We start from the raw sequence: 57,202 nt of genomic DNA, 5'->3' as shown, positions 1-57,202 counted from the left end.
CACGTCGCCGATGACCAACAACGCCGAATGGTCGGGATCCGCGCGCCTCACGAACGGCGACAACGTCAGCCTCTATTACACCGCGACGTCGTTCAACCGCTCCGCGCCCGGCGGCGCCGACATCACGCCGCCGCAGGCGATCATCACGCGCGCCGACGGCCACATCCATGCCGACGACAAGCACGTCTGGTTCAGCGGCTTCGACGATCACAAGGCGCTGCTGCAGCCGGACGGCAACTACTACCAGACGGGCCAGCAGAACACCTACTTCTCGTTCCGCGATCCGTTCGTGTTCACCGATCCGGCGCATCCAGGCAAGACCTACATGGTGTTCGAAGGCAATACGGGCGGCCAGCGCGGCGCCCGTACCTGTACCGAGGCCGATCTCGGCTACGCGCCGAACGATCCGTACCGGGAAGACCTCAACGCCGTGATGAACTCGGGCGCAGTGTATCAAAAGGCCAATGTCGGCCTGGCGGTCGCGACCAACCCGCAGTTGACCGAATGGAAGTTCCTGCCGCCGATCCTGTCGGCGAACTGCGTCGACGACCAGACCGAGCGTCCGCAGATCTACCTGAAAGACGGCAAGTACTACCTGTTCACGATCAGCCACCGCACGACGATGGCCGCGGGCGTCGACGGGCCGGACGGCGTCTATGGCTTCGTCGGCAACGGCATCCGCAGCGACTTCCAGCCGCTGAACGGCGGCAGCGGCCTCGTGCTCGGCAACCCGACCGACTTCTCCGCACCGGCCGGCGCGCCGTATTCGCAGGACCCGAACCAGAACCCGCGCGAGTTCCAGTCGTATTCGCACTACGTGATGCCGGGCGGGCTCGTCGAGTCGTTCATCGATGCGATCGGCCCGCGTCGCGGCGGCACGCTCGCGCCGACGGTGAAGGTCAACATCAACGGCACGTCGACGGCGGTCGATCGCGGATACGGACGCGGCGGTCTCGGCGGGTATGGCGACATCCCGTCGAACCTGCCGGCGACGGGCGCCGGTCACAACGACGGCGGGTCGGGTACCCGACCGTAACGGTCTCGGCTGCATAGCCGGCCCGTTCCGCAGGCGCGCATCGCGCGTGTCGCGTGTGCGCCTGCCTTTTTCGTCCCGCGGACCCGACCGCGCATGCCGCCGTTGCAGGCGGCTTGCGCCCCTTCCTTCCCGCTTCGCACGGCGGAGCACGGAACCTTGCATGAGATCGACGTTTTCCCGCCTTTCCTTCCGGCTCGCCGGCCTGCTGCTCGCGTATGCGACCGGCATGCAGACCGCACACGCGGCGTGCGACGCGCCGCCCGCGGGCAGTACGCCGCAATGGCGACCGGCGCTGCATTACACGCCGCAACGCAACTGGATGAACGATCCGAACGGCCTCGTGTATGAAAACGGCCGTTATCACCTGTTCTACCAGTACAACCCGCTCGGCCACGACTGGGGCAACATGTCGTGGGGCCATGCGACCAGCACCGACCTCGTCCACTGGCGCGAGCAGCCGGTCGCGCTGCACGCGAACGCGACGGAGGAAATTTTCTCCGGCTCGATCGTCGCCGACACGCACAACACGTCCGGTCTCGGCGCACCGGGCCAAACGCCGCTCGTCGCGCTCTATACGAGCGTCTACCGGGCCGGATCCGGTCACGCGCCGGGCACCCAGGCACAATCGCTCGCATACAGCCTCGACCACGGCGCGACGTGGCAACCCTATGCGCACAATCCGGTGCTCACACTCGATCCCGAGTCGAAGCAGTTCCGCGATCCCAAGGTGTCGTGGTATGCGCCGGGGGGCTACTGGCTGATGACGACCGTCGTCGCCGACGCGCAGGTCGTGAAGCTCTACCGTTCCGGCGACCTGATCCACTGGTCGTTCCTGAGCGACTTCACGCTGCCGGACGTGCCGCACGCGGTCGCGCTTTGGGAAATGCCCGATCTCGTGCCGTTGCCCGTCGACGACGATCCGCGGCACATCAAGTGGGTCATGATCGTCAACGTCAACCCGTGGTCGATCGCCGGCGGTTCCGGCGCGATGTATTTCGTCGGCGACTTCGACGGCCGCGTGTTCGTCCCGGATCGGGTCGCGCCGGCCGGCTCCGATCCCGCGCAATTCCGCTGGGTCGATCATGGCGCCGACTTCTATGCGGCCGGCACGTTTTCCGGCTCGCCGGGCAAACGACCGGTCGCCATTGCGTGGATGAGCAACTGGGACTACGCGGCGAAAGTGCCGACGGCGCCCTGGCGTGGCGCGGCGACGTTGCCGCGCGAGCTCGCGCTGAAGACGATCGGCGGCGAACCGACGCTCGTCGTGACACCGGCCACCGCATTCGACACATGGGCCGACGGAAGGCCGGCCGTGCACGAAGGCGACCTGAGCGTCGATTCCGGCACGCGCGCGCTGTCGGCTGCCACGCGCGGCATCGTCCAGCGCATCACGGTGACGCTCGCGCCACAGCATGCGGCCCGCGCGGGCTTGATCGTGCGGAGCTCGGCGGATGGCGCGATCGGCACCCGGATCGTCTACGACGCGGCAAAACACACGCTGACGCTCGACCGCTCGCGCTCCGGCGCAACGGATTTCGCCGATACGTTCAGCCGCGAACACATCGTCGACCTGCCGCTCGACAATGGTCGGTTACCGCTCGAAATCGTCGTCGACCGCGGTTCGGTCGAAGTGTTCGCAAACGGCGGCCGCGCGGTGCTCACGGATCTGATCCTCGCGCCGCGCGATGCGGATCGCGTCGCCGTATTCGCCGAGCATGGCAGCGCGACGTTCTCGGGGCTGACGGTAACGCAGCTCGACGCGCGCGACGCGGCCCCTGACGATTGTGGGGCGCGCTAGCGACCCCCATTGACGGCGGCGGGGCTGCGCGGCGCGACGTCGCTACGGACGTCACGCGATGCAGCCCCGCCCCGGTTCACGCTCAGAGCAAGCCCATCCCGCCCGACGCGATGATTTCCGCGCCGACGATGAACGCGGACTCCGGCGCGCTCAGGTGCAGCACCGTCGACGCGATCTCGTCCGGCGTGCCGAACCGGCCGATCGGCACGAGCCCCTTGATCTTTTCCGCGGTCTCGTCGAGCGTCGCCGCGTCGAGCCCGAGCTTGCCGTACAGCGGCGTCTGGACCGGCCCGGGGCTCACCACGTTCACCCGCACGCCGTGCGGCAGCAGTTCGGTCGACAGCGTCTTCGCGAACGAATTGACCGCCGCCTTGCTCGCCGCGTACACGGACGACCCCGGCATCCCGATGTGCGCGTTGATCGATCCGTTGATGACGATCGACGCACCGCGGTTCAGCAGCGGGACGAGCGCCTGGATCTGGAAATACGCGCCCTTCACGTTCGTGTTGAACACGAGGTCCCACAACGTCTCGTCGATATCGGCGAACGGCGCGAGTTTCGCGACGCCCGCGTTGATGAACACGGCGTCGAGCCGCGTGCCGGACGTTGCGATCGCGTCCGCCAGCGCCCGCGCCGACGCGACGCTGCCGGCCTCGTTGCGGATCGCGAGCGCGCCGTCGCCGAGCGTCTCGCGGGCGGCGGCGAGCGTGGCTTCGTCGCGACCGGTGATGATGACTCGCGCGCCCTCGGCCGCGAATGCCCGTGCGGCCGCCAGGCCGATGCCGCTGTTGCCGCCCGTGACGAGTACCGTTTTTCCTTCGAAGCGTTGCATGATGTTCTCCTGTTGAACCGAACCGGTAAGTTGACCGTGAACACAGGATGCGCGCGGCGCCCGGCCGTGCCATACGACCGGCGCGGCAAACATGTTCGGAATTTTCGAACGGGTTTGTCGCGCCCGTCCCCGCGCTCACCCTCGTGGCCCTCAGCCCGTCACGTCGATTCCGTCGAGCAGCCGTTGCGCGAGCCGCGGTTCGCGCAGTTGCTCCAGCCACCATTGCAGCGCGCGGCCGTCGCGATCGCCGCGCCACGCGATGTACAGCACGTTCGGTTCGCGCGGATCGGCCGTTTGCCTTTCCACCAGTTCGCCGCGCGCAAGCAGCGACGCGACCCGCCGGCGCGGCACCCAGCCGACGCCGAGCCCGTCGCGCTGTGCGAGGATCTTCGCGCGCATCGACGGCACCGCGAGCACCGCCTGGCCGCCGAGCAGCCCGTACGCGCGACCGGCCGCCCGCCGCGACGAATCGGCGACGACGACCGCGCGATGCGCACCGATTGCATCCCGGGGCAGCGGCTCACGCGCCGACGCAAGCGGATGCCGCGGCGATACCGCGAACACCCATTCCATCGCGCCGAGCTCGAACCACTTGAAGCCCGGAATCGCCGGCGGCTCGTTGGTCGCGCCGACGACCAGATCCGCCCGGCCGTCGCGCAGCGCTTCCCAGGTACCGCCGAGCACCTCATGCGTGAAGCGCAGCGACACGCCGGAATCGAGCGCATCGAACGCGCGGACGACCGGCAGCAGCGTATCGAACTCCAGCACCTCGTCGCTGACGATCCACAGCCGGTCCTCCCAGCCGCTCGCGACCTGCCGCACGCGCTGCGTGAGCCGCGCGACGTCCAGCGCGAGACGCGACGCCTCGTCGGTCAGCAACTGGCCAGCCGGCGTGAGCTGCAGCCGGTAGCCGCGCCGGTCGAACAGCAGCGCGTCGAAACGCGTTTCGAGCTGCCGCGCGGCGTGCGACACCGTCGACGGCGCCTTGCCGAGCCGCGCGGCCGCCCGCGACAGGCTGCCGGTGGCGCGGATCGCATCGAGCAGCGCGAGTTCGTCGTCGGACAGCATGGCGGCACTCCGGTCGGGGGTTGTCGTGGATCTCGTGGATCTCGTGAATCGTAAGACAGTGGCGGGCGGTGGTCCAATCGAACAGCGCCGCGCCCGGTGGGCGGTGGATGCGGGGCCGGCCTTCCCCGTGACGGGCGATCTCGTGCATCCGGACCGGCTCGCGGGCTGCGCTCGCCATGGCCGTAACAGCACGCCCTTCCCCACAACGCACGCGACCCCGCCTGGGCGCCCTCCCAAGGGCCCATTCGACCACGAACTTCCGGTATGCTGAACAATGTCAAATTCCCGCACTTGAGGTAACCACTTCGATGGACATCGCGATCCGCATCGAAGGCCGTCACGACCTGACCGGGCAAATCTTCCGGCAACTGCGCACCGCGATCGTCGACGGGCGGCTCGACGGCGGCGCCCGGCTGCCGTCGACGCGCGATCTCGCGAAGCAGCTCGGCGTATCGCGCAAGACGACGCTCGACGCGTTCGAGCGCCTCGTCGCCGAGGGCTACCTGAACACGCGCGCGGGCGACGGCACGTTCGTCGCCGACGGCCTCGCGCGGGTTCCGCATGCGGCAGCGGCCTCGGCGCCGTCGCTCGTCGAAGCGACGCTACCCCTCCATGCCGTCGACGCGCGCGCGCTGTGGGACGACCTGCCCGACGCGCTCGCGATGCCGACGCCCCAGGACTCGCCCGCGTTCGACTTCCGCGGCGGCGTGACCGACAAGACGCTGTTCCCGTTCGATGCGTGGCGCCGCTGCCTGCATCACGCGCTGCGCCAGCAGGCGCGCGGCCCCGGCCAGTACCACGACCCGGCCGGCGATCCGCAACTGCGCGGCGCGATCGCGCGCTACGTCGCGTTCAGCCGCGCGGTCGCTTGCGGCTGGGACGACGTGCTCGTCACGCAAGGCGCGCAACAGGCGCTCGACCTGATCGCGCGCGTGGTCGTGCGGCCGGGCGACGCCGTCGCGGTCGAGAATCCCGGCTACCCGCCGGCCCGCGCGGCGTTCGCGTCGCTCGGCGCGACGGTGATCGGCGTGCCGGTCGATGCGCACGGCCTCGTCATCGAGCGGCTGCCCGACGACGCACGGCTCGTCTACGTGACGCCGTCGCACCAGTTCCCGCTCGGCATGCCGATGACGCTGGACCGGCGCGTCGCGCTGCTCGAATGGGCGCAGCGCCGCCGCGCGGTCATCATCGAGGATGACTACGACGGTGAATTCCGCTTCGAGGGCCGCCCGGTGGAATCGCTGAAGAGCCTTGACCGCACGGGCCTCGTCGCGTACGTCGGCACGTTTTCGAAGACGATCTTTCCCGAGTTGCGGATCGGCTACGCGATTCCGCCGCGCGCGCTGCGCGGCGCGCTCGCGAAGGCCAAGCAGATCGTCGACTGGCATACCTGCACGCTGACCCAGGCGGCGCTCGCGCGCTTCATGCTCGAAGGCGATTTCGCGCGGCATCTGCGGCGCGTGCAGAAGCACTACGACGCGCGCCGCAAGATGCTACTCGCGCATCTGCGCGGCGGCCTCGCGCCGTGGTTCGACACGATCGTGCCGACGGCCGGCATTCACCTCGCCGCCCACCTGAAACCGGGGCTCGACGAGGCCGCGCTGGTGCGCGTGGCCCGTGAGCACGACATCGGCCTGTACGGGATCTCGGCGTTCCACGTCGGCTCGGCGGCTCGCGCGGGGCTGCTGTTCGGCTATGGCGGGATCGACGCGCTGCGCATCGACGCCGCGCTCGCGCAACTGGCCGCGCTGCTGGGTTCGGCCAGCCTGGGCGACGGGCTGCTGGTTACCTAGATTTTCCCGAAATTGGCCATTCAAGCAGGCCAGTGACACGCTTAAAGTGGGTCCTGTCGCGCCACCGGGCGCTTCCCAACCGAACAAGGACCTGCCATGCAACCGCGTCTGAATTTCTATACCGCCAGCCCGAACGCAATCAAGGTGATGCGCAACGCCGAGGAATTCCTCGCGAAGTGCTCGATCGAAAAGCCGCTCGCCGAACTCGTCCGGCTGCGCGCGTCGCAGATCAACGGCTGCGCATTCTGCGTCGACATGCACACCACCGACGCACGCAAGGGCGGCGAAACCGATCGCCGTCTCGCGACCGTCGTCACGTGGCGCGAAACGCCGTTCTTCACCGAACGCGAACGCGCGGCGCTGGAATGGACCGAAGCGCTGACGCTGGTCGCCGACAGCCACGTGCCCGACTCCGTCTGGGAAGCGGTGAAGCCGCACTTCAGCGACACGGAGCTGTTCGAGCTGTCGATGCTGATCGCGACAATCAACTCGTGGAACCGCTTCGCGATCGCGTTCCGCAAGATGCCCGAGTAAGGAGACGACGATGCGCTCCCGCTCCAGTTCCAGCTCAATGTTCCGCCACGCCGTTCTGTGCATGACGCTCGCGCTTGGCGCCGTGCTGTCGGCCGCCGCCCACGCGCATGATGCCGGCGACGCCGTGCACGCGATCATGCAACAGGCCGTGCCCGAAGCGCCCGGCAAGCTCGTCGTCGTCGCGACCGTCGACTATGCGCCCGGCCAGGCGTCCGAAGCGCACAAGCACCTCGGTTCGGTGTTCGCGGTGGTGTCGAAGGGCGAAGTGCTGTCGCAGGTGAACGGCGGCCCGGTACACCGCTATCGCGCCAGCGAAGGCTGGTACGAGCCGCCCGGCTCGCGCCACCAGATGTCGCGCAACGCGAGCGCGACCGAACCCGCTCAACTCGTCGTGTTCGGGTTGACCGGCGAACACCAGCCGCTGACGTCGCCGATCGATCAGTAATCGCTGTGTCAGGCGCGCGCCGTGGCAACCGCGCGCCTGCTTTCCGGCCTGCTTTCCGGCCGGATGCCCCGCCGGTTCCGCGCCGATGCCTCACCGGTTTCGATGGGTTCCCCTCCGCCGCTTCCTCATTAGCCGCTCCCTACACGCCGCCACCCGCGCACGGCCCTCCGCCGCTCGACCGCCCCGCTCGTCCGCACCGCCATTCGGCGCACGCCCGATCGCGACGGCGCGCGCGAAAACCCTTCCTTGAAATTAACTAACTCATCAATTAACGTCGTCTGCATGAACGCGAAATCCACCGTCGCCAGGCCGCGCGGGCGCCGCCCGTCGGTGGAGGACTTCGACCTGCGCGATCACATGCTCGACGTCGCGATCCAGCTGTTCGCCGAGCGCGGCATCGCCGCGACGACCGTCGCGCAGATCGCCGCCGCTGCCGGCGTCACGTCGGCGATGGTCCACTACTACTTCACGAATCGCGAGCAACTGCTCGACGCGATCGTCGAGGAGCGGCTCGCGCAGGTCATCGCGTTCGTGTGGCGACCGACCGCGCCGCAGATCGAAAACGATCCGTTCGCGCTCGTCGCCGAGCTCGTCGACCGGTTCTTCGACGTCACGCATCGGATGCCCTGGCTGCCGTCGATCTGGCTGCGCGAGATCGTTCACGAAGGCGGCCTGCTGCGCGAGCGGATGGTCCGCCGCATTCCGCTCGAACATGTCGGGCGTTTCGCCGAACGCATCCGCGCCGCGCAGCAGGCCGGCACGCTGAACCCGTCGCTCGAACCCGCCTTCCTGTTCCATTCGATCATCGCGCTGGTCATGCTGCCGCTCGCGACCGCGAAGCTGTGGCAAAGCGCGCGCGGCCTGCCGCCGATCGATCGCGACGTGCTGCATCGCCACGTCCGCACGCTGCTCGACGCCGGCCTGCAGCCGCCCACCATCGCGCCGGATGCGCGCTCGCGCGTGCCACGGAGTCCGTCGTGAGCACGGCTCGCGCGCTGCCGCTCGCGCTGGCCGCCACCGCGCTGCTCGCCGGTTGCGGCCGGCAGTCAGACACCGGCACGACCTACCAGGGCTATGTCGAGGGCGAATTCGTGTACCTGTCGTCGTCGCAAGCGGGCACGCTGACCCAGCTGTCGGTCGAACGCGGCCAGGCCGTCGCGGCCGGCACGCCGGTGTTCGCGCTCGAAGCCGTCAGCGAAACGGCCGCGCTGCAGCAGGCGCAGCAGCAGCTCGCGGCCGCGCGCGCGCAGCTTGCCGACCTGCAGACCGGCAAGCGCCCGCCGGAGGTCGCGGTCACGCGTGCCCAGCTCGCGCAGGCCACCGCCCAGGCCGCCCGGGCCGCCGCGCAACTCGCGCGCGACGAACGCCAGTACGCGGCCGGCGGCGTGTCGCGGCAGCAGCTCGACGATACGCGCACGTCCGCGCAGACCACCGCCGCGCAGATGCGCGAGTTGCAGAACCAGGTCGATGTCGCCCGTTTGCCGGGCCGCGCGCAGCAGGTCGCGGCCCAGGCCGCGCAGGTCGACGCCGCGCAGGCGGCCGTGGCCGAAGCGCAATGGAAGCTCGACCAGAAGCGCGTCGCCGCACCCGCCGCCGGGCGCGTGTACGACACGCTGTACCGCGTCGGCGAATGGGTGCCGGCCGGCAATCCGGTCGTGCAGATGCTGCCGCCGCAGAACCTGAAGGTGCGCTTCTTCGTGCCGGAGGTGGCCATTGCGTCGCTCGCCCCTGGGCGCACGATCGCGATCCACTGCGACGGCTGCGCGGCCGACGTGCCCGCGCGCATCACCTACGTGTCGCGCGAGGCCGAGTACACGCCGCCCGTGATCTACAGCAACGAGAGCCGGACCAAGCTCGTGTTCATGGTCGAGGCGCGCCCGGCGCTCGCCGACGCGCCGAAGCTGCAGCCAGGCCAGCCCGTCGCCGTGAGGGTGAGATGAACGTGCCGCCCGCTGCTTACGCGATCGATGTCGACCGCCTGAACAAGCGGTTCGGCGACAAGCACGTCGTGAAGGACGTATCGCTGCGCGTCGCGCGCGGCGAAATCTTCGGCTTTCTCGGGCCGAACGGCAGCGGCAAGACCACCTCGATCCGGATGATGTGCGGCCTGCTGACGCCCGACTCGGGCAGCGGCACCTGCCTCGGCTACGACATCGTGCGCGACAGCGCGCAGATCAAGCGGCGCGTCGGCTACATGACGCAGCGCTTCTCGTACTGGGAAGACCTGTCGATCCGCGAGAACCTCGATTTCGTCGCGCGCGTGTACGGGATGCCCGATCGCCGCGCGGCCGTCGCGCGCGCGCTCGACGGGCTCGGCCTCGCGAGCCGTGCGGACCAGCTCACCGGCGCGCTGTCCGGCGGCTGGAAACAGCGCCTCGCGCTCGCCGCGTGCATGCTGCACGAGCCGGAACTGCTGCTGCTCGACGAACCGACCGCCGGCGTCGATCCGGCCGCGCGCCGCGACTTCTGGGAAGAGCTGCACCGGCTGGCCGCGCAAGGAATCTCGGTGCTCGTCAGCACGCACTACATGGACGAAGCCGAGCGCTGCCACAAGCTCGCGTACATCGCGTCCGGCGCACTGCTCGCACAGGGCACGTCGGCGGAGATCGTCGCGTCGCAGCACCTGTCGACCCGCACGATCACGGGCGGGCACCTGGCCGACCTCTCCGCGCAACTGCGCACGATGCCGGGGGTCGACCAGACCGTCGTGTTCGGCTCCGCGCTGCACGTGAGCGGCCGCGATCGGGCGCTGCTCGACGCAACGCTCGCGCAGGTCGCGGCGCAGGCCGGCGCGCGGACGGACGCTCGCGCATCGCTGCAGGTCGCGCCGATCGACACCGGGCTCGAAGATGTCTTCATCTACATGATGGGCCGGGCATCCGGGCCGCCCGGCGGAGCGTCGTCATGAACGCGTGGACGGGCCTGCGCGAATCGTTCTCGGTCGCGCGCTGGTGGAGCATCGTGCTGAAGGAATTCCTGCAGCTGCGCCGCGATCGCGTGACGTTCGCGATGATCGTCGGCGTGCCGATCATCCAGCTCGCGCTGTTCGGCTTCGCGATCAATACCGATCCGAAGCACCTGCCGACCGCGGTGATCGTCGCCGATTCGAGCCCCTTCGCACGCAGCTTCATCGCCGCGATGCGCAATTCCGCGTACTTCGACATCGTCGCGGCGCTGCCGGACGAAGCGGCCGGCCGGCATGCGCTCGCGCGCGGCGACGTGCAGTTCGTGCTGAGCGTGCCGGCCGATTTCTCGAAGCGGCTGCTGCGCGGCGAACATCCGTCGCTGCTCGTCGAGGCGGACGCGACCGACCCCGTCGCGACCGCGTCGGCGATCGGCGCGCTGCCGGGTCTCGTGCAGCCCGTCGCGGACAAGGACCTGACGGGCCCGCTCGCGCACCTGAACGGTCGCCCGGCCGCGTTCGACGTCGTGCTGCACCGCCTGTACAACCCCGAAGGCATCACGCAGTACAACGTCGTGCCGGGCCTGATGGGCGTGATCCTGACGATGACGATGGTGATGATGACGGGCCTCGCGATCACCCGCGAACGCGAGCGCGGCACGATGGAAAACCTGCTCGCGACCCCCGTGCGGCCGCTCGAGGTGATGACGGGCAAGATCGTCCCGTACGTGTTCATCGGGCTGATCCAGGTGTCGATCATTCTCGCCGCCGCGCGGTACGTGTTCGAGGTGCCGTTCGTCGGCGGCGTGGCCGCGATCTACCTGTCCGCGCTGCTCTTCATCGCCGCGAACCTGACGGTCGGCATCACGCTGTCGTCGCTCGCGCAGAACCAGTTGCAGGCGATGCAGCTCGCGGTGTTCTACTTCCTGCCGAACATCCTGCTGTCGGGCTTCATGTTCCCGTTCGCGGGGATGCCGAAGTGGGCGCAGTTCATCGGCAACCTGCTGCCGCTCACCTACTTCAACCGCCTCGTGCGCGGCATCCTGCTGAAAGGCAACGGCTGGGCCGACCTGTGGCCGTCCGTATGGCCCGTCGCGCTGTTCACCGTCGTCGTGATGGGCGTCGCGCTGCGCTTCTACCGGCGCACGCTCGATTAGGGGCCGCGCGATGAAGCCGGCTTCGCGCCATCCGTTGCGCACCGCCCATGCCGCTCGCTTCATCGGCCGCAGCGCGCTGGCAGCCGTTGCGCTGCTCGTCGGCGGCTGCGCGGTCGGCCCGGATTTCCGCGTGCCCGACGCGCCGGCCACGCAGCGCTATACGCGCGACGAAGCCGCCGCGACGACCGCCGCGGCCGACGGCGCGCAGACGTTCGCGCCGGCCGCGCACACGCTGCAACGCTGGTGGACCCGGTTCGATTCAGCGCCGCTGAACCGCCTCGTCGATACCGCATGGCACAACAGCCCGACGCTCGCCGAGGCGCGCGCGCGGCTCGACGAAGCGCGGCAGAACCATGCGGCCGAAGCCGGCGCGACGATGCTGCCGCGCGTCGACGCGAACCTGTCCGCCACGCGCGAGCAGGTCGACATCGCCGCCTTCGGGTTGCCCGCCAACGTGCCGGGCCCCGGGCCGTTCACGCTGTATGACGCGTCGGTGAGCGTGTCGTACGTACTCGACGTGTTCGGCGGCAACCGACGCGCGCTCGAAGCGCTGCGCGCCCAGGTCGACTATCAGGCGTACACGCTCGATGCCGCGCGCCTGACGCTCGCGGGCAACGTCGTCGCGACCGCGATCCTGCGCGCGTCGCTCGCGCGGCAGATCGCGCTCACGCGGCAGCTCGTCGATGCGCAGGCGCGCCAGTTGCGCATCGTCGAAGCGCGGTTCGCGGCAGGCGGCGTGTCGCAGGCCGACGTGCATGCGCAACGCGCGCTGCTCGCGCAGACGCAAGCTTCGCTGCCGCCGCTCGCCGCTCGCTTCGCGCAGGCCGGCCACCGGCTCGCGATCCTGCTCGGCACGGCGCCGTCCGACGCCGCGCTGCCCGATCTCACGCTCGACACGCTCGCGCTGCCACACACGGTGCCGGTCGCGCTGCCGTCCACGCTCGCACGCGAACGGCCCGACATCCGCGCGGCGGAAGCCGTGCTGCATCAGGCGAGCGCGAACGTCGGGGTGGCGACCGCGAACCTGTATCCGCGCTTTTCGGTGTCGGCGGGAATCGGTTCGGAACGCACGCGGATCGCGGACATCGTGAGCGGGCTCAATGTGTGGAACGTCGGCCTCGGCCTGACACAGCCGCTGTTTCACGGCGGCGAGCTGCGCGCCAGGAAGCGCGCGGCCGAAGCCGCGTACGACGCCGCGTTCGCCAGCTATCGGGAAACGGTGCTGCTGGCGCTCCAGCAGGTCGCCGACGCGATGCGCGCGGTCGAACACGATGCGGCGGAACTGGCGGCGCGCGACACGGCCGCGCGCGAAGCGGCGGCCGGCAACGCGATTGCCGGCGACCGCTATGCGGCAGGCGGGATCAGCACGTTCGCGTTGCTCGACGCGCAGCGGCAGGCATTGCAGGCCGCGCTCGACCGCACGCGCGCCCAGGCCGACCGGCTGACCGACACGGCGGCGCTGTTCCAGGCGCTCGCGGGGACCTGGACGGACGATTCCGCCGAGTGAGGGATGAGACGGCGCCGGAACACCGGCGCCGTCCGTTGTCCACCGGCGACGAACCGCGACAGTCGTCCATCAGGAATGCAAAGCATGCCATCCATGAAAAAACCGGCCCGAAGGCCGGTTTTTTCATACCGCATGCCGTGAGCGGCGCTCGCGCGCCGCGCGACATCAGAAGCGGTGGATCAGGCCGACGCCTGCAGCGATCTGGTTCTGCTTCGAACCTGCGCCCACGCCGTCGCCGATCGACGTCGTTGCCGTCTGGATGCCGCCAGCCTTGTTCAGCGTGTTGCCGGTCGCGTGCTGGTAAGCCTCGACTGCATACAGGCCCGTGCGCTTCGACAGGCTGTAGTACTGCGACAGCGTGAACTGGTGGTACTTGGCTGCGCTCGAGATGCCGTTCGACTGCGTTGCCGCCGTGTACGAGTAGCCTGCCGCGAAGTCCCACTGCGGCGCTGCCTTCCAGTGCAGCACGGCGCCCGCCGTGTTGAAGATCGCCGTGTTGCGGAACGCCGAACCGACGCCCGGGACGTACTGGACGTTCGTGTACGACACGGACACGTCCCATGCCGGCGTGAACTGGTAGCCGGCCGTCACACCGAGGCGCTGCTGCGTTTGCGCCGTCTGGTAGCCGCTGTTGATCGACGACACGGCCGGCTGGCCGCCGCTCGTGACCGTCGAGTTGTCGCCCCACACGCCGCCGCCGAGCGTCGAGTTGTTGACCTTCTGGAAGCCGACCGCGATGCCTGCCGGGCCGTTCAGGTACTGGATCGCCGCGCTCCAGGTCGAGCCGCGGTTGAAGCTGCCTGCCACGCCGCCGAGCGAGTACGAACCGCCGACCGTGAAGCCGTAGAACTTCGGCGACATGTAGACGAGCGAGTTGTTCGCGCGGTAGCTGGTGTCCAGCGAGTCGATATCGCCCGGGTGTGCGCCGTAGTAACCGGTCAGCCAGGTCGTCGGGCTATACGGCGACAGCAGCGTGTAGTACGCGGTGTACTGGCGGCCGGCCGTCAGCGTACCGTACGTCTGGTTGGTCAGGCCAACCCACGCCTGACGCGTGAAGATGCCGTTCGCCCATTGCGACGTGCCGTTGTTCGCGTTGAAGCCGGCTTCCAATTGGAAAATCGCCTTCGTGCCGCCGCCGAGGTCTTCGCTGCCCTTCAGACCGAAGCGGCTGCCTGCCCAGATGCCGGTAGCCATCTGCACCTTCGAGTGACCACCGGTGGTCGCGCCGGTTGCCGACGAGTTGTTCTGCCAAGCGATGGCGTTATCGACGATCCCGTACAGGGTCACGCTGCTCTGGGCGTGGGCTGCGGTAGCGGCTGCGAGACCGACTGCCGTCATGGCGAAAGCGACGCGCTTTTTCATTGATTCTCCGTCCTCAAAGAATGATTTCTTTTCTGGTGTGGTTTTATGCACATGTGCGAGTACATGCCGGTGCGATTCTGACGGATTACCAATTGTTTCCCAATACGCACAGTCGGTCATCGTATGATCGACGCAACGCACGGGTTCACCAAACGGTTACACAACACCTGAAAACGCTTACGCGGCGGGCCTCTCCGGCATTCCCCGGTGAAAACCCTAGCTTTACATTTTTACTGGTGCATCGAGACCGTCCGATGTTGTCAGACGCCTTCGGCAGGAACCCTCCTACGAATGCGCGACCGCGGCCAACGCCGCGATTCACGCCGCGCAGGATCGCCGACCTTCATGACACCCACGTTTCGCAAAACGAAATCGTGAAAACGTTTCAGCCGGTGTGGGGAAAATCAGACGGAATCCGACCGCGGACGCGGACCGGGAGGCAAGGCGGGAAGCCGGCGCCTGTCGCGCCTGTCGCGCCGGCTGCGTCGCGTGCGATTCAGCGCGCGGCGGGCGGTGCGATTCGTGCGTTCACCGCGTCGACCAGCGCGTACATCCGCGCACGGATCGCCGCGTTCGAGCCGACGAGCGCGAGCGACGACGCCATGATCCGGTAGATCCGCTTGCGCGGCACCTTCGCCGGCCGGGCCGGGTCGAGCCATGCGTCGTGGCCGGCCAGCAGTTCGAGCGTTTCGAGGCCGATCATGATCGGCCACAGGCACGCGAGCCGCAGCCGCACGAAGCGGCGCGGAATCGCCAGCGTGTACTGGCACGCGTCGCGATATTGATCGAGCGTCACGCGCAGCAGGTCGACCAGCATGCCGCGTGCGCGCGCCGACGCATCGGCCGACGTCAGGTCGGCGACGCCGATCCGGTGCGCGGCCAGCACGTCGTCCGGCAGATAGCAGCGGCCGATCCGCAGGTCCTTCGCGCAGTCGCGCAGGATGTTGGTCATCTGCAGCGCCTTGCCGAAGCGGATGCCCTTCTCGCGCATGTCCGGCAAGTCCCAGCCGCGTGCGGCCCGCGTGTGCGCGCCGGTCATGTCGGTCCAGAATTCGCCGACGCAGCCGGCGACCAGATACGTATAGCGATCGAGCGCATCGCGGGTCGGCAGCGACGCGAGCTGGCCCGACTGCTCGTCGGGGAACGTGCGCAGGTCGAACTCCATCCCCGACGTCAGCGTCGCGACGACCTTGCGGATCGATGCGCGGTCCGCGTCCGGCTGCGCGCGCAGCAGCGCGAGCATCGGCTCCATCGCGCCGAGCAGCACGTGCTCGTGCGAATCCGTCTGCATCCGCGTCACATCCTCGAGCGAGCGCGACAGCGCCGCGCCGTCGCCGAGCCGCTCGATCTCGTCGCGCAGGTCGGTCAGCAGCGCCGCGCGGCGATCGGGCGCGACGAGTGCCGTGTCGGCGATCGTGTCGGCCGCGCGTGCGAGCAGGTAGGCCAGGCCGACCGGATCGCGCATGCCGTCGGGCAGCACGCGCAGCGTCAGGTAGAAGGAGCGGGAAACGTTCTTCAGCAGGTCGCCGAGCAGGTAGGCGGAATCGATATGAGTCGTCATGGGTCGGTAAAAATCGGCCGGCGCAGGCCCCGGACGCACATCTGCGCCGGACGCCCGCGCCGGCCCGCGAGTCGCCGCATCGCCATGCGCGGGCGGGCGTCGGCCCGGCGCGGCGATGCAAAAGTCCCGCAAGTTTAGTGCATCCGGCGCGCCGGCTCCCGGCGACGGGCGGAATGCGCGCGACTCGCTGCCGGGCTTTCCGGCTGTCCGGCGCTTTCCGCGAAGCAAATACAACGGAAAGGCGAAAGTAATACATATGTAATGGCCGCCGCACATGCCGTGCCGGTTGCCGGTTGCCGGTTGCCGCGAAGCGATCAGATCACGCTGAAGTGATGCGTGCCATCCCGCTTCAACTGGTCGACCAGCCCGTACTCCCAGTCGAGATACGCCTGCATCGCCGCCGCCGCGTTGTCGGTGCCTTCATACGGACGCCGATAGCGATCGACGCGCGGCGACGCGAGGTGCGTCTCGCCGTGTTCGAGCGGCAGCCCCGCGTCGATCCACGCGGCCGTCCCGCCCGTCAGCACCGAGATTGCCGCGTCAGCCGGCAGCAACGCACGCGCGTCATCCGCCGCGAAACGCGCGAGCAGGCTCGATCCGCATGTGAAGACATAGCTCCGCGCCGGCGGAATCGCGGCGAGCGCGTCGCGCAGCTGCGCGCGCACGGCGAACCACGCGCCGGGGATATGGCGCTTCACGTAGTTCGCGCTGGTCGTCACGTCGACGATCGCGATCTCGCCCGCCGCTGCCTCCTTCAGCCAGCCCGCGAGCGTCGCGGGCGACACGTCGGCCGCCGGTGGCGTCGCCGGCATGTCGCGCGGCGGCTGGCCGCGCTCGGTGAACGCCGCCACGCCGGCCGGCTCGACCACGCGCACGTCCCAGCCCATCTGTGCGAGCCACGACGCGCTCATGTCCGCGCGCACGCCGTCGTCGTCGGCCAGCACGATCCGCGCGCCCCGCACGGCCGCATGGTGGTCGGTCTCCTGCACGAGCTGGCCGCCCGGCGTGCTCAGGAAACCCGGCAGATGGCCGGCCTCGTATTCCTCCGGCGTGCGCACGTCGAAGCGGTACAGCGTGCGGCCCGGTTCGTCGAGCGCGGCGACGTCGGCGAGCGCGATTCGCGGCACGCCGGCACGCTCGGCCACCGCACGCGCGGCATGACGCGCGTCGGCGCGCTGCTGCGCGTCGATCTCGTCCGGAAAACGGCGCGCGGCGCCGCGCTCGAGCGTCTGACCGGCGAGCGTCCAGCCGATCGTGCCGTTGCGCAACGCGGCAACCGGGTTCGGCAGCCCGGCGTTGATCAGCGACTGCGTACCGATGATGCTGCGGGTGCGGCCCGCGCAATTCACCACCACCTGCGTCGCCGGGTTCGGTGCGAGCGCGCGCACGCGCAGCACGAGTTCCGCGCCCGGCACGCTCGTCGACGTCGGGATGTTCATCGTCCGGTATTCGTCGAAGCGGCGCGCGTCGACGATCACGACGTCGGCCTTCGCGTCGATCAGCGCCTGCACTTCCTGCGCGGACAGCGACGGCGTATGGCGCTCGGCCTCGACCCACTCGCCGAACGACTTGCTCGGCACGTTCACGTCGATGAACAGTTCGCCGGCCGCGGCGCGCCAGCCCGCGAGGCCGCCGTCGAGCAGCCGCACGTCGGTATAGCCGAGCTGCGCGAGCTTCGCGGCCGCGCGCAGTGCGAGATCCTCGCCGCAGGCCTCGCCGAACACGACGATCGGCGTGTCGCGGCGCGGAATGCGTGTCCACGCGTCGAGCTCGAGCTTCGACAGCGGAAAGTTGGCGGCCCACAGCGGATGGCCTTGCGCGTAAGGATCCTCCTCGCGCACGTCGATCAACGCGAGCTCGTTGCGGGCCAGCAGGCGCGCGCGTACCTCCTGGTACGACGCGACGGGGAAACGGGAAGTGGAATCAGCGGATTGCGTCACGATGTCTCTGTCGGATTCTGTTGAAGTCGGGGAAGCAAGCCCGCGGGAAACGGCTGCATCTCGAGCCTGCGGACGGGCGCTCGCAACGGGGCGTGGCCGGCAGGCGGGATCACCTGCTCGCTCATGCGTTCGAATAACCGGACACGAACGGCTTCACGGTGCCATCGTCGAGGAACACCGCGCGCTCGACCTTGCCGATGTTCGCGCCGTACACGTGGATGCTGATCGACACCTGGTCCGCGAACGCGTTGGTCACGCGATGCACGTCTCCGATGCGCGGCGACACGGCCTCGACCTCGCCCGGCCGCAGCCGCACCGCGTCGCCCGACGGCACCGGCTTGCCGGTCGCGTCGAGCCCGTACGGCTGCGACAACTCGCCGCCGCGCAGCATCCCGATCAGCCCCCACACCGTGTGATTGTGGATCGGCGTCGTCTGGCCCGGCCCCCACACGAAACTGACGACGGAAAACCGCTCGTCGGGATCGAGATGCAGCAGGTATTGACGGTAGCGCTCCGGGTCCGGCTGCGCGAACGCGTCGGGCAGCCAGTCGTCGTGCGCGACCAGTGCCGCGAGCAGCGCGCCGCCCTCGTCGAGAATGCGCGCCTCGTTCGCGCCGGACGCGAGCAGCACGCCCAGCCCGTCGACGAACGGGCGCAGCGGCGTCTGCTGCAACGAAAGCGTACTCATCGGCTGCCTCCTCGAATATGACGCCGAATAGGATGGATCGTCATGATGCACCCGAAAGCGCGTGCTGAACAAACATGAAGCGTAGCGATGCCGTACCGGCACGGCATGACACGCGACCGGCCGCGTGGCGTGTCCGTCGGCACGCAACCGCCCGAATGGTTTTCGCACGATCTGGCACAATCGCGATTCGATCATCCCTGCGTGTGTCAGCCAGCGTCATGCCAGCCATCTCCGAACTCTTCGTCTATCCGGTCAAATCCTGCGCCGGCATCGCGCTGTCGCGCGCGCAACTGCTCGAAACGGGCCTCGCATACGATCGCCACTGGCTGATCACCACCCCGGACGGGATGATGATCACGCAGCGCACGCACCCGCGTCTCGCGCTGATCCGCACCGCGCTCGACAGCGATGCGCTCGTGCTGAACGCGCCCGGCATGCCCGAGCTGCGCACGCCGCTCGACGGCGATGCGACACCCGCCACGCCGAAGATGGCCGCAACCGTCTGGCGCGATACCGTCGATGCGATCGACACCGGCACCGCAACAGCCGCGTGGCTCACCGAATTCCTCGGCATGCCGCTGAAGCTCGCCCGCTTCGGCGCCGACGCGCGCCGCGGCTGCAACCGCAAATGGACCGGCGACATCGACACGCATACGCAGTTCGCCGACGGCTATCCGCTGCTCGTGATCGGCCAGTCGTCGCTCGACGACCTGAACGCGAAGCTCGCCGCGAAAGGCGCACCGGCGATTCCGATGAACCGCTTCCGCCCGAACATCGTCGTGTCGGATCTCGATGCGTATGAAGAGGATTTCGTCGAACACCTCGACGCCGAAGGCGCGACGCCGGTGCGGCTGCGTCTCGTGAAGCTGTGCACGCGCTGCCCGATGCCGACGATCGACCAGGTGACCGGCGCACCGAACCCGGCATGGCCGCACGAGCCGACCGACACGATGCAGACTTATCGCGCGAACCCGAACTACGAAGACGCGCTGACGTTCGGCATCAATGCGATCGTCGTCGAAGGCGCGGGCGCGTGGCTCGAGGTCGGGCAGGCCGTCGAAGCGGAGCTCGGCTTCGGCGACTGATCGACCCGCCATGCAGCCTGCCTGACCTGTCGGCCCTGCGCCGCTACGGGATGGGCGAATGCGCTGCGCACTTCGACGCGCTCCGCAGCGGCGCACGCGCGATCGAGGGTATCGACGCGTTGCTTCGCCGCGCCGTCGAGACAGCCGCCCAGCCTTGCCTTGGCACGATTTCGATCAACGAATACCGCACGTCCGTCCTGAGCTCGCGGAGATCCATGCGGTGCTGGCATAAAGCCTGATCGCCGTAATCGCAGGCCGCGTCCGTGATGCGCAGTGCGAAGGCGACGTGGCCGCCGAGTTCCTGATCGCGAACATCAACGGCATGCGCATTGCCGGGCGCGGCGGCGCCAAACCGCGCGAGCCTGTCGGCGTGATCGGGCACGTCCCGTCCGAAGCGGTGAGCGCCGGGGCGCCTGCCGTTCTCTTTTAGAGAAACCCTCGCATCTCTATTTTTCATCCCATGCGCTCAATAAAATTCATATCATGCGCATGTTCCAACCCACCGGCATCGCGCCCCGCGCCAACGACCAAGGAGACGCCTTCGTGCTGGACAGCATCCTTATTACCTTCGGCATCGTCGTGGTCGCGTGTTCGTTTTTCTACAAGTTCCTGCTGCTCCTGTACCAGGCCGACCAGCGCGCCGCCGAGCGCCGCCGGAAACAAAGGCTGCGCGACGACACGCCCGGCCGGCTCTGATGGCGGCGCGCCGTCGGAGCATGTATCCACCGCCCACGCCTTCTTTGTCCATTTCCGAGGAACACTCCATGCCACGCTCGCTTTCCACTCCGCTCACCCAACGGCTCGGGATCACCCTGCCGATCGTGCAAGGTCCGATGAACGGCGGCTCGACACCCGAGATGGTCGTCGCAGTGTCCAACGCCGGCGGCCTTGGCTCGCTCGCCGCGGCCGGCCTCGGCCCCGACGCGATCCGCTCGCAGGCACGGCAAATCTGCGCCGGCACCTCGAAGCCGTTCGCGATCAACCTGTTCGTGCTCGACACGCCTGCGCCGGGCGACGACGAGATCCGCGACGCGCTCGACCGGCTGCAGCCAATCCGCGCCGAGCTCGGCCTCGCGCAAGGGCAACCGCTTGAACGATATTGCGAGGATTTCCGGCAGCAGCTCGAGACGCTCATCGAACTGAAAGTGCCGGTGGCAAGCTTCACGTTCGGCCTGCTCGACGTGCCGTCGGTCCAGCGCCTGCACGAAGCAGGCAGCCTCGTCATCGGCACCGCCACCAGCGTCGCCGAAGCACGCGCGTGGGAAGCCAACGGCGCGGACATCATCTGCGCGCAGGGCGCCGAGGCCGGCGGGCATCGCGGCACCTTCCTCGGCCATCCCGACGCCAGCATGATCGGCACGCTCGCGCTCGTGCCGCAGATCGTCGACGCCGTGTCGCTGCCGGTGATTGCCGCGGGCGGCATCATGGACGGCCGCGGCATCGCCGCCGCCCTGACGCTCGGTGCGCAGGCCGCGCAACTCGGCACGGCCTTCCTGACCAGCGCAGAATCGCCGATCCATCCTGAGTGGAAGGCGCACATCCGCGAATCGACCGACACGTCGACGCGCACAAGCCGCACCTTCACCGGGCGCCCAGCGCGCGGCATCGTCAACGACTACATCCTCCGCATGGCCGAGTTCGAGGAGCACGTGCCCGCGTATCCGATCCAGAACGCGCTGACCGCCGAGATCCGCAAGGCGGCAGGCGCCGAGAACCGCACCGGCTTAATCTCGATGTGGGCCGGTCAGGCAGCGGGCCTAAGCCGCCGGCGCGACGACGGCATCCCGGCCGCGGCGTTGGTGCGTGCGCTTGCGGACGAAACCGCGACAATATTCGGCTGAACCCCGCGCCCGCATCACATCGCAACGTCGAACGACGCACGGCCCCTTCGCGGGGCCATGCCTCGTTCATGGCCCGCTTCTCCGATTACCGGAACACCACCGTCTTGTTGCCGTTCAGCAGGACCCGGCGCTCCGCGAACCACTTCACCGCCCGCGCCAGCACCACGCACTCCGCATCCCCACCGATCGTCGCGAGCACCTCCGGCGACATCGTGTGATCTATCCGCGCAACGTCCTGCTCGATGATCGGCCCCTCGTCGAGATCGGGTGTCACGAAGTGCGCGGTCGCACCGATCAGCTTGACGCCGCGCGCGTGTGCCTGGCCGTACGGCTGCGCGCCCCTGAAACTCGGCAGGAACGAGTGATGGATGTTGATGATGCGTCCATTCAGCGCATCGCAAAACCCAGCTGACAGGATCTGCATGTAGCGCGCAAGCACCACCAGCTCGATGTCGTGCGCGGCGACCAGCGCGAGAATGCCCCGCTCCTGCGCCGCGCGCTCGTCGGCCGACGCGTGCGCCGGCAGCGGGAAATGATGGAACGGCAAGTTATAACCGTCGACGAGCCGCGCGAGGTCGCGGTGATTCGACACGACGCCGCACACGTCGACCGGCAGCGTGCCGCTCGCGTGGCGAAACAGCAGGTCGTTCACGCAATGGCCGAGCTTCGATGCCATCAGCAACACGCGGGGACGCTGCCGCGCGGCGAACAGCTGCCACTCCAGGTTCGCCCCGCGATCGAACCGGCCGATGCCCGCACGCAGTGCCATCTCGGTCGCGCCGCCATTGTCCACCGCGAATACGATCCGCATGAACAATCGTTGCGACGACGGGTCGCTGTACTGCGTCGAATCCAGCACATGGCCGCCCAGTTCCGCGAGCAGGCTCGACACGCGATGAATCATCCCGCGCTGCGGCGGGCAAGACGCGGCCAGCACGTATTCGGCGCTCACGACTCTTGCGGGCTCGACCGTCGCTGCCCCTCCATCGGACAAAGGGGCTTCGCTTTGTGTCAACACGACGTCTCCTCCTCGTCAGATCGTGGCATGCGCTTTGCCGCTGCGCGTCGCCGTGTTCAGGTGGTCCACCACGTCGCCAAGGCGGCGCACGCCCTCGGAGATGTCGGCGGCGTCCAGCGCGCAGAACGGTATGCGCAGGAACCGGTAGCCTGGATCCTCGTCGAAGAACGCGTTCCCCGACGACAGCACGAGCCCCGCCTCGCGTGCCGCCGCCTGAAGCGACTGCTCATCGATGCGCGCGCCGAGCCGCAGCGACGCGAAGAAGCCGCCATCCGGGCGCACGAACAGCCGCCCGGGCAGATAGCGCTCGATCGCCCGCACGCAAGTGTCGAGCCGTGGCCCGTAAAGCTGTTTCAGCGAATCGAGCTGCGGCGGCAGGCGGCCGTCCTCGCACCATGCCGCGACGATGCCCTGCGCGAAGAAGCTTGGCGTGATGTAGTGCCGCTCCGCCACGCTCGCGACACGCTTCACGACGTCCTCGGGTGCGACCAAAAACCCGGTGCGGACACCCGGGCTGATCAGCTTCGTAAACGAACTCAGGTGCAGCGTCAGGTCCGGCGCCATGCTGCGCAGCGACGGCAGCGGCGTGCCACGATAGCGGAGAGAGCCGTAAGGTCCGTCCTCGACAAGCAGGAACCGGTATTCGCGCGCACAGCGGACCATCGCGCGCCGCGCGTCGACACTCATGCATACGCCGGTCGGGTTCTGGAAGTCAGGAATGAGATAGACGAGCTTCGGCTGGTGGCGTTTCAGCTCGCGCTCGAACGCCTCGATGCTGATACCGTCGGCGCCGACGTCGATGCCGACGATCTTGACGCTGTGCTGCCGCATGGTCGTGATCGCGCGATCATAGGTCGGGCGCTCGACGAACACGACGTCGCCCGGTTGCAGGTACGCGTCGCAGATGAAATTGAACAGTTCAAGCGAGCCGTGGCCGACTAGCACGTTCGACATCGCGCTGCCGTACCACGACGCGATGAACTCGCGCAGCGGCGGATAGCCCAAGGCAGGCCCGTACTGCAACATCCGGCCGGCGTCGCGCGCGAGCGCGCTCGCCGCCATCGCGCGCAGCGAATCGACCGGGAACGACAGCGGATCGGGAACACCGCGCGATAAATCGATGGTTTTCATGAGGAATCCTGTCCACAAGCGGGTTAGTTGACGAGGCGAACCGTGCCGCGCGCACGCGGATCGGATGCGGCTTCCGGCGTGTCGCGGTCGACTCGGATCACCTGGATGTCGCCGTTCGTGAAGCGCGACTGAAGGTTGTAGCCGCGTGCGACGAGTTCGTCGGCGAGCACGCCTTCGATCGGCGCGTAAGGCTCCCAGTACACGGTATCGACGGGCAGCAGCTGATGATGGACCCGCATCTTCGCGACGGCCTTCGCGAGCGGCATGTCGAACGCATACACGTTGTTGATCACCTGGAAGATCGATCCGAAGATCCGCGACCCGCCCGGCGTACCGATCACGAGCGACACCCGGCCGTCCTTCGTCAGGATCGTGGGCGTCATCGACGACAGCATGCGCTTGCCCGGCGCGATCGCGTTCGCGTCGGCGCCCACTAGGCCGAACCGGTTGGTCGCGCCCGGTTTCGCGGAGAAGTCGTCCATGTTGTTGTTCAGCAGGAAGCCCGCGCCCTCGACCACGACGCCGCTGCCGAACTTCGAATTCAGCGTGTAGGTGTTAGACACCGCGTTGCCGAACTTGTCGATGATCGAGAAGTGGGTCGTCTCCTCGCTCTCCTCCAGCCCTGGCTGCACCGCGTCCACCCGCGTCGGCACCGCGAGATCGACCTCGGCCGTGCGGCGGCTGATGTAGGCAGGCGCCAGCAGCGCGTCGACCGGCATGTCCTGAAAGGCCGGATCGCCCAGGTATTCGGCGCGATCCGCGAACACCCGCTTCGACATTTCCGCGACGAGGTGGATGTACTGCGTCGAGTTGTGCTCGACGCCCGCGAACGCGGCGCCCAGCGCGTCCTTCATCTTCAGCAGCTGCAGCAGCCCGATCCCGCCCGAGCTGGGCGGCGGCGCGGTCACGACCTCGTAGCCGTTCCAGTGCGCGACGAGCGGCTTGCGCCAGATCGTGCAGTAATGACGCAAGTCGTCCTTGGTGATCGGCGCGTCGAGATCGGACAACTGTCTGAACAGCAGTTCCGCCGTCGCGCCGAGGTAAAACTCGTCGACACCGAAACGCGCGATTCGCTCGAGCGTACCGCCGAGCTCCGGCTGGCGGAACACCCCGCCCTCCTCCATCGCGCCGAAGAACCGCGTGAAGTTCGTCCTGCCCTCGAAATCGGCCAGCATGACGTCGCGGCGCTCGATCAGTTGACGATGCACGATGAAGCCCTGCTTCGCGTAGCGGATCGCGGGCGCCACCAGTTGCCGCCACGGCAAGGTGCCGAACCGGCTGTGCGCGTCCCATAGCCCGCGCACGGTGCCCGGCACGGCGACCGAGTGGCGGCCGATCACGCACATGCCCGGCACGACCTCGCCGGCTTCGTCCAGGTACATGTCGCGCCGCGCGTTTGCCGGCGCGCATTCGCGATAGTCGAGGAAGTACGGCGAGCCATCGTAGTGGATGTTCATGAAGCCACCGCCGCCGATGTTGCCCGCTTCCGGATAGGTGACGGACAGCACAAACGCCGCCGCGACCGCGGCGTCGATCGCGTTGCCGCCTTCCGCCAGCACTGCCTCGGCCTCGTTCGCGCTATATACGTCCGGCGCGGCCACGGCGCCCGCCTTCAGCGCCTGCGGAATCCGCCCGCCGGTCTCCTGCTTCATTTTCCGCATGACCCGCTGCGATTCCTCGGTCGCCTCGCGTGCCCGGACGTCCTGTTCGCTTTCGCGTCGGATCGGTTTTTCGTTGGAAATCTTCATGGTCTAACAGTTCTGGTCTGGTGAAGTGAATGAAGCGGCGCACGGGCCGACCGCGCGCCCCGCCCGTCAGCCGAGCGTGGCTTCCGGGTACACGGCCGCCTGCGGCTGCGGCGCAGCGGCGCCGAGAAACACACCGGGCCTGTTCGGGTGGTAGACGAAATGCATCGGATGATCGCGGCGCTCGACGGCGTCGAACACCGCCTGCGCAATCTCGGGCGCCTGCGCGAATCCGCCGGTGTTGTGCCCGCCCGTGATCACGCAGCGGCCGCCCCGTGCGCCCGGCAGGATCTCGAACACGCCGAGACCCGACGAGGTCCACGGCCGCACGCAGTACTTGAAGCTGTCCTGCAGATTGCCCGCCTCGTTAGCCGCGCGGTACGACGCGGGGAAGTACTTGGCGGCCGTGTCGACGAGCCCCTGGTAGATCTGCTGGAGTTGCACGAGATCGATGTTGCGCGGATCGACGCCGGTGTGGCCGTATCCCGATCCGATCACGAGGATCGGCCGGCCGCGCTCGTCCGTCGCGACGGTGATGTTCGCGTCCTCGGTGATGTGCCCCTTGCGAGTCAGCTTCAGCGAATGGCGCAGATCCGGCTCGAGGTTCGGGATCCGCAGCCACGCGCCGAGCACGCCATGGATCTTGCCCTTCGTCTCGGTGCCGCTCAGCAGCGTGTCGCCGTACACGCCGGGCGATAGCACGTAGTGGTCGGCTTCGAGCACGTCACCATCGATCCGCACGCCGCACACCCGCTTGTGCGCATCCCTCTCCAAGCTCTGTGCCGCGCATTCCCAGGTGAACTCTGCGCCGCCCGCACGCAAGCGCTGTAGCAGCTTGCGCACGAATTTGTGCGAGTTGACCGTGAAGCCGACCACGTGTACGCCCCCCGCGACATGGCCGTCGCGCACCGCATCGGCGAGCGCCGGATGCTGCTGCGCGACCTCCTGCGGCGTCAGCACCTGCACGGTGGCGCCGATGCGATTCTGGCGCCGCACTGCGGCCGCGAACTGGGTCTTGTCCGAATACAGCCGCAGGATGCCCTGGCGCATCAGCGCGGCAGTGAACAGGTCCTGATCCTCGTCGATCCAGCGCGTCCATTTCGGGTGGCTCGCGCGCGACAGCGTGAAGATGTCGTCGTTGTACTTGTCGGCCAGCCAGACCGGAATGCCCTCGAACTCCCTGACCCAGCGCAGCTCGTTGGCGGACGGCGTCTCCTTCCAGTGGACGTTCCAGCCGAACTCCGTTACGCGGCGCCGGAACAGGTTGTTCATCGTCAGCGAGACCTGCCGGTCGTTGTAGTTGTCCATCTCCGACAGCGTGAACATCCGCGCGTCGTCGCCGCCATGGCTGCATCCGTAAGCCGTCCACGGATGGGCCGCGCCGGGCTCCGGGCGCGCATCGACGAAGTGCACCGTATAACCTTCCTGCTGCAGCCGGTACCCCGTCACTAGATTGACGAGCCCCGCACCGACTAGTAGGACCTTCGTGCTGCCGACGACCGTGCAGGGCTGCTGCGCCGGTTCGCCGCCCTCGAAACGGCTGCGCAGCGCGTGCCGGACCCAGCGTGCCTCGAGCAGTTCGAACGCGCTGACGTAGGCGTCGCCGAGCGACTTGCCGACCACCTGCAAGGTCAGGCTGTTGCCGGCCTCGATCTCGCCCGACGGCGCGTAGTCGAGCAGATCCTGCGCATTCGGATCGGGGATCACGACGCGAACAACGTAGACCGGCGACACGCTCGCCGCGGCCCATTCGTCGATCGCCTTGCGGGGAACCGGATCGCTCGAGATCAGAGCGTCGACGCCGCCCTCGATGAGCGTGCGCGCGAGCATGTCCTGGCTCTTGTGCAGCAGGTCCGGGCGGTAGACCACGTTATCGGCAAGCAGTACGTCCTGCAACGGCTGATCCAACACATCTAGCAACAATATCTTCATAGTGGTATCCGATGGAAGGTCGGTAATGGTCATGGATGCACACCGGGCATCCGAAACGCTCGCGCGGGCGTCAGCCGTACGGGCTCATCGCCAGCAGCGCGATCAGGTAGACATAGGCAATCGCCATGCCGAGCGTGCAGAAGCGCCAGTTCGACACGTAGCTGGTCTCGCGGCTCGACATCTGCAGGCTGGTGGCCGCGAGGATCGAGCAGATCGACACGGGCGACAGCAGGTTCGACATCACGAACATCGACGTCCACGCGAGGTACTGCACGTACGTCGGCCCGAGCGCGGTTGCATCCACCAGCGGGAAGAAGATGCCGAACAGGATCATCGGGTGCACACCCAGCATCGTGATCGCGGGCAGCGCGACGATCAGCAGCACGCCGACCGCATACGGATTGCCGAGCGGCGCGCGCAGGGCCTGCGGCAGGTATGCGGCGAGATCGACGTGCTGGATCGTGAAGATCAGCAAGCTCGACGCCGCGAGCAGCAGCAGCTCAGGCGCGACCCCGTCGATGCTCTTCGGCACTTCCTTCGCCAGCGCCGGTCCCACCTTGCTGCCGGACAGCACCAGTAGCTCGAACGCATAGCCGGACACCATCGCGAATGCAAACGACCAGGTCAGCTTGTTCGTCATCACGTAGCAGATCACGCCGAACGACGCCACCATCGCTGCCAGCACGAGCGGCTTGAGCTTGTCGACCTCGCGCGCCTTGCCGCGGCCGTCGTCTATTTCGAGACGCGGCGTCATCGCACCCACCACGACGAACAGCGCGAGCGGCAGGCCGAGCATCAGCACCGCGGCGGAATCCAGGTGTGGAATCGCCGCCGCGATCGACGCCGATGCCACCGTCGTCGGCAGAATGAACATCGACGCACACAGCGAACGCATCGTGATCTGCGCGATGCCGAGCCGGTTCCTCACCTGCGGCCCGCAGACGGCGCCCATCATCGAGATCGCACCCTGGCTCGTGAACAGCGTGAGCGCCATCGTCGCGAGAGCGACCCTCACCGAGTTCTGCGCGCGGGCAGGCGGTGTGATCAAGCGGCGGCTGACGAGCGTGGCTAGTCCCGAGCGCGTCAGGCCGTGCCTGAACAACGACACGCCAACGAGCAGCGCCATCACCGGCGAGAACCGGCCCATCGCCGCCAGAAGCTGCGGCGCATCGACCGAATTGGCGAGCAGCGGCATGCAGATCACGAAGATGCCCACCGCGTACCAGAGCGTCTGTTTCTTGCGGCTCTCCTTCGACAGGCACAGGATCGCAAGGGGAACGCAGACGATCACACCGACGCTCGACGCCAGCTTGGGCAGCGCCTCCGAATATGCCGTTGCCGCCAGCAGCAGCATCGAGCTCAACATCAGCGCGCTCGCATTCTTCCATCCATTCAACATATTTGTTCTCCTTATCGATCTAGATAGACTGAAGAAATTCATTGAGCAGATGCGGCTCTGTTACCATCGGATCGTGCCGCGCGTCCAGCTCGCGCCAGATCCAGCCCGGTTGCATACGGATGTCCTTCTTGAGCTTCGCCAGAGGAGCAAACGAATGGGCCACGCAGTCGACATAGATGCGCGGCACGCCGTTGCCGATTGGGTTCTTCAGGTAGAACGTCTCCTGGTAAGGCCCGACCGGATGCGGCGTTAGCAACGACCCGACCCACGCCTTGTCTTCCTCCGTGACAATGTCGTAGGTGCTGAGCGGTGGCGGCGGAATCGCGATGCCGTTGCCTTCCCGCGCCACCTGCTCGAGCCGCTTGAGGGTAATCTCCGCCGGTTGCGCGTCGAACGCGGATACACCGTTCGGGACGACGAGCGCATCGAGATAGACGAGCGTCCTGAGTGCCTGCGGAATCCGGTCGGCCACGCCGCTGATAATGAGCCCGGAGAAGCCACTGCCGACGAGAATCACGTCGCTCAGGCGTTCGTACTCGATGTGGTTGACGATGCTCGTGATGTGGGTCGTGAGCGTGATGTCCTTCGACAGCAAATGCTTTGCTTCACCCACACCCGGGCAGGTCGGTGTGGATACGTGATGCCCGGCCGCGCGCAGCTTCTCCGCGACCTTCTTCCAGCACCAGCCGCCGTACCACGCGCCGTGCACGAGCACGAACGTCTTGGCCTTCGGCGGCGATAGCGCCGGTGCCGTGGCCGACGCGTCCTGCGCATTGACCTGCCGAGCCGCGAACGCGCCTAGCGCGAGGCCGAGCGCCCCATTGTTGAAGTTACGTCGGTTCATGGTTACGGTCTCCTGTTATACGGCCTAGGCGTCGAGCACCTGCTCGGCTTCACAACGCGCCGCGATATCGTTCACCATCGCCATGCAGGCTCGGCCCGCGTCCTGCAGGCCGCGCGAATTCGAGAACGGACGCGGCAACACGTACGTATAGAAATGCGCCCCCTCCACCACGTAGCCGAGTGCCCACATATTCGGAATCACATCGCCGGCGCGATTGATCACATTGACGCCCGGCGTGATCTCGATGCCGCTCGGCTTGAACTCGCCATTGCGAAACGGCGTGATGACGCCGGACGCGAGCATGTTCCGGACCAGCGGCGACGGACTTTCCTCGGGTTCAAACAGGTCGACCTTTGCGCGGATCAACACGTCGAACGCCTCCTGCACCGGCTTGCCGAAGCGGTCGGTCGACAGCGTGAAGCAATGGTGTTGTTCGTCGTAGCCTAGCTCCGGCCTAGGACCGAAGAAAGACAGTACGCCCGCGTCGATCAACGCGAGCATTTCCATGTTCCGCTCCTTGGGCGGCCCGCTCGCGATGCGGTTGCTGATCGAACACCAGTGCGACAGGAAGCGACGGTGCGATTCCGGCGTCAGCCTGCAGTAGTCGACCGCGTGCCGGATGTTGTCGCGGATGTCGCGCAGGATGTCCGCTGCCGCCTTGCGCGGGTTGTCGACGTTGCCGGCGAAGCAGTCCTCGATGTCCTCGATCAGGTGGCCGCGGACGTACGTCCGGTACGCTTCCTGGTCAACGAACTCGAGATGCGCAGCCGGCAGCATCAGCAGATCGATCGCTGCGTCGACCTCCGGCCCGACCTGATAGGTCGCAGGATCGGCCCATACGCCCGACGACGAACTCGAGTACACGTAGGCCATTTCCTTCTTCAGCGTTGGCCACAGGTCGCGGTCGAAATCGAGCTGCTCGTTGCCGCGTTCGAGGCGGTTCTTCACGCGGCATGCGTCGACGAAATCGCGCGTGAAGAACTTCGCCTTGTACTGCCCATAGGTGCCTTTCTGGTTCACAGCCCGGCCGCCCGCCGGCAGGCCCTGACGCGAGAACACAGTGATCTTCGGCTCGCGCTCGCAGCGTATGTAGCGATAGCGGTCGGCCGATACCTTCTCGAACCGGCCACCGAGCCCGATCGTCAATGCCGAAATCGCGTCCGCCGCCGTCAGGCCCGTGCCGCAGATCGCCACGCGCGCCTGCGGGCTGATCGAATTGATCGAATTGATCGGATAAGGCGACTTGAAGTAAGCCAGGTGGCTGTTGCCCGCCTTGCCATGCGCTGCCCAGTTCTCGAACTTCCGATCGAATGCGTCCGTGCCGCCGAGGCTGTGGCCCATCGTCAGGAATACGTAGTTCGCGTCGATCCTAAAGCCGCCGTCCAGGTGCACTTCGATCCGGTGCGAATCGATCGGCACGATGTCCACCACGTTGCGACGGTGATTGATTACGTTCACGTAATCCGGCAGGCTGTCGATCAGCCGGTCGTATACCCACGTCAGGTATTCGCCCAGCACCGCGCGCGGCAGGTAGGTATTCTCGTCGACCAATTCGCCCTCGTCCGACACGAGATAGCGGCCGTCCAGCTTCCTGTAACCGCGTTCGAGCGCCCATTCGAGGAAGGACGGTCCGGGCAGCACCGGGCCGGAATCTGTGACCGAATCGTCGCAGTACATCGTGATCTGCGCTGCGATGGTATTCACCAGCAAATGCTCGGGCTGACTCCATTCGTGAATACCCTGCCCCGGCGTGGACGGGTCGATCAAATGCAGATCGATACCGACATCCAGATCGCGTTCCGAAAGCACGGCGTGCAATCGCTCAAGAAGCGTCAATCCGCGCTGGCCCATGCCGACAATGACGACATTAATTCTATTCATATTGATTTTCCAATTATTTAATAAACCACATCAAAATCGCACCCAATAATCGAAGAGCAAAATCACCCCCTGGCGCCGGCTTATCGGCGACGCCGACCTTGTATTGACCGACGGCCTCTAGGCCAGACCATTGCCACAGGGATCAAGTGTCTTCAATTAACGCGCGACTGGCATCGAATCGGGCAAAGCCACCCTCGACATCAAGCACCCGGCAAATTCTATTAACACTCGATCAGGCAGGATAATTTATATTTTTTATATCCAATTCTCTTTCCAAGAAACAGTTTCCCGACAATTTGAAATAAATGAAACTACCAATGCAAATAGAAATTCTCTTTATTCACCGAATTTCAAATCGATCAACGAATGACGCGGGCTGACTGCGGGGACGGAAGGAATGGATCTGAGGGCATTGCAGATTTTCAAGGCGGTGGTCGACGAGGGAGGCGTCGCGCGCGCCGCCGAACGCTTACACTGTGTGCAGTCGAATGTGTCGACGCGAATCAGGCAACTGGAGGACATGCTCGGCACGCGCCTGTTCGAACGTACCGGCAAGCGACTGACGGTGACGTCTCGCGGTGTCGTGCTGCATGGCTATGCGGTCCGCCTGCTAGAACTTGCCGACGAGGCGCGGAAGGTGATGAAGGGAAGCGGGACGCTATGCACGGAGTTGCGAATCGGTGCGATCGCGACGACTGCCACTCTGCAGTTGCCGCACGCGCTGACGGAATTTCACCGCAAGTACCCCACAGTGCAATTACGCGTCAACGTCGCGACGTCCGACAGCATCGTGCGTGACGTCCTCCGGCAGGAGCTCGACGTCGGCTTCGTCGCCGGTCAGCATCCCGATGACGAACTCCGGCAGATCGAACTCGACGCGGAGGAACTCGTGCTACTGACCGATCTCGACCATCCGTCAATTCGTTCTGCGAATGACTTGGCGAATACGAAGATTATTGGGTTTCGCGAAGGATGCGCGTATCGAAGCAGGCTGCAGCGCTGGATGGCGGAAGCTGGTATGCCACTGCCGCGCACACTCGAGTTCGACACGTCCGAGGTAATCGTCGGCTGCGTCGCGGCAGGGCTTGGCGCAGCGATCATGCCGGTCGCAGTCGTCGAGAATCTCGGCTTCACCGATCAAATCCAGTGCCACCCCCTGCCGGAAAAATACGCCTTCACCAGGACAATGATGATCTGGCGTGCCAACAGTCGGCATCGTGCCGATCACCATGCGCTCGCAGAAAGCTTCCTCGCCCGGACCGACTCACACGTCGACGCCTAGGCACCCACAACGCCCGGCGGCCCCCCGCCCGGCGCACACTACGACGCCCGGAGCCCGTGCCCCTTGAAGCTGCGGATGAAGGCGTCCCGCGCACTGTGCTGGGCGATGTCCTTGCGCCAAACGAAACGCACCTGATTTCTCGCGACATCCGGCACAACGGCATGGCACTTGATGACGTTCGCCAGGTCGCGCCGCTCGATCAGCGACTGCGGCATCAGCGATACGCCCATGCCCGCGCCAACGCATGCGATGATGACCTCGAGCGCGCCGAATTCCAGCACGATCCGCGGCTTGAGCCCTGCGCCCTCCAGCCAACTCTCGAAGCGCGCGCGATGCGTACCGTCCGAACGAAATGCGAGGAAGCAGCAGTCACGGAGATCCTCGGCCGACGTGACTGCCGGATGACTGTGATCGGTGATCAGCAGCAGTTCTTCATCGAACGCCACCTCCTCGGCCAGTTCGTCGGACACTACCGGCGCAGGCACGAGTGCGATGTCGAGGCGATAGCCGATCACGCCATGCATGATCTGTTCGACCGAGCCGGTTTCGATCGCCATGTCGACCTTCGGATAGCGTTGATGGAAGTCGGCCAGCATGCGCGGCAGGCGCGCGGCGGTGGTCGCCTCGGTCGCGCCGATCCGAAGGTTGCCGACGGGTTCGCCGCCGCCTCTGACGATCGAGCGCGCCTCGTCCGCCAGTTGCAACATCCGCTCTGCATAGCCGAGCAATTGCGACCCTTCGTTCGTGATGACGAGGCGTCCATTGACACGGTAGAAGAGCGGAACGCCCAACCGCGCCTCGAACTGCCGCAACCGCGTCGAGACATTGGATTGCACACAGTTCAGCACGCTAGCCGCGCGGGCGATTCCCCCCTCGTCTGCAACGGCCTTGAATATCTTCAATGCCTGCAAATCCATTCTTGCCCCTTGTTTTTTGCTTGCCAACGACGGTTTGGCTGGCAATCTCGGATTGCTTGCCGAACAGGCTCAAACGCGCCGGCCGGGCGCGCGGGCATTCGCGTGCTGCCGTCGCGTCATCGGTTCGGAAGGCCGGCTGGCTGGCTGTAGGAAAAATGAGTCGCAGACGCGGGCGGCAAGCCCGCGCCGTCGAGCGCAGCACAATCGAATCGGACGACCGCTCAGGCGCCGTCAGTCGATGCCGGTCGGTATAGGACGCATGTGCCGCATGCCCTCGCGGTCCGGCCGCCCGCTTGCCGACGCGACGACCCGCTCAGTTGAAAAGGTTCTCATCATTAATCTCGATGTCGAAATGATTCTTCGACAACATGATAGCGAATCGCACAAACAATGAGTTTATTTTTGTAATGAATTAGAAACGAAAACGTCAACAAATGTAAACATCAACGCCACCACTTGCCTCACGGGTATGGGAAGAGGCGTGGCCGGAAGCGCTGCAATAGCTCCGCCGTCGATTCGGCGTTCGAGAATATCTGAATAAAGTCGCTTTTTATATAATCTCAATCACTGTTTCAACTCATGATTAATCACCGAAGAACCTGCACTCCGGCCCCCCAACACGAAGCCGCCGGATCGCACGGCAAGGCGATATATTTAAGTAGATTCCTATCCGCCCGCACACACTGCCGGCAGCGTCACCGTCACGATCAACCCGCCCCCCGCCGCATCGGCCAGCGTCACGCTGCCCTGATGCACGCGCGCGATCTCCCGCACGATCGACAGCCCGAGCCCGGTGCCTTCCACCGTCTGCGTCTTGCTGCCGCGATGGAAGCGTTCGAACACCGCATCGCGCTCGCCGGCCGGAATACCCGGCCCGTTGTCGATCACGTCCAGCCGTGCCAGTTCGCCGTCGCGCGACACGCGCACCGTCATCACCGCGCGGTCGCCCGCATAGCGGATCGCGTTGTCGATCAGGTTGCCGATCATTTCGCCGAGCAGGTCCTGCTGCCCGAGCACGTCGACATCGGCCTCGTGCTCGAAACCGAGGTCGATGTCGCGCGAGCGCGCCACCGGCGACCAGTCGAGCGTCACGCTGCGCGCGAGCCGGTGCAGCGCGACCGGCTGATGCGCGACCGCCTGACCGCTGTCCGAATCGAGCCGGGACAGCGACAGCAGCTGCTGGACGATCTTCGCGGCCTGCCGCACCGCGCCGTTCACGCGCCGCAGATGCACGTTCACGCGCGGCTGCTCGTCCGGCCGCAACGCCAGTTCGACGCCGGCCTGCACGGCCGCGAGCGGCGTCTTCAACTGATGCGCGGCATCCGCGAAGAAGCGCCGCCGCGCGACCTGCATCCGCTGTGTGCGGCCGATGTACTGGTTGATCGACTCGACGAGCGGCGCGAGCTCGCTCGGCATGCCGCCGGTGTCGAGCGGCGTCGGATCGCCGTCGCTGCGCGCGGCGACCGTCGCCGACAGCCGGTTCAGCGGCCGCAGCCCGCGCCCGACGCCGAGCCACACGATCCCGAGCGCGAGCACGACGAGCAGCCCCTCCTGCAGCAGCGACCCCATCAGGATCTCGCGCGCGAGCGCCTGGCGCGCCTCGATCGTCTCGCCGACCATCACCCATACGATGCGCGTCTGCGCGGTCGGCACGTCGTGCACCGGCACGCGCAGCGCGCCCATGCGCAACCGCTCGCCGCGATAGACGACGTCGTAGTAGCGCGTGGTGAACAGCGCGCCATCGCCCGGCGGCAGCGGCAGGTCCGGATAGCCGGTGATCGTGTGGCCGTTGTCCTCGCGGATCAGGTAGTAGATCTTGCCGCCGTCGCCCGACTCGAACATCTCGAGCGCGAGATACGGCAGATCGACCTCGATCTCGCCCTCGTTGAGCCGCACGCCTTCGCGGATCGACTTCAGCGACGACGACAACGTGCGGTCGAACGCGACGTGCGCGGCGCTCATCGCACGCTGATACGTGAGCCAGGAATCGAGCGCGAGCAACCCGAGCAGCGGCAGCAGCAGCCATAACGCGACCTGCGTGCGCAGGTTCGGGTGGCGGATCACCATGCGTCCCGCTCCCGACGGGACGTCCCCAGGAGCGCATGCGCCCGGTCGGGCGGCAGCCACAGTCGCGATCCGGCGTCGCGCTTCGGCGCATCCGGCAGCCCGATGCAACGCAAGCGAGCACGGCAACCGTTCATGCTTGCACCTTCGCTTCGAGCAGGTAGCCGAGCCCGCGCAGCGTGACGATCGCGACACCGGTGTTCTCCAGCTTCTTGCGCAACCGGTACACGTAGATCTCGATCGCATCCGCGTTGACCGATTCATCGAGCCCGAAGATCTTCTCCGACAGCGTCTCCTTGTTGATCGCGCGGCCGTTGCGCAGGATCAGCACCTCCAGCACCGAGCGCTCGCGCGGCGTGAGCGGCAGCGGTTCGCCGGCGAGGCGGAAGCTGCGATCGACGCTGTCGTACGACAGCGGCCCGCTTTCGACCCGCGAATGCTCGTGGCCCAGGCTGCGCCGGATCAGCGCGCGGGCGCGCGCCTCCAGCTCGGTCAGCTCGAATGGTTTCGCGAGGTAATCGTCGGCCCCGAGATCGAGCCCCTTCACGCGGTCCTCGACCGAGCCGTGCGCGGTGAGGATCAGCACCGGCACCGGATTGCGGCGCGCGCGCAGCCGCCGCAGCACCTCGAGCCCGTCGAGCTTCGGCAGCCCGAGATCGAGGATCACCAGCGCGTAGTCCTGCGTACGCAGCACGTGATCCGCCGCCTCCCCGTCCGCCATGTGATCGACCGCGAAACGCGCGGCGCTCAGCGCGTCGTTCAACGACTGCGCCAGGTTCGGATTGTCTTCGACGAGCAGCACACGCATGGGAACCTCGGGAAATCCATGACACAAAGGACGCTATTGTGAACCGAAATGAAAGCAGGCTGAAAGTGCCTCGCAATTAACATCCGCGTCACTCGAACAACACACACGCAGAACTGGAGGAAGACATGCCGTTTGCACCAAAGCAGCTCGCCGCCGCGCTGGCGATCGTCCTGGGCACCGCCGCCGGCGGCGCCGCCGCGCAGGTTCCGGCCGGATATCCGGGTAACTACCAGGGTGTCGTCGACGCCGCGAAGCAGGAGGGCAAGCTGATCGTCTACTCGACCACCGACACGGGCCTCGTGCGCCCGCTGATCAAGGACTTCGAAAGCCTGTACGGCGTGAAGGTCGAGTACAACGACATGAACAGCACCGAGCTGTACAACCGCTACATCAGCGAGAACGCGGCGAGCAGCACCAGCGCCGACGTGCTGTGGAGCTCGGCGATGGACCTGCAGGTCAAGCTCGTCAACGACGGCCTGATGGCGGCGTACGATTCGCCCGAAAGCCCGAACGTGCCGCAATGGGCGCAATACCAGAAGCAGGCGTACGGCACGACGTTCGAGCCGCTCGCGATCGTCTACAACAAGCGCCTGATCCCCGAGAACGAGGTGCCGAAGACCCGCGCCGACCTGATCAAGCTGCTCACCACGCAGGCCGACAAGTTCAAGGGCAAGGTCACGACCTACGACATCGAGAAGTCGGGGGTCGGCTTCAACTACCTGACGCAGGACGCGCACGTGAACGAGAAGGTCACGTGGGAGCTCGTGAAGGCGATCGGCGCGACCGGCCCGAAACTGCAGTCGAGCACCGGCGCGATGATGGAGCGCATTTCGTCGGGCGAGAACCTGATCGGCTACAACATCATCGGTTCGTATGCCTACGCGAAGGCGAAGAAGGACAAGTCGATCGGCTATGTGTTTCCGAAGGACTACACGCAGGTCGTGAGCCGACTCGCCACGATCTCGAAGAAGGCGAAGAACCCGAACGCCGCGAAGCTGTGGGTCGACTACCTGCTGTCGAAGCGCGGCCAGACGCTGATCGCGAACCAGGCGAACCTCTACGCGATCCGCGCGGACGTGACCGGCGAAACGTCGGCCGCGACCCTCACGAAGGAACTCGGCGATTCGCTGAAGCCGATCCAGATCGGCACCGGCCTGCTCGTCTATCTCGACCAGTCGAAGCGGCTCGCGTTCCTGAAGCAATGGCAGCAGTCGATCAAGCGCTGATCCGCTGATTCACTGACCATCAGCCGCCCGCCGCACGCCACACGCCGCGCGGGCGGCCCCTTCCCCTTACCGACTTCCTAGAGGCGGCCATCCGGATGGCCGCAGGGGTGAACTCATGCTTTCAACCAGCACTCGCGGAGCGGCGCCGGCCGTTCCGCCCTCCACCGGCCAGGGCGGCGCGATTCCCGCGCTGCCGGCCAACGGCCTGCAGCCGCTCGCCGGCATGCTGCGCTGGATCGTCGTCGCGGTGCTCACCGTCGCGGTCGCGCTGCCGCTCGGCTTCATCCTGTTCCAGAGCCTGCTGTCCGCGCCGTTCTTCGACGCGAACAAGACGCTCGGCATCGAAGGCTTCCGCTTCATCTTCACCGATCCGGACTTCTGGTCCGCCGTGAAGAACTCGTTCATCATCGCCGGCGGGATGCTGTTCATCTCGATTCCGCTCGGCGGCATCCTCGCGTTCCTGATGGTGCGCACCGACCTGCCCGGCCGCCGCTGGCTCGAACCGCTGCTGCTCACGCCCGTGTTCGTGTCGCCGATGGTGCTCGCGTTCGGCTACGTGGTCGCGGCCGGCCCGGTCGGCTTCTACTCGGTGTGGTTCAAGGAACTGTTCGGGGTGCAGGACGTGCCCTGGAATGTCTATTCGATCTTCGCGATCACGGTGATCGTCGGCCTCACGCACGTGCCGCACGTCTACCTGTACTCGTCGGCCGCGCTGCGCAACCTCGGCTCGGACGTCGAGGAAGCCGCGCGCGTGACGGGCGCCCGCCCGTTCCGCGTCGCGCTCGACGTGAGCCTGCCGATGACGATGCCCGCGCTGCTGTTCGCCGGCGTGCTCGTGTTCTTCCTCGGCTTCGAGGTGTTCGGGCTGCCGCTCGTGCTCGGCGATCCGGAAGGCCACCTCGTGCTCGCGACCTACCTGTACAAGCTGACCAACAAGCTCGGCGTGCCGTCGTATCACCTGATGGCCGCGGTCGCGGTGTGCATCGTCGCGATCACGTTCCCGCTCGTGCTGCTGCAGCGCCGCCTGCTGAAGACGGCCAACCGTTTCGTCACCGTGAAGGGCAAGGCCGGCCGCGCGACGGTGCTGCCGCTCGGCGTGTGGCGCTGGGTCGCGCTCGCGATCGTCGCGCTGTGGCTGATGCTGACCGTGATCGTGCCGATCTCGGGCATCGTGCTGCGCGCGTTCGTGACCAACTGGGGCGAAGGCGTCGCGCTCACCGAAGTGCTGACGCTGTCGAACTTCATCGAGCTGTTCGAGCAGGACAACCTCGTGCGCGCGATCGTCAACACGCTCGGCATCGGCGTGATCGGCGGTGCGCTCGCGGTCGGCTTCTACTCGCTCGTCGCGTTCGCCGGCCACCGCCGCAACGACTGGGCGACGAAACTGCTCGACTACCTCGTGCTGCTGCCGCGCGCGGTGCCGGGCCTGCTCGCCGGTCTCGCGTTCCTGTGGATCTTCCTGTTCGTCCCGGGCCTGCGCGAGCTGAAGAACTCGATGTGGAGCATCTGGATCGCATACACGGTCGTGTGGCTCGCGTACGGGATGCGGCTCATCCAGAGCGCGCTGCTGCAGGTCGGCCCCGAGCTCGAGGAAGCCGGCCGCAGCGTCGGCGCGACGCGCAGCCGCGTGTCGCTCGACGTGACGCTGCCGCTCGTGCGCTTCGGCCTGCTCGCTGCGTGGCTGCTGATCTTCATGATCTTCGAGCGCGAATACTCGACCGCCGTCTATCTGCTGTCGCCCGGCACCGAAGTGATCGGCGCGCTGCTCGTGTCGCTGTGGGCGACCGGCGCCGTCGATCAGGTCGCCGCGCTCTCTGTCATCAACATCGCGATGGTCGGCGCCGGTCTCGGCGTGGCCCTGCGCTTCGGAGTGAAACTTCATGGATAAGCTCATCGTCGACGACCTGCATCTCAGCTACGGCGCCAACCCGATCCTCAAGGGCGTGTCGTTCGAACTGAAGGCCGGCGAAGTCGTGTGCCTGCTCGGCGCGTCGGGCAGCGGCAAGACCACGCTGCTGCGTGCGGTGGCCGGTCTCGAACAACCGTCCGACGGCCGCATCCAGCTCGACGACCGCGTGTTCTTCGACGGCGCGCAGCGCGTCGACCTGCCCGTCGAACAACGTTCGCTCGGCCTCGTGTTCCAGTCGTACGCGCTGTGGCCGCACCGCACCGTCGCCGACAACGTCGGCTACGGGCTCAAGCTGCGCCGCGTCGCACCGGCCGAACAGAAGCGCCGCGTGCAGACCGCGCTCGACCAGCTCGGTCTCGGCCATCTCGCCGAACGCTTTCCGCACCAGTTGTCGGGCGGCCAGCAGCAGCGCGTCGCGATTGCACGTGCGCTCGTCTACAACCCGCCGGTGATCCTGCTCGACGAGCCGCTGTCGAACCTCGACGCGAAGCTGCGCGAGGAAGCGCGTGCGTGGCTGCGCGAGCTGATCGTGTCGCTCGGGCTGTCGGCGCTCTGCGTGACGCACGACCAGACCGAGGCGATGGCGATGTCCGATCGCATCCTGCTGCTGCGCAACGGCCGCATCGAACAGGAAGGCACGCCGGCCGAGCTGTACGGCGCGCCGCGCTCGCTGTATACGGCCGAATTCATGGGCAGCAACAACCGCATCGACGCGCGCGTCGCGGCCGTCGACGGCGAACGCGTGACGCTGGCTGGCGACGGCTGGGAACTGCAGGCGCTCGCCCGCGACACGTTCGCGCCGGGCCAGGACGCGCAGGCCGTGATCCGCCTCGAACGCGTGCAGGTCGCCGACGGCCCCGGCGCGAACCGGCTGCAGGCGGACCTCGTCACGTCGATGTACCTCGGCGATCGCTGGGAATACCTGTTCCATTGCGGCGAGATGCGCCTGCGCGCGTTCGGCCACGTGCCGCGCGCGGCCGGCAAGCACTGGATCGAATTCCCGACCAACGACTGCTGGGCGTTCGCGACAGCAGGCTGACCCGGGCGCGGCGGCTCACGCGCCGCCGCGCCTGCATTCAGGCGCGCATCCCGTATCGAAATCCGCTCGGCGGATGCCGCATGGCATTCGCCGCGACGCGCTGCGCGCCGCGTATCCGTTTCACCCAACCCACAAGAACCAAGGAGACACCGTCAATGAAGTCACGCGCAGAACGTTCCCTTCGCATCGCCGTCCTGACCGGATCGGCCGCCGTCGCCGGCCTCGCGGCAGGCGCCGCGCACGCGCAATCGTCGGTCACGATGTACGGGATCATGGACGCCGGCATCGAATACACGAACCATGCGGCGCCGCAGGGCGGCAATTCGTTCAAGCTGAAGTCGGGGAACAAGAACACGTCGCGCTGGGGCTTGCGCGGCGTCGAGGATCTCGGTGGCGGGCTGAAGGCCGTGTTCCGCCTCGAAAGCGGGATCGATCTCGCGAACGGCGCGCTCGACGACGGCCCCGACTCGATCTTCGCGCGCCGCGCGACGGTCGGCCTCAAAGGCAAGTGGGGCGAACTCTCGCTCGGCCGCAACTTCACCGTCACCTACGACTACATGCTGCCGTTCGACCCGATGGGTTACGCGCAGAACTACTCGTGGGCGACGTCGTCGATGGCGACCGGCGGCCGCAAGGACGGCCTCTTCACGCGTTCGTCGAACGCCGTGCGCTACGACGGCGAGGTCGGCGGCTTCAAGTTCGGCGCGCTGTACGGCTTCGGCAACGTGCCCGGCAGCGTGAAGACCAGCTCGAAGTACGACTTCGCGGTCGGCTACGAGACCGGCCCGTTCGCGGCGGTCGTCACGTTCGACCGGCAGAACGGCGCGGCCGACAGCGTCACGCCGGCCGATACCGTCAACTATATCCAGGGCATCCACGCGGGCCTGAGCTACGACTTCGGCAACCTGAAGACGATGGCCGGCTATCGCAACTATCGGCGCACGTATCACACGAGCGCCGCGAATCAGTTGAGCGACATGGTCTGGCTGGGTGGGTCGTACCAGTTCACGCCGACGTTCTCGATGATCGCGGCCGTCTATCACCAGAACATCAAGGGCGGCAGCGATGCCGATCCGACGCTGGTGTCGGTGCGCGCGAATTACGCGCTGTCGAAGCGCACGGTGCTGTATGCAGCCGGCGCGTTCGCGATCGCGCAGCATGGACAGAAAGTCGGTGTGTCGCGGGATTTCAACGGGTATGGCACCACGCAGGTTGGCGTGACGGCGGGGATTCAGCAGCGGTTCTGACGTTCACGATATGACGAGGGGGAGCGTGACGCGTGCTGCTTGAGGCGCGTCGCTCTCCCGCTTCGTCGGACGCCGCTCAGGCCTTCTTGCCGGAGGACCCAGGGGCGAACCGAGGCAGCTCGCGTTTTCCTCAATACGTCCCATCACCCTTCTTCCCGGCTTCCCCCTTCCCCTTGAACCGCGCCGCCAGCGCCTCCGCACTCCTTGCCAGCAGCGTCGTATCCACCCCCACCGCGACAAACAACGCCCCCGCTTCCAGATACCGCCGCGCCGCCGCTTCATCCGCGCCGAGAATCCCCGGCGCCTTCCCTGCCGCCTGGATCGCCCGGATCGCACCGTCGATCGCCGCCTGCACATCCGGATGCCCCGGATTGCCGAGATGCCCGAGATCCGCCGCGAGATCGGCCGGCCCGATGAACACGCCGTCGACACCTTCGACGCGCGCAATCGCATCGATCGCATCGAGCCCGGCCCGCGTCTCGACCTGCACGAGCACGGCCATCTCGTCGTTCGCGCGATGCAGGTACTCGCCGACCCGATTCCACCGCGACGCCCGCGCAAGCGCACTGCCGACGCCGCGAATCCCGTGCGGCGGATAACGCGTTGCGGCCACCGCCGCGCGCGCTTCGTCGGCGCTCTGCACCATCGGCACGAGCAGCGTCTGCACGCCGAGATCGAGCACCTGCTTGAAGATCACCGGATCGTTCCACGGCACGCGCACGACCGGATGCGACGGATACGGCGCGATCGCCTGCAACTGCGCGAGGATCGTCGGCACCGTGTTCGGCGCATGCTCGCCGTCGATCAGCAGCCAGTCGAAACCGGCGCCCGCAACCACTTCGGCGCTATACGGATTCGCCAGGCCGAGCCACATCCCGACTTGCGCGTCGCCGCGCGCGAGCGCGGCCTTGAAGTCATTCGACGGCATCTGCATCGTTTGGTCTCCTCACTCGAAGTAGCACTGGATCGTCCCGAGCGGGCCGTAATCAACACTGAACGTGTCGCCGGGCCGCGCAGCGCACGGCCGCGTGAACGAGCCGCCGAGCACGATCTGCCCCGGTTCCAGCGCGACGTCGAAACGCGCCAGCCGGTTGGCGAGCCACGCGACGCCATTGGCCGGATGGTTCAGCACGCCGGCCGCGACCCCCGTTTCCTCGACCACCCCGTTGCGCGACATGATCGCCGCGACCCAGCGCAGGTCGACGTCCTGCGGCCGCACCGGCCGCCCGCCGATCACGACGCCGGCGTTGGCCGCGTTGTCCGCGATCGTGTCGAACACCTTGCGCGGCCGCTTCGTATCGGGGTCGATCGACTGGCTGCGCGCATCGATGATCTCGAGCGCCGGCACCACGTAGTCGACCGCGTCGTACACGTCGAAGATCGTGCAGTTCGGGCCCGTGAGCCGCTTGCCGAGCACGAACGCGAGCTCGACCTCGACGCGCGGCACGATGAAGCGTCCGGTCGGAATCGTGCCGCCGTCGTCGAAGAACATGTCGTCGAGCAGCGCGCCGTAGTCGGGCTCGTCGATCTGCGACGTGTTCTGCATCGCCTTCGACGTGAGGCCGATCTTGTGCCCTTTCAGCGTGCGGCCTTCCGCGAGCTTGAGGGCCACCCACGCGCGCTGGATCGCATACGCGTCGTCGATCGTGATGTCGGGATGGTCGAGCGAGATCTGGCGGATCTGCGTGCGCGCGCGCTCGGCGTCGTGCAGACGCTGCGCGAGCTGGTCGATGATGGCGGGTTCGAGCATCGTCGGATCGGGATGGGGTTCAGCCGGCCCGCTTGTAGCGGGCGTGAATGTTGTTGTGCTTGTACGAGCCACTTTCGCTGAACTCGGTCAGCTCCATCGACAGCGCGAGATAGCGCTTCGCGTACAAATCCGCGAAATGCCCCTTGATCGCGTCGAACAGTGCATCGCACGCGGCTTTCTTCGTTTCGTCGCTGCGACCGGCGCCGATCTTCAGCGTCACGTGGACGAACGCATCGTCCTCCGTGCCGTCGGCGACGCAGTAATCCTGCAGCTCGATCGCGCGCGAGCGGATGCCGCCCGTCGGAAACACGCCGCCCTGCGCGATCAGCGTTGCGTTGATCGTGCGCAGCAGCGCGGGAATGCGCGCGTCGTCGCGGATGTTCGCGGTGTATTCGACGACGATGTGTGGCATGGCAACGCTCCGGATAGGTGATGCGGCGTTCAGGCCAGCGGAAAGATCGCGTTGATCTGCCCGGTGCCCGAACTCGCGAAATAGTCGGTGACGATCTCGACCGGCTTGTCGTAGCGATCCCAGCCGAGCAGGCCGAGCAGCATCGCCGTGTCGTGCATGCCGCCTTCGCCGTGGCAATGCACGTTGTACTCGGGCAGCATCGCGCAGAAGGTCTTGAAATCGCCCTGCTTCCACAGCTCGACCACGCGCAGGTCGACCTGCCGGAAAAATTCGCGGCTGATCTCGTGGATCGATTCCTCGGAGCTGCCGTTGTCGTTGAAGCGGTGCGACAGCGACCCGCTCGCGAGGAACGCGACGTTCGAATCGCTCTTTTCGATCGCTTCGAGCAGCGCTTCGCCGAAGCGCCGGCTTTCGTCGAGTTGATGCCACATGCACCAGCCCGCGATCGACACGACCTTGAAGTGCTGGTCGCCGTTCATGTAGCGCATCGGCACGAGCGTGCCGTATTCGAGTTCGAGGCTGTCGATCTCGTGCGCACGTGTCGCGACGCCGCGCGCGCTGGCCGTCTCGGCGATCAGGCGGCCGAGCGCCGGGTTGCCTGGATACGCGTACTGCATGTCGCGAATGAAATGCGGCAGCTCGTTGCTGGTATAAGTGCCCGCGAACCGCGCATTGCAGTTCACGTGATAGCCGGCATTGACGAGCCAATGCACGTCCGACACGACGATCGTGTCGACGCCGAGCGCGCGGCAGCGCTCGCCGATCAGCTGGTGGCCGCGGATCGCCGCATCACGGCAGCCGTGATGCCGGCCGGGCATTTCCGACAGGTACATCGACGGCACGTGCGTGATCTTCGCGGCGAGGGACAGTTTGCCCATCGTTAAGTCTCCGTATCGTTCTGGCGACGTTCTTGCAGCGCGACGCCCCTCGCCCGTTACACGCCCCAGCGCGGAATGTGATGCGAACCCATCGAGATGCACACGTTCTTGATCTCCGCGAACACCTCGAAGCTGTATTCGCCGCCCTCGCGTCCGGTGCCCGATTCCTTCACGCCGCCGAACGGCTGGCGCAGGTCGCGCACGTTCTGGCTGTTCACGAACACCATCCCGGCCTCGATGCCGCGCGCGAGGCGATGCACCTTGCCGACGTCCTGGGTCCAGATGTACGACGCGAGCCCGTACGCCGTGTCGTTCGCGAGCCGCAGCCCGTCTTCCTCGTCCTCGAACGGAATCAGGCACGCGACCGGCCCGAAGATCTCTTCCTGTGCGATGCGCATCCGGTTGTCGACGTCGGCGAACACGGTCGGCCGCACGAAATTGCCGTTGCGCAGATGGTCGGCGAGGCCGGCCGGCTTGTCCGCGCCGCCCGCGACCACGCGCGCGCCTTCCTGCTCGCCGATCCGGATATAGCCCGTCACCTTCTCCCAGTGCTGGCGCGTGATCATCGCGCCGAGGTTCGTGGCCGGATCGGACGGATCGCCGACCACCAGGTTGTTCGCGCGGCGCGCGAATTCCTGCACGAAGCGGTCGTAGATCGTGCGTTGCACGAAGATCCGCGAGCCCGCGGTACAGCGCTCGCCGTTGATCGAGAAGATCGTGAACAGCGACGCGTCGAGCGCGCGGTCGAAATCGGCATCGTCGAAGATCAGCACCGGCGACTTGCCGCCCAGCTCCATCGAATACTTCTTCAGGCCCGCGCGCTCCATGATCCGCTTGCCCGTGACCGTGCCGCCCGTGAACGACACCGCGCGCACGTCCGGATGGCGCACGAGCGCATCGCCGGCGGTCGCGCCATAACCCTGCACGACGTTCAGCACGCCCGGCGGAATGCCGGCTTCGAGCGCGAGCCGGCCGAGCTGGTCGGCGGTCAGCGGCGACAGCTCCGACATCTTCAGCACGGCCGTGTTGCCGAGCGCGAGACACGGCGCCGTCTTCCACGTCGCGGTCATGAACGGCACGTTCCACGGCGACACCAGCGCGCACACGCCGACCGGCTGGTACAGCGTGTAGTTCAGCATCTGGTCGTCGACCGGATAGGTGCGGCCGTTCATCTGCACGCATACTTCCGCGAAGAAGTTGAAGTTCTCGGACGCGCGCGGAATCAGCTGCTTGCTCGTCTGCGCGATCGGCAGGCCGGTGTCCTGTGTCTCGAGCGCGGCGAGCATCGGCACGTTCTTCTCGATCAGTTCGCCGAGCTTGCGCATCAGCTTCGCGCGCGCCTTCGCGGGCGTGTTCGCCCACTTCGGGAACGCCGCCTTCGCCGCGCGCACGGCCGCGTCGACTTCGGCCTCGCCGGCCGATGCGACGTCGGTGATCACGTCGCCCGTCGCGGGATTCAGCGTCGTGAAGGTCTCGCGGCTCGCCACTTCGCGGCCGTCGATCCAGTGCTTGATGGTCATGTGCTCTCCTTCCTTCGGCGACGGGCTCAGCCGGCGCGATAGTAGTCTGCTTCGCCGACGATGGTGTTCACGAGCCGGCCGATCCCTTCGATTTCGGTCACGACCTCGTCGCCCGGTTTCGTGTCGGCGAGCCCTTCGGGCGTGCCGGTCAAAATCAGGTCGCCCGGCGACAGCGTCATGAAGCGGCTGATGTGCTCGATCAGCGCCGGCACGTCGAAGATCATGTCGCGCGTGCTGCCGCGCTGCGTCTCCTGGCCGTTCACCGTCGTGCGCAGCGTCAGGCCGCCCGCATCGCCGATCTCGTCGCGGCTGACGAACCACGGCCCGAGCGGCGTGCAGGTGTCGCGGTTCTTCACGCGCAGGTTCGGGCGATAGTAGTTTTCGAGGTAATCGCGGATCGCATAGTCGTTCGCGACCGTGTAGCCGGCGACGTGATCGAGCGCCTGCGCGCGGCTCACGTTGCGCGCCGGGCGGCCGATCACGACGGCCAGCTCGCACTCGTAGTGCATGTGCGTCGCATCCGCCGGGCGCACGGTGTGCGACCGGTGGCCGATGAACGTGTTCGGCCCCTTCAGGAAGATCAGCGGCTCGCTCGGCGCGTTGAACGCGAGTTCCTTCGCGTGGTCCGCGTAGTTCAGGCCCAGCGCGAACGTCGTGCGCGGCGCGACGGGCGGCAGCCACGTCACCGCGCCTTCGTCGAGCACGCGCCCCGTGTCGAGGCGAATCACGCCGTCGCCCGCCGGTTCGGCCGCATGCAGTGCGCCGTTGTAGATCACGCGCGCCGTCTTCATCGTGCGTCCTCCGCAATCAGCGCATGCCGCAACGTGCCGATGCCGGCGGCAGCGATCTCGATCGTGCTGCCCGCGCGGGCGCGCGGTGCGCCACCCGGGACGCCGAGCAGCAGCACGTCGCCCGCGTCGAACGACATGAAGGCCGTCACGTCGGCGATCAGTTCGCGCACCGGACGAATCAGCGTCGCGGTCGATGCGGATACCGCGGTCTCGCCGTCGATCCGCACGGTCAATCCGATCGCGTCGACGTCGCCGAGCGCGGCCGCCGGCACGATCGCCGGGCCGAGCGGGCAGAATCCGTCGCGGCACTTGAAGCGCACGGCCGGACGGTAGTAATCGGGATGCGGGACCGACACGTCGCTCGCGAGCGTGAAGCCGTGCAGGCAGTCGAGCGCCTGTGCGGCCGGCACGCGCGTCGCGCGCCGCGAGAACACGACCGCCACCGATGCACCGATCTCCAGCGCATCGACGCCCGCCGGCACCGCGACGGCCGCGCCGTCCGCTGCATGCGTGTTGGCCGGCTTGATGTAGAGGATCGGCGCCTGCGGCGGACGGCCGTAAGGCGGCGCGTGCACGGCATCGCCGAGCGCGGCGAGTGCGGCGCGCTCATTGAGCAGCGCGCCGTAGACGGTACCGATGGCGACCGGCAGCGGCGGCGCCGCGGCGGTCCTGCAAGACAGCTCCATGCGTCATTCCCCTGCCGCGCGTCGCGGCGCATCGTCAATACTTAACATCTTAAGTAAACAATCGAACGCTGGCAACCTCGATTACCCTGATACGCGAAATTCATCACCATCGGCTGTTAAGATTGATGCGTCCCCGTCCATTCCCCACCCCGATGAACCGTACGCTCGACCATCGCAACCTGGCCATGCTGCTGCTCGAGGCCCGCGAAACGCTGATGGGCCTGTTCCGCCCCATTCTCAAGGAATTCGCGCTGACCGAACAGCAATGGCGGATCATCCGCGTGCTCGACGGCGAGCCGGCGCAGGCGCTCGAAGCAGGACAGATCGCGCGCCGCTGCTGCATCCTGAGCCCGAGCCTCACGGGCGTGCTGGAACGGATGCAGCGCGACGGCCTGATTACACGCACGCGCGCGCAGGAGGATCAGCGCCGGCTGCTGGTCAGCCTGACGCCGCAAAGCAAGCAGCTGGTGACCGAGATCGGCCCGCGCATCGACGAGCAGTATCGTCAGCTGGAAGCACGTTTCGGCCAGGATGGCCTCGACGATATCTACCGGGCGCTCGACCGGCTGATCGAACTCGGCAACGCGCCCTGAGGCCTGTCGCCGCCGGAGCACGACGCGCGGTGGCGGCACCGGACCGGCAGGCCCCGGATCTCGCGCGATCGGTCAGTGCAGCGCACCGCGCATCAGCTCGGTCACCGCGATGCCGCGCGACGTGCGCATGCATTCCTCGACGTAATCGATGAACGGCAGCGGCTCGAAATCGATTTCATCGCGCACGCGGCGGTTGTCGAACACGCGATCGACCGTCGCGAACTCCGCGCCACGCTGCAATGCCCGGCCAATCACGCGCTCGAGCGCCGGATCGCGCCGCCCGAGCACGTCGCGCACCACGAGCGGCAGCTCGGCCGGCGCACATGCCGCATAGCGCGGCGCACCCGTCATGCCGGCCGCCTCGTCCATCGCGCGCACGATCTGCGCGACCTGCGGCGCCTCGTCGCCGGCCGACACGTGGTACACGTCGTGCATCAGCGTCGGCTTCACCGCCAGCAACATCGTCGCGCGCGCGACGTCGTCGACCGACACGATGTCGATGCGCGTCATCGGCCGCGCGGTGAAGCGGCGCGCCGCATGCGCGACGCGAAACATCCAGAACGAATTCGGCGCGGGCCGCGTGCCAAGCACGGTATGACCGACGACGTGTGACGGACGCACGACGACGAGCGGCAGCCCCAGCTCGCGCAGCCGCTGCTCCGTTTCCGCCTTCGCGTGCAGATAGCCCGCCGCGAGCACCGCGCCGGGCAGCCCGTCGGTGCCCTGCACCGCGGCGCTCGCCTCCGCGCCCGCCATTTCCTCCTGGACGATACCGCCACGCCCCGCGTGCGCATACGCGGTGCCGACATACACGAAACGCTGCAGACGTGGCGCGTGCGCGAAGCGCGCGGCGAAGCTCACCGAATCGGCGATGTCCGCCCGCAAGTGCACGCCGTCGGCCGGCGACGCATGGCCCGCGCAGTGAATCACGTGCGTCGCGCCGGCCAGACGCGGCGCGTCCGCGCCTTGCCATACGTCGCCGAGCGCGCCGACGATCACGTTCGCGTCGCCCAGACGCGACGCCCAGTACGGTGCGAGCCCCGCGCGCAGCGCCGCTTCGCGCAAGCGCGCGACCGCGTGGCCGCGATTGTCGGCACGCACGACACACACGATGCGCTCGAGCAATCCTGCATTGACGAGCGCCGTCAGCACGGTACTGCCGATGAAACCGGTGGCACCGGTCAGCACCAGCCGCCCGACGTTGGCCGCCGCGACCGGCGCGCAGGCCGGCGACACGAGGCTCGTGCGCCAGTTGAGCGACAACGCGGTTTTCCAGATCAGCACGATAGTCTCCTTCGAAGAATCGGCCGGACGGCGCCGCCGCCCGGGTCGCGGGCAACGCACGGCCGTCGGCCGGGCCGGAGCCGACGCTCGCCCCGGCGGTCCCGATCGGGCTGCGGCCCGCGATCGCGTCGATCGCGTCTCCGGCACGAGGCGGCGGCAACGCGCCGCGAACGGGCGTCCGCGGCGCAGGATCGGGAAATGCCAAGTGTGGGGCCCGATCGCCCGCCAGTCTGTCCTGAAAGTTTCGCGAAAGTGTGTGGATTTGTATGCGAATGTCCGAGTGTGTCGTGCCGCCGGCGCGGTCAAACCATTGAAACGGCCGGTCGAGCAGCATGCGGAGACGGGCATGGCAGCTCGGCCGGTGCGCGTCGGGCCAGCGCTTCGGCGCGACACTTCGACGCGCCCCCGGCCTAGTCATCGCATCTCCCGGGCAGCCCGATGCCGGCCCGCCGTATGCGAATCGCGGTGGCGCCTGCGTTTGCGCGCGGGGCCGGAATCCGCTCGCATCGTCAGACGTCCTTTCATCCGAGATACCAATAGAAGAGATTTGGATTTATTGAGGTTTATCACTTGCGTTTCACAGCAGTCTATCTAGACTGTTCAAACCAAAACGGTTGAACGTGTCATTTTCTACTTTTCAGGAGACGATCCAATGCGCCTCACTATTCGGATTAATGGCAGCGAATCGGCGACCCGACATGCATTCGCAGTGCTGTGGGTCGATACCGATGAGGGGCTGTGGTCGCGCGAGGCACATCAGGGTATCGATCTTCCGACCTGGGGCAAGGTTCGGGACGTAGAGGGCGCGATGGCCCTCTGCGAGGCCGACAGCGGGAATGCCCTATGCCAGCTGAAGGGCCTGTCGTTCAGTGCGACGAAGCGCGAACAAGGGCCCGCGGTGCTGGCCGGGGAGCACCCTGACGGCGCGTGGCGCCTGCAGGCGGTCGATCTTTCCACGGTGGAGCCGGAATACCACGAATTTATTTCCGTCGCGCGATAGGTATTTTTGACGGTAATCGTTTGCGGCATTCCCGTTTATTCCGAATTCCGCGATATTCATTTCGATATTCAGAAATAACAGCGCCTCTCTCCGAGGCGCTTTTTATTTTCCGGTCCCGAAATTAATCGGGGTCGGGATAATCGCCCCGCGCCGGCGGCACCGACTCTCGGCGTCCCACCCAAGTGCGTCGGCGGCAGCGACCAGCGCCGCACCGCCGTTCCAGCCCCCTCTCGCTTGCCGCGCGTGCCCGCCTGAAGCTCCGCATCTTTTGAGGGGCCAAAACACACTTTCCCCACACGATGTTTACTCATTTATTACAATCGCATTATTCAAACTGATCAGCTGCCCTCGGGCGGCCCGACCCGGCCCTTGCATGAGCGTGAAAAAGAAGACCCACCCCGCCGATCCTTACGCCGCCGCGACCAAGCACCCGATGCTCGCGTCACGCCTGCCGATGTGGCGCTCGAAGCTGGTCGTGATCATGGTGTCCCTCGGCTTTGCCGCACTCATCGGACGCGCGTTCTGGATACAGGTCGCGAATCAGGATTTCTACGTCGGGCAAGGGCAGAAACGTTATCAGCGCACGATCGAGCTCGACGCGATGCGCGGACGGATCGTCGATCGCAACGGCGCGATGCTCGCGGTCAGCCTGTCGACCTATGAAATCTGGGCAAACCCGAAACAGGTCGCCGACATCGACTATCCGCAGATCGCGAAGCTGCTCGACATGCCGCTCGCGGAAGTGAAACGCCGCCTGCGCGGCGACCGGACGTTCGTGCTGCTCAAGCGGCAGATCGACGCCGACACCGCGAGCCGGCTCGACAAGCTCCAGATCGACGGCATCACGCAGATCGCCGATTCGAAACGCTTCTATCCGGAAGGCGAATCGGCCGCGCACGTGGTCGGCTTCACCAACGTCGAGGACAAGGGCCAGGAAGGCGTCGAGCTCGCGGCGAATACGCGGCTGCTGGGCACCGCCGGGCAACGCGAGGTGATTCGCGACCGGCTCGGCCGCATCGTGTCCGACACGCGCCCGCTGGTTCCCGCACAGCACGGCGCGACGATCGAGCTGACAATCGACCGGCGCATCCAGCAGCTCGCGTTCAGCCAGTTGAAGGCCGCGGTGCTCGAGAACAACGCGGTGGCCGGCAGCGTCGTCGTGCTCGACGCGCAGAACGGCGAAATCCTCGCGCTCGCCAATTACCCGACCTTCGATCCGAACGACCGCGCGCGGCTGACGGGCCAGCAGTTGCGCAACCGCGCGGTGATCGACACGTTCGAGCCCGGCTCGACGATCAAGCCGCTCGTCGTCGCGCTGTCGATCGACGAGCGCAAGGTCACCCCGAACACGATCATCAACACGTCGCCGGGCACCTACAAGATCGGCCCGGCCGTGATCCACGATACCTCCAACCACGGCTCGCTCACCGTGTCGCAGGCATTGCAGAAGTCGAGCAACGTCGCGCTCGCGAAGCTGGCGCTGAACCTCCCCGCCGAAACGATCTGGAACAAGTACCAGGAATACGGGATCGGCCGCGCGCCGGAGCTGACCTTCCCCGGCGTCGCGTCGGGCCGCCTGCGCGGCTACAAGCGCTGGCGGCCGATCGAGCAGGCGACGATGGCGTACGGCTACGGGCTGTCGATGTCGCTGCTGCAGATCGCGCAGACCTACACCGCCTATGCGGGCGACGGCACGCTGCACCCGGTGTCGCTGCTGAAGAACGGCGCCGACCAGCAGACGATCGATGCGCATCGCGGCCATCGCGTGACGTCGCCGCAAACCGCGGCAGCGATCCGCGCGATGCTCGAGTCGGCGGTCGGCGAAGGCGGCACGGGGCGCCGGGCACGCGTCGACGGCTACCGGATCGGCGGCAAGACGGGCACGGCGCGCAAACAGGTCGGCGCAACCTATGCGAAGGGCAAGTATCGCGCGTTGTTCGCGGGAATGGCACCGATGAGCGACCCGCGCCTGATCGTCGCGGTGATGATCGACGAGCCGCGCGGCAAGGGCTATTACGGCGGCACGGTGGCCGGCCCGGTGTTCGCGTCGGTCACGAGCGGCTCGCTGCAGTTGCTCGGCGTGCCGCCCGACGCGCCGGTCGACCCGACACCGAATGCGCCGGTCAAGGCGGCACCGCAAAAGCCGGTCGCGACACCGAAGGCCGCGGCGCAATCGAAGGCAGCGGTCGCGCAAAAGGCACCGACGCCGGTGAAAACGGCCGCGCAAACCGGCGCGGCCGTACGGACGAAGGCGGCGGCAGGCTGAAGCCGACAGGCGGTGGCGCCGCGCGATGCTCGGCGCGAATACGTCCGAATGCGCCGGAATGCGCCGGAATGCGCCGGAATGCGCCGGAATGCGCCGGAATGCGCCGGAATGCGCCCAAGTATTCGCTCCGCCGCACGCGCGTTGCGTGCGACCCTCATGAGGGCCGGCACAAACCGCTCGTCAATCCACATGCACCGGCCACGGGCCGCGGCATGCGCCAGTGTGTCAATGCATCAATGCGCAGCCGCCACCGGCCTCGCCATCCTGTCGAGCACGTGCTCGGTCATCCCGCGCGCGAGTTCGCTCTCGCCCATGAACACGGTGCCGACACCCTCGCTCGACAGCAACGCAGCCTCGTCGTTGCTGTTCGTGCACAACACGACCTCCAGCGTCGGATTCAGCGTGCGCGAGATCTCGACGATCTGCCGCACGTCAAAGACGTCCGGCAGCGTGACGACCAGCATCCCGGCGCGCGCGATATGCGCCTGCACGAGCACGATCGGCTCGATCGCGTCGCCCGACACGGCCGCGACGCCGTCCGCGCGCAGCTTCTCGACGCGCTCGCGGTTCTGCTCGACGACGACATAAGCGATTCCACGCTCGTCGAGCGCGTGCGCGATCCGCATGCCGACCTTGCCGTAGCCGACGATCACGACCTGCCCGGTCAGGTGGGTCTGCGGTGTGGACATCGGCAGCGCGGCGAGCGGATCGTCGCGTGCCTCGAGCTTGCGCGCGAACGCCGAATGCTTGCGGATCCACGCGAGCGCCGGATCGATCATCGCGAACAGCAGCGTGTTCATCGCGATCGAGATCAGCGCGACCGCGAGAATCAGGCTCTGCCCTTCGGCCGACAGCAGCCCGAGCGCGCGACCGAGCCCCGCGAGGATGAACGAGAACTCGCCGATCTGCGCGAGCCCCGCGCCGACCGTCAGCGCGGTGTTCAGCGGATAACGGAACGCGATCACGAGCGCGACCGCCGCGAGCGTCTTGCCGACCAGCACGATCGCCGCGACCTCGATCACGTGCAGCGGCTCGGCGATCAGCACCTTCGGGTCGAACAGCATCCCGACCGAAATGAAGAACAGCACCGAAAACGCGTCGCGCAACGGCAGGGTTTCGTCGGCCGCGCGCCGGCTGAATTCCGACTCGCGCATCATCATCCCGGCGAAGAACGCGCCGAGCGCGAACGACACGTCGAACAGCTTCGCCGCGCCGAACGCGATGCCGACCGCCGCCGCGATCATGCACAGCGTGAACAGCTCGCGCGAGCCGGTGCGGGCGACGAGCCACAGAATCCGCGGAAACACGCGCTTGCCGACCACGAGCATCAGCGCGATGAACGCGGCGACCTTCAGCATCGTGACGCCGAGCGTGCCCCACACGCTGCCGCCCGCCGCGTGCGCGTCGCCGGGCGGCGTGCCGCCGAGCAGCCCGGCGACGGGCGGCAGCAGCACGAGCACGAGCACCATCACGAGATCCTCGACGACGAGCCAGCCGACCGCGATGCGTCCGTTGACCGTCTCGACGAGCCCGCGCCCCTCGAGCGCCCGCAACAGCACGACGGTGCTCGCGACCGACAGCGCGAGCCCGAACACGAGTGCCGCGCCGACGCTCCAGCCCCACGTGAGCGCAAGCCCGCCGCCGAGCAGCGTCGCGACGGTGATCTGGACGACGGCCCCCGGTAGCGCGATCTTGCGCACCGCGAGGAGATCGCCGAGCGAGAAATGGAGGCCGACACCGAACATCAGCAGCATCACGCCGACCTCGGCGAGCTGCTGCGCGAGCGACAGGTCGCCGACGAAACCGGGTGTGCCGGGGCCGATCACGATCCCGGCGAGCAGATAGCCGACGAGCGGCGGCATTTTCAGCAGCGACGCGAGGTAACCGAAGATCATCGCGAGACCGAAACCGGCCGCGAGCAACGCAATCAGGCTGACGTCATGAGGCATCCCCCCTCCCGAGTTCTTGTAACTATTTAGTAAGGCTCAAGAATGGAAGGATAAGGGATGAGACGGAAAAATGGCGCGCCGCCGCGAAAAATTCACGGCCTGGCGCGCCATTGCGGGGTGCAACCCCGGTCGGACGGGACACGTCGCGCGGGCCGGCCGGCGCCGCGCGGCGGAACGGGCGGAGCCTGGTGCCCCGCCCCGTGCATCAGCGCGACGCCTGCGGGAAGCGTGCGCCCGGCGGCGGCTCGGGCCGCGTCGACGGCACGCTCTTGCGTACCTTCGCGACCTGCGCGGCCGTGATCGCCGTACCCGTATTGCCCCAGCTCGTGCGCACGAAGTTCGACACGTCCGCGACTTCCTGATCCGACAGGCGCCAGCCGAACGGCGGCATCGTGAAGGTCGACGGCGCGGTGCGCGTGCCCTGCAGCGCGCTGCCTTCCAGCACGACGTGGATCAGCGACGTCGGATCGTCGCCCTGCACGACCGGGTTGCCGGCGAGCGCCGGGAACACGCGCGTATAGCCGTGGCCGTCGCTGCGGTGGCACGCCGTGCAGTTGTCGCGATAGACGGCCGCGCCGGGCTTGCTCGCGTCGCCGGCCTGCAGCGCCTTCGCGGCGGCCGCGTCGTACACGTGCGGCTGCTCGCCCTGCACGCGCGGCGGCAGCGTCTTCAGGTAACGCGCGATCGCGGTCAGGTCGCCGTCGGTCATGTGCTGCATGCTGTGGCCGACCACGTCCGTCATCCCGCCGAACGCGGCCGTGCGCAGCGTGCGGCCCGTCTTCAGGAACTGCACGATCTCGGTTTCATTCCACGTGCCGAGCCCGGTGCGCGGCTCGCCGCGCAGGCTCGTCGGCACCCAGCCGTCGATCGCCGCGCCGCCGGCCAGGAAGTCGAGGCCGCCCGCATCGGTCAGCGCGCGCTCCTGCATCGTCACCGCACGCGGCGTGTGGCACGCGCCGCAATGGCCGAGACCCTGCACGAGGTACGCGCCGCGCGCGACCACCGGATCGGTGTACGCCGCCGCATCGAACGGCTTCGGCGCCGGCGCGAACATCTTGCGCCAGAACGTCAGCGGCCAGCGCATCGACAGCGGCCACACGATGTCCACCTTGCGGTTCTCGTGCTCGACCGGCGCGACGCCGTGCATGAAGTACGCGTACAGCGCCTTCATGTCGTCGTCGTTCAGACGCGCGTAGGACGGGAACGGCATCGCCGGGTACATCGTGTCGCCGTTCTTGCGCACGCCCTCGCGCACCGCGCGGGTGAAGTCGTCGAACGTCCAGCCGCCCAGGCCCGTCTTCGCGTCCGGCGTGATGTTGGTCGAGTAGATCGCGCCGATCGGCGTGTCGAACTTCAGTCCGCCCGCGAACGGCTTGCCGCCGCTCGCGGTATGGCACGCGATGCAGTCGCCCGCGCGGGCAAGGTATTCGCCGCGCTTGACGAGGGCCGCGTCGGCCGACTGGGCGACCGGTGCCGCGGCCGGGCCCGGAGCCGGCGCTGCCGGTTGCGCGAAGGCCGATCCGCCGGCGAGGCCGAACGCCGCCCATGCCGTGCCGATCGCCACTGCGCGCCGCAGCGGGGACACGCAGCGCGCGGCGTTGTGGTGGTTCATCGTCCTCTTCATGCGTTCACCAGCGGGGCGGGATTTTTCAGGTATTGCTCGCGGATCGCGCGTGCCGACCAGTAGGCCAGCGCCGCGATGATCCCGGTCGGGTTGTAGCCGATGCCTTGCGGCAGCGCCGAGGCGCCCATCACGAACACGTTGTGCACGTCCCAGCACTGCAGGTAGCGATTCAGCACGCTCGTCTTCGGATCGGTGCCCATGATCGCGCCGCCGACCAGGTGCGTCGTCTGGTACGCGCGCGAATCGAAGTGCTTGCCGAACTCGCGCGTCGACACGCCGATCGCCTTCGGCCCCATCGCCTCCGCGATCTTCTTCATCTGCCCGGTCACGTACTGCGCCATCCTGATGTCGTTGTCCTTCCAGTCGAAGGTCATCCGCAACAGCGGCTGGCCGTACGAATCGCGATAGGTCGGATCGAGGTCGAGGTAGACGTCGCGGTACGACATGTTCGTGCCGTG

General features: G+C 67.1%; 50 protein-coding genes (2 of these 50 running past the window's edge). 22 read left to right on the top strand and 28 right to left on the bottom strand.

Annotated elements, in window-relative coordinates; translation table 11 throughout:
- On the top strand, nt 1-1,036 hold the 3' portion of the coding sequence (locus ACTJKF_RS04125) for a glycoside hydrolase family 68 protein (protein WP_440622297.1). It extends 545 nt beyond the left edge of the window; 1,036 of the gene's 1,581 nt are visible here — the last part of the coding sequence; the start codon falls outside the window, past its left edge; its stop codon occupies nt 1,034-1,036.
- Between the two features lie 160 nt (nt 1,037-1,196).
- Nucleotides 1,197-2,834 carry a glycoside hydrolase family 32 protein gene (locus ACTJKF_RS04120; RefSeq protein ID WP_440622296.1) on the top strand — a complete coding sequence of 546 codons (1,638 nt, stop codon included), beginning with the start codon at nt 1,197-1,199 and terminating at the stop codon, nt 2,832-2,834.
- A gap of 82 nt (nt 2,835-2,916) precedes the next feature.
- On the opposite strand, the gene ACTJKF_RS04115 is transcribed toward ACTJKF_RS04120, so the two are convergent.
- The gene (locus ACTJKF_RS04115) at nt 2,917-3,666 is read right to left on the bottom strand and encodes an SDR family oxidoreductase (protein WP_440622295.1); all 750 of its coding nucleotides are present in this window, start codon (nt 3,664-3,666) and stop codon (nt 2,917-2,919) included.
- 150 nt (nt 3,667-3,816) lie between these two features.
- A complete protein-coding gene (locus ACTJKF_RS04110; protein ID WP_440622294.1) occupies nt 3,817-4,734 on the bottom strand; it encodes a LysR family transcriptional regulator in 918 nt (305 codons plus the stop codon).
- A 308-nt stretch (nt 4,735-5,042) separates the two neighbouring features.
- Between ACTJKF_RS04110 and pdxR the strand changes: the two genes are divergently transcribed.
- The 8 genes from pdxR to ACTJKF_RS04070 all read left to right on the top strand — a co-directional run bounded on the left by pdxR (nt 5,043) and on the right by ACTJKF_RS04070 (nt 13,072).
- Nucleotides 5,043-6,527, top strand: a complete 1,485-nt coding sequence (pdxR, locus tag ACTJKF_RS04105; RefSeq protein WP_440622293.1) for a MocR-like pyridoxine biosynthesis transcription factor PdxR — start codon at nt 5,043-5,045, stop codon at nt 6,525-6,527.
- A gap of 96 nt (nt 6,528-6,623) precedes the next feature.
- Nucleotides 6,624-7,061: a carboxymuconolactone decarboxylase family protein gene (locus tag ACTJKF_RS04100; RefSeq protein ID WP_440622292.1), complete on the top strand. Its 438-nt coding sequence runs from the start codon at nt 6,624-6,626 to the stop codon at nt 7,059-7,061.
- Nucleotides 7,062-7,071: 10 nt separating this feature from the next.
- Nucleotides 7,072-7,506, top strand: a complete 435-nt coding sequence (locus tag ACTJKF_RS04095; protein WP_440622291.1) for a cupin domain-containing protein — start codon at nt 7,072-7,074, stop codon at nt 7,504-7,506.
- Between the two features lie 282 nt (nt 7,507-7,788).
- Nucleotides 7,789-8,487, top strand: coding sequence for a TetR/AcrR family transcriptional regulator (locus tag ACTJKF_RS04090; protein ID WP_440622290.1), 699 nt, complete (start codon nt 7,789-7,791; stop codon nt 8,485-8,487).
- Nucleotides 8,484-9,446, top strand: a complete 963-nt coding sequence (locus tag ACTJKF_RS04085; RefSeq protein WP_440622289.1) for an HlyD family secretion protein — start codon at nt 8,484-8,486, stop codon at nt 9,444-9,446. The genes ACTJKF_RS04090 and ACTJKF_RS04085 overlap by 4 nt, the downstream gene beginning before the upstream one ends.
- On the top strand, nt 9,443-10,414 hold the full coding sequence (locus tag ACTJKF_RS04080; RefSeq protein WP_440622288.1) for an ABC transporter ATP-binding protein: 972 nt from the start codon (nt 9,443-9,445) through the stop codon (nt 10,412-10,414). Before ACTJKF_RS04085 ends, ACTJKF_RS04080 begins: the two co-directional genes overlap by 4 nt.
- Entirely contained in the window at nt 10,411-11,565 is a 1,155-nt protein-coding gene (locus ACTJKF_RS04075; protein ID WP_440622287.1) for an ABC transporter permease, read from the top strand. Before ACTJKF_RS04080 ends, ACTJKF_RS04075 begins: the two co-directional genes overlap by 4 nt.
- Before the next feature lie 10 nt (nt 11,566-11,575).
- Nucleotides 11,576-13,072 (top strand): efflux transporter outer membrane subunit, encoded by a 1,497-nt coding sequence (locus ACTJKF_RS04070; RefSeq protein ID WP_440622286.1) that lies wholly within the window; start codon nt 11,576-11,578, stop codon nt 13,070-13,072.
- 165 nt (nt 13,073-13,237) lie between these two features.
- Here ACTJKF_RS04070 and ACTJKF_RS04065 read toward each other — a convergent pair whose 3' ends face one another.
- The 4 genes from ACTJKF_RS04065 to ACTJKF_RS04050 all read right to left on the bottom strand — a co-directional run bounded on the left by ACTJKF_RS04065 (nt 13,238) and on the right by ACTJKF_RS04050 (nt 18,623).
- Nucleotides 13,238-14,434: a porin gene (locus ACTJKF_RS04065; protein ID WP_440622285.1), complete on the bottom strand. Its 1,197-nt coding sequence runs from the start codon at nt 14,432-14,434 to the stop codon at nt 13,238-13,240.
- A gap of 496 nt (nt 14,435-14,930) precedes the next feature.
- Entirely contained in the window at nt 14,931-15,995 is a 1,065-nt protein-coding gene (locus ACTJKF_RS04060) for a phytoene/squalene synthase family protein (protein WP_440622284.1), read from the bottom strand.
- Between the two features lie 314 nt (nt 15,996-16,309).
- A complete protein-coding gene (locus ACTJKF_RS04055) occupies nt 16,310-17,935 on the bottom strand; it encodes a rhodanese-related sulfurtransferase (RefSeq protein ID WP_440622283.1) in 1,626 nt (541 codons plus the stop codon).
- A 121-nt stretch (nt 17,936-18,056) separates the two neighbouring features.
- Nucleotides 18,057-18,623: a cysteine dioxygenase gene (locus tag ACTJKF_RS04050; protein ID WP_440622282.1), complete on the bottom strand. Its 567-nt coding sequence runs from the start codon at nt 18,621-18,623 to the stop codon at nt 18,057-18,059.
- Between the two features lie 218 nt (nt 18,624-18,841).
- On the opposite strand from ACTJKF_RS04050, the gene ACTJKF_RS04045 reads away from it, so the two are divergent.
- Nucleotides 18,842-19,708 (top strand): MOSC domain-containing protein, encoded by an 867-nt coding sequence (locus ACTJKF_RS04045; protein ID WP_440622281.1) that lies wholly within the window; start codon nt 18,842-18,844, stop codon nt 19,706-19,708.
- 43 nt (nt 19,709-19,751) lie between these two features.
- On the opposite strand, the gene ACTJKF_RS04040 is transcribed toward ACTJKF_RS04045, so the two are convergent.
- Complete coding sequence (locus tag ACTJKF_RS04040; protein ID WP_440622280.1) at nt 19,752-20,165, bottom strand: hypothetical protein; 414 nt, start codon at nt 20,163-20,165, stop codon at nt 19,752-19,754.
- Between the two features lie 32 nt (nt 20,166-20,197).
- Here ACTJKF_RS04040 and ACTJKF_RS04035 point away from each other — a divergent pair, with 32 nt between their 5' ends.
- Nucleotides 20,198-20,404, top strand: coding sequence for a hypothetical protein (locus ACTJKF_RS04035; RefSeq protein ID WP_440622279.1), 207 nt, complete (start codon nt 20,198-20,200; stop codon nt 20,402-20,404).
- A gap of 68 nt (nt 20,405-20,472) precedes the next feature.
- Nucleotides 20,473-21,549 (top strand): NAD(P)H-dependent flavin oxidoreductase, encoded by a 1,077-nt coding sequence (locus tag ACTJKF_RS04030; RefSeq protein ID WP_440622432.1) that lies wholly within the window; start codon nt 20,473-20,475, stop codon nt 21,547-21,549.
- 85 nt (nt 21,550-21,634) lie between these two features.
- Here the strand turns inward: ACTJKF_RS04030 and purU are convergent, their stop codons facing one another.
- The 7 genes from purU to ACTJKF_RS03995 all read right to left on the bottom strand — a co-directional run bounded on the left by purU (nt 21,635) and on the right by ACTJKF_RS03995 (nt 31,469).
- Nucleotides 21,635-22,501 carry a formyltetrahydrofolate deformylase gene (purU, locus tag ACTJKF_RS04025; RefSeq protein ID WP_440622278.1) on the bottom strand — a complete coding sequence of 289 codons (867 nt, stop codon included), beginning with the start codon at nt 22,499-22,501 and terminating at the stop codon, nt 21,635-21,637.
- A gap of 81 nt (nt 22,502-22,582) precedes the next feature.
- Complete coding sequence (locus ACTJKF_RS04020) at nt 22,583-23,698, bottom strand: PLP-dependent aminotransferase family protein (RefSeq protein ID WP_440622277.1); 1,116 nt, start codon at nt 23,696-23,698, stop codon at nt 22,583-22,585.
- A gap of 23 nt (nt 23,699-23,721) precedes the next feature.
- Nucleotides 23,722-25,359 (bottom strand): gamma-glutamyltransferase, encoded by a 1,638-nt coding sequence (ggt, locus tag ACTJKF_RS04015; protein ID WP_440622276.1) that lies wholly within the window; start codon nt 25,357-25,359, stop codon nt 23,722-23,724.
- A gap of 153 nt (nt 25,360-25,512) precedes the next feature.
- Entirely contained in the window at nt 25,513-27,339 is a 1,827-nt protein-coding gene (locus tag ACTJKF_RS04010) for an NAD(P)/FAD-dependent oxidoreductase (protein WP_440622275.1), read from the bottom strand.
- Nucleotides 27,340-27,445: 106 nt separating this feature from the next.
- Entirely contained in the window at nt 27,446-28,774 is a 1,329-nt protein-coding gene (locus ACTJKF_RS04005) for a hypothetical protein (RefSeq protein WP_440622274.1), read from the bottom strand.
- 19 nt (nt 28,775-28,793) lie between these two features.
- A complete protein-coding gene (locus ACTJKF_RS04000; RefSeq protein WP_440622273.1) occupies nt 28,794-29,618 on the bottom strand; it encodes an alpha/beta fold hydrolase in 825 nt (274 codons plus the stop codon).
- Between the two features lie 24 nt (nt 29,619-29,642).
- On the bottom strand, nt 29,643-31,469 hold the full coding sequence (locus tag ACTJKF_RS03995) for an FAD/NAD(P)-binding protein (protein ID WP_440622431.1): 1,827 nt from the start codon (nt 31,467-31,469) through the stop codon (nt 29,643-29,645).
- A gap of 442 nt (nt 31,470-31,911) precedes the next feature.
- On the opposite strand from ACTJKF_RS03995, the gene ACTJKF_RS03990 reads away from it, so the two are divergent.
- Nucleotides 31,912-32,781, top strand: a complete 870-nt coding sequence (locus tag ACTJKF_RS03990) for a LysR family transcriptional regulator (RefSeq protein WP_440622272.1) — start codon at nt 31,912-31,914, stop codon at nt 32,779-32,781.
- 38 nt (nt 32,782-32,819) lie between these two features.
- On the opposite strand, the gene ACTJKF_RS03985 is transcribed toward ACTJKF_RS03990, so the two are convergent.
- Nucleotides 32,820-33,683, bottom strand: a complete 864-nt coding sequence (locus tag ACTJKF_RS03985; RefSeq protein WP_440622271.1) for a LysR family transcriptional regulator — start codon at nt 33,681-33,683, stop codon at nt 32,820-32,822.
- Here ACTJKF_RS03985 and ACTJKF_RS03980 point away from each other — a divergent pair.
- A complete protein-coding gene (locus ACTJKF_RS03980) occupies nt 33,670-34,092 on the top strand; it encodes a hypothetical protein (RefSeq protein WP_440622270.1) in 423 nt (140 codons plus the stop codon). The genes ACTJKF_RS03985 and ACTJKF_RS03980 overlap by 14 nt on opposite strands.
- A gap of 272 nt (nt 34,093-34,364) precedes the next feature.
- Here ACTJKF_RS03980 and ACTJKF_RS03975 read toward each other — a convergent pair whose 3' ends face one another.
- Nucleotides 34,365-35,765, bottom strand: coding sequence for a sensor histidine kinase N-terminal domain-containing protein (locus ACTJKF_RS03975; protein ID WP_440622269.1), 1,401 nt, complete (start codon nt 35,763-35,765; stop codon nt 34,365-34,367).
- A gap of 130 nt (nt 35,766-35,895) precedes the next feature.
- Nucleotides 35,896-36,570 (bottom strand): response regulator, encoded by a 675-nt coding sequence (locus tag ACTJKF_RS03970; RefSeq protein WP_440622268.1) that lies wholly within the window; start codon nt 36,568-36,570, stop codon nt 35,896-35,898.
- A 125-nt stretch (nt 36,571-36,695) separates the two neighbouring features.
- Here ACTJKF_RS03970 and ACTJKF_RS03965 point away from each other — a divergent pair, with 125 nt between their 5' ends.
- From ACTJKF_RS03965 to ACTJKF_RS03950, 4 genes are all read left to right on the top strand, one after another.
- Nucleotides 36,696-37,796, top strand: a complete 1,101-nt coding sequence (locus tag ACTJKF_RS03965; protein WP_440622267.1) for an ABC transporter substrate-binding protein — start codon at nt 36,696-36,698, stop codon at nt 37,794-37,796.
- 115 nt (nt 37,797-37,911) lie between these two features.
- Nucleotides 37,912-39,684, top strand: a complete 1,773-nt coding sequence (locus ACTJKF_RS03960) for an ABC transporter permease (RefSeq protein WP_440622266.1) — start codon at nt 37,912-37,914, stop codon at nt 39,682-39,684.
- The gene (locus ACTJKF_RS03955) at nt 39,677-40,744 is read left to right on the top strand and encodes an ABC transporter ATP-binding protein (RefSeq protein ID WP_440622265.1); all 1,068 of its coding nucleotides are present in this window, start codon (nt 39,677-39,679) and stop codon (nt 40,742-40,744) included. Before ACTJKF_RS03960 ends, ACTJKF_RS03955 begins: the two co-directional genes overlap by 8 nt.
- A 155-nt stretch (nt 40,745-40,899) precedes the next feature.
- A complete protein-coding gene (locus tag ACTJKF_RS03950; RefSeq protein ID WP_440622264.1) occupies nt 40,900-41,991 on the top strand; it encodes a porin in 1,092 nt (363 codons plus the stop codon).
- Nucleotides 41,992-42,121: 130 nt separating this feature from the next.
- Here ACTJKF_RS03950 and hpaI read toward each other — a convergent pair whose 3' ends face one another.
- From hpaI to ACTJKF_RS03915, 7 genes are read right to left on the bottom strand one after another with little or no spacing between them, the layout of a single operon-like run.
- Nucleotides 42,122-42,925 (bottom strand): 4-hydroxy-2-oxoheptanedioate aldolase, encoded by an 804-nt coding sequence (gene hpaI, locus ACTJKF_RS03945; RefSeq protein WP_440622263.1) that lies wholly within the window; start codon nt 42,923-42,925, stop codon nt 42,122-42,124.
- A 12-nt stretch (nt 42,926-42,937) separates the two neighbouring features.
- Entirely contained in the window at nt 42,938-43,741 is an 804-nt protein-coding gene (hpaH, locus tag ACTJKF_RS03940) for a 2-oxo-hept-4-ene-1,7-dioate hydratase (RefSeq protein WP_440622262.1), read from the bottom strand.
- 19 nt (nt 43,742-43,760) lie between these two features.
- Nucleotides 43,761-44,153 (bottom strand): 5-carboxymethyl-2-hydroxymuconate Delta-isomerase, encoded by a 393-nt coding sequence (locus ACTJKF_RS03935; RefSeq protein ID WP_440622261.1) that lies wholly within the window; start codon nt 44,151-44,153, stop codon nt 43,761-43,763.
- Between the two features lie 29 nt (nt 44,154-44,182).
- On the bottom strand, nt 44,183-45,031 hold the full coding sequence (gene hpaD / locus ACTJKF_RS03930; RefSeq protein ID WP_440622260.1) for a 3,4-dihydroxyphenylacetate 2,3-dioxygenase: 849 nt from the start codon (nt 45,029-45,031) through the stop codon (nt 44,183-44,185).
- 56 nt (nt 45,032-45,087) lie between these two features.
- The gene (gene hpaE, locus ACTJKF_RS03925; RefSeq protein WP_440622259.1) at nt 45,088-46,551 is read right to left on the bottom strand and encodes a 5-carboxymethyl-2-hydroxymuconate semialdehyde dehydrogenase; all 1,464 of its coding nucleotides are present in this window, start codon (nt 46,549-46,551) and stop codon (nt 45,088-45,090) included.
- Between the two features lie 26 nt (nt 46,552-46,577).
- Entirely contained in the window at nt 46,578-47,342 is a 765-nt protein-coding gene (locus ACTJKF_RS03920; RefSeq protein WP_440622258.1) for a fumarylacetoacetate hydrolase family protein, read from the bottom strand.
- Nucleotides 47,339-48,028 (bottom strand): fumarylacetoacetate hydrolase family protein, encoded by a 690-nt coding sequence (locus ACTJKF_RS03915; protein WP_440622257.1) that lies wholly within the window; start codon nt 48,026-48,028, stop codon nt 47,339-47,341. The genes ACTJKF_RS03920 and ACTJKF_RS03915 overlap by 4 nt, the downstream gene beginning before the upstream one ends.
- A gap of 152 nt (nt 48,029-48,180) precedes the next feature.
- Between ACTJKF_RS03915 and hpaR the strand changes: the two genes are divergently transcribed.
- Nucleotides 48,181-48,621 carry a homoprotocatechuate degradation operon regulator HpaR gene (hpaR, locus tag ACTJKF_RS03910; protein WP_440622256.1) on the top strand — a complete coding sequence of 147 codons (441 nt, stop codon included), beginning with the start codon at nt 48,181-48,183 and terminating at the stop codon, nt 48,619-48,621.
- 72 nt (nt 48,622-48,693) lie between these two features.
- Here the strand turns inward: hpaR and ACTJKF_RS03905 are convergent, their stop codons facing one another.
- Nucleotides 48,694-49,905 (bottom strand): SDR family oxidoreductase, encoded by a 1,212-nt coding sequence (locus ACTJKF_RS03905; protein WP_440622255.1) that lies wholly within the window; start codon nt 49,903-49,905, stop codon nt 48,694-48,696.
- A gap of 652 nt (nt 49,906-50,557) precedes the next feature.
- Between ACTJKF_RS03905 and ACTJKF_RS03900 the strand changes: the two genes are divergently transcribed.
- Together ACTJKF_RS03900 and ACTJKF_RS03895 are read left to right on the top strand one after the other, a co-directional pair.
- Nucleotides 50,558-50,905, top strand: a complete 348-nt coding sequence (locus ACTJKF_RS03900; protein WP_440622254.1) for a DUF3564 family protein — start codon at nt 50,558-50,560, stop codon at nt 50,903-50,905.
- Nucleotides 50,906-51,278: 373 nt separating this feature from the next.
- Nucleotides 51,279-53,171: a peptidoglycan D,D-transpeptidase FtsI family protein gene (locus ACTJKF_RS03895; RefSeq protein WP_440622253.1), complete on the top strand. Its 1,893-nt coding sequence runs from the start codon at nt 51,279-51,281 to the stop codon at nt 53,169-53,171.
- Nucleotides 53,172-53,404: 233 nt separating this feature from the next.
- On the opposite strand, the gene ACTJKF_RS03890 is transcribed toward ACTJKF_RS03895, so the two are convergent.
- The 3 genes from ACTJKF_RS03890 to ACTJKF_RS03880 form a co-directional block, all read right to left on the bottom strand.
- Entirely contained in the window at nt 53,405-55,120 is a 1,716-nt protein-coding gene (locus tag ACTJKF_RS03890; protein ID WP_440622252.1) for a cation:proton antiporter domain-containing protein, read from the bottom strand.
- A 205-nt stretch (nt 55,121-55,325) separates the two neighbouring features.
- Nucleotides 55,326-56,744, bottom strand: a complete 1,419-nt coding sequence (locus tag ACTJKF_RS03885; RefSeq protein ID WP_440622251.1) for a c-type cytochrome — start codon at nt 56,742-56,744, stop codon at nt 55,326-55,328.
- A protein-coding gene (locus ACTJKF_RS03880; protein WP_440622250.1) for a GMC family oxidoreductase crosses the window boundary here: on the bottom strand, nt 56,741-57,202 show its end. The gene runs 1,317 nt beyond the window's last position; the window shows 462 of its 1,779 coding nt (coding positions 1,318-1,779); its start codon lies beyond the right edge, outside the window; its stop codon occupies nt 56,741-56,743. The genes ACTJKF_RS03885 and ACTJKF_RS03880 overlap by 4 nt, the downstream gene beginning before the upstream one ends.

Origin of the sequence: Burkholderia sp. 22313 (assembly GCF_052045245.1) — a bacterium.
In the GTDB taxonomy this organism is placed as follows: domain Bacteria; phylum Pseudomonadota; class Gammaproteobacteria; order Burkholderiales; family Burkholderiaceae; genus Burkholderia.
Note: the sequence above shows the minus strand (reverse complement) of the source record. Positions and strands in the feature narration are given on the sequence as shown.

What these genes read in the sequence shown, in the direction of transcription:
- hpaI (WP_440622263.1), bottom strand. Translation starts at nt 42,925, where the DNA reads ATGCAGATGCCGTCGAATGACTTCAAGGCCGCGCTCGCGCGCGGCGAC.
- ACTJKF_RS04000 (WP_440622273.1), bottom strand. Translation starts at nt 29,618, where the DNA reads ATGAACCGACGTAACTTCAACAATGGGGCGCTCGGCCTCGCGCTAGGC.
- ACTJKF_RS04035 (WP_440622279.1), top strand. Translation starts at nt 20,198, where the DNA reads ATGTTCCAACCCACCGGCATCGCGCCCCGCGCCAACGACCAAGGAGAC.
- ACTJKF_RS03960 (WP_440622266.1), top strand. Translation starts at nt 37,912, where the DNA reads ATGCTTTCAACCAGCACTCGCGGAGCGGCGCCGGCCGTTCCGCCCTCC.
- ACTJKF_RS04090 (WP_440622290.1), top strand. Translation starts at nt 7,789, where the DNA reads ATGAACGCGAAATCCACCGTCGCCAGGCCGCGCGGGCGCCGCCCGTCG.
- ACTJKF_RS04095 (WP_440622291.1), top strand. Translation starts at nt 7,072, where the DNA reads ATGCGCTCCCGCTCCAGTTCCAGCTCAATGTTCCGCCACGCCGTTCTG.
- ACTJKF_RS03950 (WP_440622264.1), top strand. Translation starts at nt 40,900, where the DNA reads ATGAAGTCACGCGCAGAACGTTCCCTTCGCATCGCCGTCCTGACCGGA.
- ACTJKF_RS03890 (WP_440622252.1), bottom strand. Translation starts at nt 55,120, where the DNA reads ATGCCTCATGACGTCAGCCTGATTGCGTTGCTCGCGGCCGGTTTCGGT.
- ACTJKF_RS03955 (WP_440622265.1), top strand. Translation starts at nt 39,677, where the DNA reads ATGGATAAGCTCATCGTCGACGACCTGCATCTCAGCTACGGCGCCAAC.
- ACTJKF_RS04100 (WP_440622292.1), top strand. Translation starts at nt 6,624, where the DNA reads ATGCAACCGCGTCTGAATTTCTATACCGCCAGCCCGAACGCAATCAAG.
- ACTJKF_RS03885 (WP_440622251.1), bottom strand. Translation starts at nt 56,744, where the DNA reads ATGAAGAGGACGATGAACCACCACAACGCCGCGCGCTGCGTGTCCCCG.
- hpaD (WP_440622260.1), bottom strand. Translation starts at nt 45,031, where the DNA reads ATGGGCAAACTGTCCCTCGCCGCGAAGATCACGCACGTGCCGTCGATG.
- hpaH (WP_440622262.1), bottom strand. Translation starts at nt 43,741, where the DNA reads ATGCTCGAACCCGCCATCATCGACCAGCTCGCGCAGCGTCTGCACGAC.
- ACTJKF_RS04030 (WP_440622432.1), top strand. Translation starts at nt 20,473, where the DNA reads ATGCCACGCTCGCTTTCCACTCCGCTCACCCAACGGCTCGGGATCACC.
- ACTJKF_RS04040 (WP_440622280.1), bottom strand. Translation starts at nt 20,165, where the DNA reads ATGAAAAATAGAGATGCGAGGGTTTCTCTAAAAGAGAACGGCAGGCGC.
- ACTJKF_RS04020 (WP_440622277.1), bottom strand. Translation starts at nt 23,698, where the DNA reads ATGAAAACCATCGATTTATCGCGCGGTGTTCCCGATCCGCTGTCGTTC.
- ACTJKF_RS04115 (WP_440622295.1), bottom strand. Translation starts at nt 3,666, where the DNA reads ATGCAACGCTTCGAAGGAAAAACGGTACTCGTCACGGGCGGCAACAGC.
- ACTJKF_RS04065 (WP_440622285.1), bottom strand. Translation starts at nt 14,434, where the DNA reads ATGAAAAAGCGCGTCGCTTTCGCCATGACGGCAGTCGGTCTCGCAGCC.
- ACTJKF_RS03935 (WP_440622261.1), bottom strand. Translation starts at nt 44,153, where the DNA reads ATGCCACACATCGTCGTCGAATACACCGCGAACATCCGCGACGACGCG.
- ACTJKF_RS04110 (WP_440622294.1), bottom strand. Translation starts at nt 4,734, where the DNA reads ATGCTGTCCGACGACGAACTCGCGCTGCTCGATGCGATCCGCGCCACC.
- ACTJKF_RS04050 (WP_440622282.1), bottom strand. Translation starts at nt 18,623, where the DNA reads ATGAGTACGCTTTCGTTGCAGCAGACGCCGCTGCGCCCGTTCGTCGAC.
- ACTJKF_RS03995 (WP_440622431.1), bottom strand. Translation starts at nt 31,469, where the DNA reads ATGGGCCAGCGCGGATTGACGCTTCTTGAGCGATTGCACGCCGTGCTT.
- ACTJKF_RS03975 (WP_440622269.1), bottom strand. Translation starts at nt 35,765, where the DNA reads ATGGTGATCCGCCACCCGAACCTGCGCACGCAGGTCGCGTTATGGCTG.
- ACTJKF_RS04060 (WP_440622284.1), bottom strand. Translation starts at nt 15,995, where the DNA reads ATGACGACTCATATCGATTCCGCCTACCTGCTCGGCGACCTGCTGAAG.
- ACTJKF_RS04070 (WP_440622286.1), top strand. Translation starts at nt 11,576, where the DNA reads ATGAAGCCGGCTTCGCGCCATCCGTTGCGCACCGCCCATGCCGCTCGC.
- ACTJKF_RS04045 (WP_440622281.1), top strand. Translation starts at nt 18,842, where the DNA reads ATGCCAGCCATCTCCGAACTCTTCGTCTATCCGGTCAAATCCTGCGCC.
- ACTJKF_RS03895 (WP_440622253.1), top strand. Translation starts at nt 51,279, where the DNA reads ATGAGCGTGAAAAAGAAGACCCACCCCGCCGATCCTTACGCCGCCGCG.
- ACTJKF_RS04005 (WP_440622274.1), bottom strand. Translation starts at nt 28,774, where the DNA reads ATGTTGAATGGATGGAAGAATGCGAGCGCGCTGATGTTGAGCTCGATG.
- ACTJKF_RS04080 (WP_440622288.1), top strand. Translation starts at nt 9,443, where the DNA reads ATGAACGTGCCGCCCGCTGCTTACGCGATCGATGTCGACCGCCTGAAC.
- pdxR (WP_440622293.1), top strand. Translation starts at nt 5,043, where the DNA reads ATGGACATCGCGATCCGCATCGAAGGCCGTCACGACCTGACCGGGCAA.
- ACTJKF_RS03965 (WP_440622267.1), top strand. Translation starts at nt 36,696, where the DNA reads ATGCCGTTTGCACCAAAGCAGCTCGCCGCCGCGCTGGCGATCGTCCTG.
- hpaE (WP_440622259.1), bottom strand. Translation starts at nt 46,551, where the DNA reads ATGACCATCAAGCACTGGATCGACGGCCGCGAAGTGGCGAGCCGCGAG.
- ACTJKF_RS04120 (WP_440622296.1), top strand. Translation starts at nt 1,197, where the DNA reads ATGAGATCGACGTTTTCCCGCCTTTCCTTCCGGCTCGCCGGCCTGCTG.
- ACTJKF_RS03900 (WP_440622254.1), top strand. Translation starts at nt 50,558, where the DNA reads ATGCGCCTCACTATTCGGATTAATGGCAGCGAATCGGCGACCCGACAT.
- ACTJKF_RS03970 (WP_440622268.1), bottom strand. Translation starts at nt 36,570, where the DNA reads ATGCGTGTGCTGCTCGTCGAAGACAATCCGAACCTGGCGCAGTCGTTG.
- ACTJKF_RS03920 (WP_440622258.1), bottom strand. Translation starts at nt 47,342, where the DNA reads ATGAAGACGGCGCGCGTGATCTACAACGGCGCACTGCATGCGGCCGAA.
- ggt (WP_440622276.1), bottom strand. Translation starts at nt 25,359, where the DNA reads ATGCGGAAAATGAAGCAGGAGACCGGCGGGCGGATTCCGCAGGCGCTG.
- ACTJKF_RS03915 (WP_440622257.1), bottom strand. Translation starts at nt 48,028, where the DNA reads ATGGAGCTGTCTTGCAGGACCGCCGCGGCGCCGCCGCTGCCGGTCGCC.
- ACTJKF_RS04075 (WP_440622287.1), top strand. Translation starts at nt 10,411, where the DNA reads ATGAACGCGTGGACGGGCCTGCGCGAATCGTTCTCGGTCGCGCGCTGG.
- hpaR (WP_440622256.1), top strand. Translation starts at nt 48,181, where the DNA reads ATGAACCGTACGCTCGACCATCGCAACCTGGCCATGCTGCTGCTCGAG.